At 69.8% G+C, this 57,671-nt stretch carries 52 protein-coding genes (2 of these 52 running past the window's edge); 32 read left to right on the top strand and 20 right to left on the bottom strand.

Annotation, left to right across the window (positions count from 1 at the left end):
* The 5 genes from EIZ45_RS07835 to EIZ45_RS07815 all read right to left on the bottom strand — a co-directional run.
* On the bottom strand, positions 1 to 411 hold the 5' portion of the coding sequence (locus tag EIZ45_RS07835) for a dynamin family protein (protein WP_134664224.1). Its footprint begins 1,416 nt before the window's first position; the window shows 411 of its 1,827 coding nt (coding positions 1–411); its start codon is at positions 409 to 411; its stop codon lies off the left edge, out of view.
* Complete coding sequence (gene grpE, locus EIZ45_RS07830; protein WP_199817334.1) at positions 408 to 872, bottom strand: nucleotide exchange factor GrpE; 465 nt, start codon at positions 870 to 872, stop codon at positions 408 to 410. The genes EIZ45_RS07835 and grpE overlap by 4 nt, the downstream gene beginning before the upstream one ends.
* Positions 873 to 941: 69 nt before the next feature.
* Positions 942 to 1,094, bottom strand: a complete 153-nt coding sequence (locus EIZ45_RS07825; protein ID WP_240690704.1) for a hypothetical protein — start codon at positions 1,092 to 1,094, stop codon at positions 942 to 944.
* 76 nt (positions 1,095 to 1,170) lie between these two features.
* Positions 1,171 to 1,764, bottom strand: a complete 594-nt coding sequence (locus EIZ45_RS07820) for a hypothetical protein (protein WP_037809029.1) — start codon at positions 1,762 to 1,764, stop codon at positions 1,171 to 1,173.
* Positions 1,765 to 1,796: 32 nt separating this feature from the next.
* Positions 1,797 to 3,341, bottom strand: coding sequence for a dynamin family protein (locus tag EIZ45_RS07815; protein WP_037809030.1), 1,545 nt, complete (start codon positions 3,339 to 3,341; stop codon positions 1,797 to 1,799).
* Positions 3,342 to 3,507: 166 nt separating this feature from the next.
* On the opposite strand from EIZ45_RS07815, the gene EIZ45_RS07810 reads away from it, so the two are divergent.
* The 8 genes from EIZ45_RS07810 to trmB all read left to right on the top strand — a co-directional run bounded on the left by EIZ45_RS07810 (position 3,508) and on the right by trmB (position 10,559).
* Complete coding sequence (locus EIZ45_RS07810; RefSeq protein ID WP_134664411.1) at positions 3,508 to 4,716, top strand: sensor histidine kinase; 1,209 nt, start codon at positions 3,508 to 3,510, stop codon at positions 4,714 to 4,716.
* The gene (locus EIZ45_RS07805) at positions 4,713 to 5,369 is read left to right on the top strand and encodes a response regulator transcription factor (RefSeq protein ID WP_009085178.1); all 657 of its coding nucleotides are present in this window, start codon (positions 4,713 to 4,715) and stop codon (positions 5,367 to 5,369) included. The genes EIZ45_RS07810 and EIZ45_RS07805 overlap by 4 nt, the downstream gene beginning before the upstream one ends.
* 234 nt (positions 5,370 to 5,603) lie before the next feature.
* Positions 5,604 to 6,539 carry an ABC transporter ATP-binding protein gene (locus EIZ45_RS07800; RefSeq protein ID WP_037809032.1) on the top strand — a complete coding sequence of 312 codons (936 nt, stop codon included), beginning with the start codon at positions 5,604 to 5,606 and terminating at the stop codon, positions 6,537 to 6,539.
* 28 nt (positions 6,540 to 6,567) lie between these two features.
* Positions 6,568 to 7,314: an ABC transporter permease gene (locus EIZ45_RS07795; protein WP_037809034.1), complete on the top strand. Its 747-nt coding sequence runs from the start codon at positions 6,568 to 6,570 to the stop codon at positions 7,312 to 7,314.
* Positions 7,315 to 7,469: 155 nt separating this feature from the next.
* Entirely contained in the window at positions 7,470 to 8,378 is a 909-nt protein-coding gene (locus EIZ45_RS07790; RefSeq protein ID WP_043831713.1) for an ABC transporter ATP-binding protein, read from the top strand.
* Positions 8,375 to 9,118: a hypothetical protein gene (locus EIZ45_RS07785; protein ID WP_134664222.1), complete on the top strand. Its 744-nt coding sequence runs from the start codon at positions 8,375 to 8,377 to the stop codon at positions 9,116 to 9,118. Before EIZ45_RS07790 ends, EIZ45_RS07785 begins: the two co-directional genes overlap by 4 nt.
* A 218-nt stretch (positions 9,119 to 9,336) precedes the next feature.
* Positions 9,337 to 9,831 carry a hypothetical protein gene (locus EIZ45_RS07780; protein WP_220507610.1) on the top strand — a complete coding sequence of 165 codons (495 nt, stop codon included), beginning with the start codon at positions 9,337 to 9,339 and terminating at the stop codon, positions 9,829 to 9,831.
* Between the two features lie 20 nt (positions 9,832 to 9,851).
* On the top strand, positions 9,852 to 10,559 hold the full coding sequence (gene trmB, locus EIZ45_RS07775) for a tRNA (guanosine(46)-N7)-methyltransferase TrmB (protein ID WP_081684824.1): 708 nt from the start codon (positions 9,852 to 9,854) through the stop codon (positions 10,557 to 10,559).
* A 149-nt stretch (positions 10,560 to 10,708) separates the two neighbouring features.
* On the opposite strand, the gene EIZ45_RS07770 is transcribed toward trmB, so the two are convergent.
* Positions 10,709 to 12,979: an FtsX-like permease family protein gene (locus EIZ45_RS07770; protein ID WP_134664220.1), complete on the bottom strand. Its 2,271-nt coding sequence runs from the start codon at positions 12,977 to 12,979 to the stop codon at positions 10,709 to 10,711.
* Positions 12,976 to 13,671: an ABC transporter ATP-binding protein gene (locus tag EIZ45_RS07765; protein WP_037809043.1), complete on the bottom strand. Its 696-nt coding sequence runs from the start codon at positions 13,669 to 13,671 to the stop codon at positions 12,976 to 12,978. The genes EIZ45_RS07770 and EIZ45_RS07765 overlap by 4 nt, the downstream gene beginning before the upstream one ends.
* A 187-nt stretch (positions 13,672 to 13,858) precedes the next feature.
* Between EIZ45_RS07765 and EIZ45_RS07760 the strand changes: the two genes are divergently transcribed.
* From EIZ45_RS07760 to EIZ45_RS07750, 3 genes are read left to right on the top strand one after another with little or no spacing between them, the layout of a single operon-like run.
* Positions 13,859 to 15,661, top strand: coding sequence for a sensor histidine kinase (locus EIZ45_RS07760; RefSeq protein WP_043831719.1), 1,803 nt, complete (start codon positions 13,859 to 13,861; stop codon positions 15,659 to 15,661).
* Positions 15,658 to 16,311: a response regulator transcription factor gene (locus tag EIZ45_RS07755; RefSeq protein ID WP_043831721.1), complete on the top strand. Its 654-nt coding sequence runs from the start codon at positions 15,658 to 15,660 to the stop codon at positions 16,309 to 16,311. The genes EIZ45_RS07760 and EIZ45_RS07755 overlap by 4 nt, the downstream gene beginning before the upstream one ends.
* 30 nt (positions 16,312 to 16,341) lie before the next feature.
* Entirely contained in the window at positions 16,342 to 17,649 is a 1,308-nt protein-coding gene (locus EIZ45_RS07750; RefSeq protein WP_043831723.1) for an amidohydrolase family protein, read from the top strand.
* A 2-nt stretch (positions 17,650 to 17,651) separates the two neighbouring features.
* On the opposite strand, the gene EIZ45_RS07745 is transcribed toward EIZ45_RS07750, so the two are convergent.
* The 6 genes from EIZ45_RS07745 to EIZ45_RS07720 form a co-directional block, all read right to left on the bottom strand.
* Positions 17,652 to 18,329: an SDR family oxidoreductase gene (locus tag EIZ45_RS07745; RefSeq protein ID WP_037809047.1), complete on the bottom strand. Its 678-nt coding sequence runs from the start codon at positions 18,327 to 18,329 to the stop codon at positions 17,652 to 17,654.
* Positions 18,330 to 18,381: 52 nt separating this feature from the next.
* A complete protein-coding gene (locus EIZ45_RS07740; protein ID WP_134736036.1) occupies positions 18,382 to 20,052 on the bottom strand; it encodes a hypothetical protein in 1,671 nt (556 codons plus the stop codon).
* 140 nt (positions 20,053 to 20,192) lie between these two features.
* The gene (locus EIZ45_RS07735; RefSeq protein ID WP_134664216.1) at positions 20,193 to 21,590 is read right to left on the bottom strand and encodes an SdrD B-like domain-containing protein; all 1,398 of its coding nucleotides are present in this window, start codon (positions 21,588 to 21,590) and stop codon (positions 20,193 to 20,195) included.
* A gap of 54 nt (positions 21,591 to 21,644) precedes the next feature.
* Positions 21,645 to 23,726 carry a PhoX family phosphatase gene (locus tag EIZ45_RS07730; protein ID WP_167756372.1) on the bottom strand — a complete coding sequence of 694 codons (2,082 nt, stop codon included), beginning with the start codon at positions 23,724 to 23,726 and terminating at the stop codon, positions 21,645 to 21,647.
* A 160-nt stretch (positions 23,727 to 23,886) separates the two neighbouring features.
* Entirely contained in the window at positions 23,887 to 25,107 is a 1,221-nt protein-coding gene (locus EIZ45_RS07725) for an MFS transporter (RefSeq protein WP_037809052.1), read from the bottom strand.
* Positions 25,104 to 25,589 carry a MarR family winged helix-turn-helix transcriptional regulator gene (locus tag EIZ45_RS07720; RefSeq protein ID WP_037809053.1) on the bottom strand — a complete coding sequence of 162 codons (486 nt, stop codon included), beginning with the start codon at positions 25,587 to 25,589 and terminating at the stop codon, positions 25,104 to 25,106. The genes EIZ45_RS07725 and EIZ45_RS07720 overlap by 4 nt, the downstream gene beginning before the upstream one ends.
* 85 nt (positions 25,590 to 25,674) lie before the next feature.
* On the opposite strand from EIZ45_RS07720, the gene EIZ45_RS07715 reads away from it, so the two are divergent.
* Positions 25,675 to 26,313 carry an HAD family phosphatase gene (locus tag EIZ45_RS07715; protein WP_134664214.1) on the top strand — a complete coding sequence of 213 codons (639 nt, stop codon included), beginning with the start codon at positions 25,675 to 25,677 and terminating at the stop codon, positions 26,311 to 26,313.
* A 107-nt stretch (positions 26,314 to 26,420) separates the two neighbouring features.
* Positions 26,421 to 27,278, top strand: a complete 858-nt coding sequence (locus EIZ45_RS07710; protein WP_134664212.1) for an SAM-dependent methyltransferase — start codon at positions 26,421 to 26,423, stop codon at positions 27,276 to 27,278.
* 64 nt (positions 27,279 to 27,342) lie between these two features.
* On the opposite strand, the gene EIZ45_RS07705 is transcribed toward EIZ45_RS07710, so the two are convergent.
* Both EIZ45_RS07705 and EIZ45_RS07700 read right to left on the bottom strand, forming a co-directional pair.
* Complete coding sequence (locus EIZ45_RS07705) at positions 27,343 to 28,431, bottom strand: inositol-3-phosphate synthase (RefSeq protein ID WP_134664210.1); 1,089 nt, start codon at positions 28,429 to 28,431, stop codon at positions 27,343 to 27,345.
* Positions 28,432 to 28,497: 66 nt separating this feature from the next.
* Entirely contained in the window at positions 28,498 to 29,055 is a 558-nt protein-coding gene (locus EIZ45_RS07700) for a PadR family transcriptional regulator (protein ID WP_037716279.1), read from the bottom strand.
* Positions 29,056 to 29,299: 244 nt separating this feature from the next.
* Between EIZ45_RS07700 and EIZ45_RS07695 the strand changes: the two genes are divergently transcribed.
* The 3 genes from EIZ45_RS07695 to EIZ45_RS07680 all read left to right on the top strand — a co-directional run bounded on the left by EIZ45_RS07695 (position 29,300) and on the right by EIZ45_RS07680 (position 35,555).
* The gene (locus tag EIZ45_RS07695; protein ID WP_043831456.1) at positions 29,300 to 29,701 is read left to right on the top strand and encodes a DUF5318 domain-containing protein; all 402 of its coding nucleotides are present in this window, start codon (positions 29,300 to 29,302) and stop codon (positions 29,699 to 29,701) included.
* 70 nt (positions 29,702 to 29,771) lie between these two features.
* Entirely contained in the window at positions 29,772 to 32,690 is a 2,919-nt protein-coding gene (locus EIZ45_RS07690) for a transglycosylase domain-containing protein (protein WP_043831455.1), read from the top strand.
* Positions 32,691 to 33,224: 534 nt separating this feature from the next.
* The gene (locus tag EIZ45_RS07680; protein WP_205670013.1) at positions 33,225 to 35,555 is read left to right on the top strand and encodes a transglycosylase domain-containing protein; all 2,331 of its coding nucleotides are present in this window, start codon (positions 33,225 to 33,227) and stop codon (positions 35,553 to 35,555) included.
* A 65-nt stretch (positions 35,556 to 35,620) separates the two neighbouring features.
* On the opposite strand, the gene EIZ45_RS07675 is transcribed toward EIZ45_RS07680, so the two are convergent.
* The gene (locus EIZ45_RS07675; protein ID WP_134664208.1) at positions 35,621 to 36,679 is read right to left on the bottom strand and encodes a Gfo/Idh/MocA family oxidoreductase; all 1,059 of its coding nucleotides are present in this window, start codon (positions 36,677 to 36,679) and stop codon (positions 35,621 to 35,623) included.
* 57 nt (positions 36,680 to 36,736) lie between these two features.
* Between EIZ45_RS07675 and EIZ45_RS07670 the strand changes: the two genes are divergently transcribed.
* Positions 36,737 to 37,804 (top strand): ROK family transcriptional regulator, encoded by a 1,068-nt coding sequence (locus tag EIZ45_RS07670; protein ID WP_134664206.1) that lies wholly within the window; start codon positions 36,737 to 36,739, stop codon positions 37,802 to 37,804.
* 35 nt (positions 37,805 to 37,839) lie between these two features.
* Positions 37,840 to 39,405 (top strand): glycosyltransferase family 87 protein, encoded by a 1,566-nt coding sequence (locus EIZ45_RS07665; RefSeq protein ID WP_037809069.1) that lies wholly within the window; start codon positions 37,840 to 37,842, stop codon positions 39,403 to 39,405.
* A gap of 58 nt (positions 39,406 to 39,463) precedes the next feature.
* Here EIZ45_RS07665 and EIZ45_RS07660 read toward each other — a convergent pair whose 3' ends face one another.
* Complete coding sequence (locus EIZ45_RS07660; protein ID WP_037809070.1) at positions 39,464 to 40,237, bottom strand: deoxyribonuclease IV; 774 nt, start codon at positions 40,235 to 40,237, stop codon at positions 39,464 to 39,466.
* A 103-nt stretch (positions 40,238 to 40,340) separates the two neighbouring features.
* On the opposite strand from EIZ45_RS07660, the gene EIZ45_RS07655 reads away from it, so the two are divergent.
* The 12 genes from EIZ45_RS07655 (at position 40,341) to dnaB (ending at position 50,561) form a co-directional block, all read left to right on the top strand.
* Positions 40,341 to 41,165: a hypothetical protein gene (locus tag EIZ45_RS07655; RefSeq protein ID WP_134664204.1), complete on the top strand. Its 825-nt coding sequence runs from the start codon at positions 40,341 to 40,343 to the stop codon at positions 41,163 to 41,165.
* A 133-nt stretch (positions 41,166 to 41,298) separates the two neighbouring features.
* The gene (locus EIZ45_RS07650; RefSeq protein WP_240690702.1) at positions 41,299 to 42,225 is read left to right on the top strand and encodes a hypothetical protein; all 927 of its coding nucleotides are present in this window, start codon (positions 41,299 to 41,301) and stop codon (positions 42,223 to 42,225) included.
* Between the two features lie 79 nt (positions 42,226 to 42,304).
* Positions 42,305 to 43,225 carry a hypothetical protein gene (locus tag EIZ45_RS07645; RefSeq protein WP_134664202.1) on the top strand — a complete coding sequence of 307 codons (921 nt, stop codon included), beginning with the start codon at positions 42,305 to 42,307 and terminating at the stop codon, positions 43,223 to 43,225.
* 101 nt (positions 43,226 to 43,326) lie between these two features.
* Positions 43,327 to 43,650, top strand: coding sequence for a 30S ribosomal protein S6 (gene rpsF / locus EIZ45_RS07640; RefSeq protein WP_093572314.1), 324 nt, complete (start codon positions 43,327 to 43,329; stop codon positions 43,648 to 43,650).
* Positions 43,651 to 43,679: 29 nt separating this feature from the next.
* Positions 43,680 to 44,207, top strand: coding sequence for a single-stranded DNA-binding protein (locus tag EIZ45_RS07635; RefSeq protein WP_134664199.1), 528 nt, complete (start codon positions 43,680 to 43,682; stop codon positions 44,205 to 44,207).
* A gap of 34 nt (positions 44,208 to 44,241) precedes the next feature.
* A complete protein-coding gene (rpsR, locus tag EIZ45_RS07630; RefSeq protein WP_009085242.1) occupies positions 44,242 to 44,490 on the top strand; it encodes a 30S ribosomal protein S18 in 249 nt (82 codons plus the stop codon).
* 14 nt (positions 44,491 to 44,504) lie between these two features.
* Positions 44,505 to 44,969, top strand: coding sequence for a 50S ribosomal protein L9 (rplI, locus tag EIZ45_RS07625; RefSeq protein WP_009085244.1), 465 nt, complete (start codon positions 44,505 to 44,507; stop codon positions 44,967 to 44,969).
* Between the two features lie 267 nt (positions 44,970 to 45,236).
* Positions 45,237 to 45,599, top strand: coding sequence for a hypothetical protein (locus EIZ45_RS07620; RefSeq protein ID WP_240690701.1), 363 nt, complete (start codon positions 45,237 to 45,239; stop codon positions 45,597 to 45,599).
* A gap of 7 nt (positions 45,600 to 45,606) precedes the next feature.
* Positions 45,607 to 46,227, top strand: a complete 621-nt coding sequence (locus EIZ45_RS07615) for a DUF3558 domain-containing protein (protein WP_134664197.1) — start codon at positions 45,607 to 45,609, stop codon at positions 46,225 to 46,227.
* 42 nt (positions 46,228 to 46,269) lie between these two features.
* Positions 46,270 to 47,634 (top strand): hypothetical protein, encoded by a 1,365-nt coding sequence (locus EIZ45_RS46000; RefSeq protein WP_167756371.1) that lies wholly within the window; start codon positions 46,270 to 46,272, stop codon positions 47,632 to 47,634.
* 11 nt (positions 47,635 to 47,645) lie between these two features.
* Complete coding sequence (locus EIZ45_RS07605; protein ID WP_134664195.1) at positions 47,646 to 48,443, top strand: ESX secretion-associated protein EspG; 798 nt, start codon at positions 47,646 to 47,648, stop codon at positions 48,441 to 48,443.
* A 714-nt stretch (positions 48,444 to 49,157) separates the two neighbouring features.
* Positions 49,158 to 50,561 carry a replicative DNA helicase gene (dnaB, locus tag EIZ45_RS07600; protein ID WP_134664193.1) on the top strand — a complete coding sequence of 468 codons (1,404 nt, stop codon included), beginning with the start codon at positions 49,158 to 49,160 and terminating at the stop codon, positions 50,559 to 50,561.
* Between the two features lie 23 nt (positions 50,562 to 50,584).
* On the opposite strand, the gene EIZ45_RS07595 is transcribed toward dnaB, so the two are convergent.
* Positions 50,585 to 51,124 carry a YciI family protein gene (locus EIZ45_RS07595; protein WP_134664191.1) on the bottom strand — a complete coding sequence of 180 codons (540 nt, stop codon included), beginning with the start codon at positions 51,122 to 51,124 and terminating at the stop codon, positions 50,585 to 50,587.
* A 103-nt stretch (positions 51,125 to 51,227) separates the two neighbouring features.
* Between EIZ45_RS07595 and EIZ45_RS07590 the strand changes: the two genes are divergently transcribed.
* Positions 51,228 to 52,007, top strand: coding sequence for a dioxygenase (locus EIZ45_RS07590; RefSeq protein ID WP_037809087.1), 780 nt, complete (start codon positions 51,228 to 51,230; stop codon positions 52,005 to 52,007).
* 81 nt (positions 52,008 to 52,088) lie between these two features.
* Here EIZ45_RS07590 and EIZ45_RS07585 read toward each other — a convergent pair whose 3' ends face one another.
* Both EIZ45_RS07585 and EIZ45_RS07580 read right to left on the bottom strand, forming a co-directional pair.
* Positions 52,089 to 55,217, bottom strand: coding sequence for a PE-PGRS family protein (locus EIZ45_RS07585; RefSeq protein ID WP_240690700.1), 3,129 nt, complete (start codon positions 55,215 to 55,217; stop codon positions 52,089 to 52,091).
* Between the two features lie 194 nt (positions 55,218 to 55,411).
* Positions 55,412 to 56,443: a hypothetical protein gene (locus EIZ45_RS07580; protein WP_134664187.1), complete on the bottom strand. Its 1,032-nt coding sequence runs from the start codon at positions 56,441 to 56,443 to the stop codon at positions 55,412 to 55,414.
* Between the two features lie 296 nt (positions 56,444 to 56,739).
* Between EIZ45_RS07580 and EIZ45_RS07575 the strand changes: the two genes are divergently transcribed.
* Positions 56,740 to 57,671, top strand: partial view of an AI-2E family transporter gene (locus EIZ45_RS07575; protein WP_134664185.1) — the 5' portion only. It continues 298 nt past the right edge of the window; 932 of the gene's 1,230 nt are visible here — the first part of the coding sequence; it begins with the start codon at positions 56,740 to 56,742; its stop codon lies off the right edge, out of view.

Below are 57,671 nucleotides of genomic sequence, written 5' to 3'. Positions count from 1 at the left end.
CAGCGGGACCGGGCCGGACACCTCGACGTAGCGCGGCGGCAGCTGTCCCGGCGGCAGCTCGTGCGCGGCGGACACCCAGTCGACCAGCTGCGTCAGGTCGAACGGCACCGACGCCAGCTGACCGGGGTAGCAGGCCTGCGCGCCCCACTGCTGCGCGTGCTCGAAAACGAGGTAGGTCGCGGTGGCCACGTCAGCGTCCACAGGGGACAGTCCCGGGGTCGCGAGCAGGGCGTTGACCAGCGAACTCTTTCCGCGGTTCGTCTCGCCGACGACCACCACGGACGGTTTCTCCGACCGGGCCTTGCGCTGGTCCTCGACCCATTTGGCGGCCTGCGGATCGGCCTCGCGGACAACGCCGAGCAGCTGTTCGCGAGCGGCCTGGACCTGAGCGGGAAGCGTCGGTGCGGTCACTGCGCCCGCTTCGCGTAGACGGTGACGATCGGCGCGCGCAACAGCCGGTCCTGGTCGGCGAACCCGACGACCTCGGTCTCCGCGACCACGCCTTCCAGCTCCGGATCGTCGGTGGGCACCGCGCCGCCGGCCTCGTGGCGAGACGGGTCGAAGCGTTCGCCCTCGGCGCGCAACGCGGTGACGCCGATGTCGGCGAGCCCGTGTTCGAGCCGTTCCACGACGCCGCTGCTGCGGGCGCGGTCCAGCGCGTACAGGCACAGCTGGATGAGCGCCTGCCGGTCGGAAAGCGCGCGTTCGAGGTCACCCGGGGCAGCTACGAGGTCCACATCGGGATCCGACGCATCCGCCGCGGCGGCGGTTCCGTCCGCCTCGGCGATGATGCGCGCGAGAGCGTCCGCGCTGATCTCGCCGGTCGGCGCTTCGGCCGCGTCGGCAGGTTCCTCGTGGCCGAACCACGCCATTGAGACCCTCCCCTGGTCGTCCGGGTGATTTCACCAGTTTGCGGCAATGCGGTGCGCGGCGGGGGCGGATCACTCAGACGGGCCGAGAATCCGGGTCAGCAACTGCCGCAGCACCGCCTGCTCGTGCTCGACGTCCAGGTCGGGGTCGAGGCTCGCACGGGAAAGCAGGGCATCGACCAGCGCGCCCACGGCTCCGCCGACGTACGTGAGGGGAACCCTCATTGACTCTGATTCCCTCAGGGTTCCCCTCACGTACGATTCCCACCCAGCCGGACCGGCGCAAGCGTGTGCGCGGCGATCAGGCGAGTTCGTGGATCAGCGAGCGCATCGCCTGGTCGAGGGCCGGAACGTCCGCGGCCAGCTGGGACGACACCAGCAGCTGGTGCTCCGCCGTCCGCAGCCACACCCGGCCCGCGACCGGGATCTCCAGCACCGACAGCCGGAACGGTCGCGCGCGGCGGCCAAGCTCCACCTCGGTTTCGCGGACGAGCCTGCCGATCCGTTCGCTCGCGAGGATCTGGCGGCGGTGGAAGCCGGACGAGACCGGGCGGCGGGCCGCGGCGAAGTGTTCGGCGGCGGCCGGGGCGAAGTGCTGGGCCGCGAGGTCGATCGCCGAACCGTCGCCGGGAGCAGGGCTTTTCCGGCGGGTGCGGGCAGAACCGCGTTCGCGGAGGAAGGTCAGCAGGCCGTTCCACCACGGTTCCCACTGCGCCTGCACCGCCGCGCGGTCGAGGGCGGGCGGGACGTGGACCGGGACGGCGGGTTCGACCGGCGGCAGCAGCTGGCCGTCGGCGATCGAGAGCGCGAGTACGTCCCGGAGGAACAACGCCACGTCGACGTCGTGGTCGCTCCCCCAGTTCACCCGCCACGAGGTGGTGTCCTCCAGCCGCACGACATTCAGCCTACGCGTCGCGGACGGGTTGTTTACTGTTCGCGAATCTGTTGCCAGATCAGGAAATAGGCGCGGTGCACGACGTGGGCCACGCGGCTTTGCGCCGGAGTCGCGCCGAACGATGCGAAAGACCGCCACCAGCCCGCGCGTTCCAGCGCGTGCGCCGCCAGCTCCGGTCGCGAGGCGCCGGGAAGGCCGAGTTGCGCGCCAAGGTCGGCGTTGCTGCCGACCCGGAGCACCTCTTCCGCCAGGTCTTCCGGCATCTCGACCGCGCCAGAGGCGACGAGCGTCAACGCTTCCAGCAGCCGCAGCTGATGCGCTTCCGGGCGGGCCAGCAGCACCTCGATCGCGTCGTGCACGCGCTGCCGTTCGCCCGGGTCGCCGGACGCGTGCGCCAGCGCGGTCACCGACGCCAGTGCGGCCGCGGCCTTGATCCCGTCCGCGCGCGCAGCGAAAACGATCGACAGCCGGCGGCGGACCGCGTCGAGTCCGGAGATGTCGAGAAGCTTGCGGCGCAACGCACCCGCGGTGATCTCCGGTTCCGCGCGGATCGCGTCGACCGCGCAGCGGATTCCGAAGAGATCGAGTTTCTCCAGCAGCCGCAACCGGATTCCGGTCGGGATGTCGCACTCCCAGCTGGTGAAGATGTCGGCCGCGATGAGCATGGTTTCGAGGACGTCGTCGTCGAGCGCGGCGAGCTGGCCGAGCGCTTCGGCGTCGGCGGAGGTGAACCCGCCGGACTCGGCCGATTCGGCGATCAGGCCGATCACCGGCAGCACGTCCGCGACACGCGGCTTCAGCGTCGCGGCCTGCTTCTCGGCAAGCAGCTGCGCGGCCTTCCAGACGTCTCCACCGGAGCCTTCGACAGTTTCCGCGACGACCGTGTCCGCCTTGTTCAACACGGCGATCGCGTTGACCGGCCCCGCGTCCCGGCTCGCGGTCGCGGCGGTGAACGCGGCCAGCGCCTGCTGATCGTCCGCGCGCACGCCCTGGGTCACCACGTAAAGCACGGCCTCCGCGCCCGCGACGGCGTTGCGCGAGGTGTCGTCGAGGTCGTCGGAACCCTCGTCCTGCTCGGCCGCGCCCAGCAGCTGTTCGGTCCGCGACACCGACGCGGCGTCCAGCGAGCCGAGGCCGGGGGTGTCGATCACCGTCATGTCCTGCAGCACCGCGTTGGTGAGGTACGCCTCGAGGTGCGAGACCTCGGCGATGTCGACGCCGAGCTCGGCCGGGATCGAACCGTCCGCGGCGAAGGGCAGCACCTGCTTGCGGCCGTCGAGGAACACCACCTCGACCCGGTCGACGGTGCCGTACTGGAACCGCGTGACCAGCCGCGTGCACTCGCCCACGTCGGTGGGCGCGACCAGCCGCCCGATCAACGCGTTGACCAGCGTCGACTTGCCCGACTTGATCCGCCCGGCGACCGCGACCTGCAACGGCGCGCCGAGCCGTCGCAGCACCTCGGCGAACCCGGCGGCGGTGCGCGGGGACACCTGGGACCGCAGCCGGTGGCACAGCTCCGCCACCGACGCGGACAGTGGGCCGGCGAGTCGTCCCCGTTCCGCCGCTGCCGTCACCGCCCCGGCCCCCTTCCGGCTCGTTCGCTCACCCGAGCAGGAATCGTCGCATGCCGGTCATCCTTCGGTCGCACCGAAGGTGCTACCCGGGACCGACGCGGCCGCCCGGGACGCGACCTACTGTTGAGTCGTGCGACGGCTCAGCCTCTGGATGCGTGCTCACCCGATGGTCGGGGACTCGCTGCTCGCGCTGTTCCTCGCGGCGTTCGACATCCTGGTGTTCGCCACCAACAGCCTCGACCCCGAACTGCCCGGCCCGAAGTGGTACCTCGCGATCCCGATCGACCTCGCCGTGGTCGCGCCGCTGGTCTTCCGCCGCAAACGGCCGGTCCTCGCCGCGTACATCGTGTACGTCATTTCGTACGCGCACGGCGCGCTGGACCTCGGAGTTTCCGGCCTGGCCGCGCTCGCGATCAGCCTCTACTCGGTCCAGGTCTACGTCGGACGCAAACAGGGCCTGCTCTACGGCGGCGCGTTCGTGGTGGCCATGATCGTCACCGCGATCGTCAAGCCCGAGCCGTCGATGCTGGCGCAGCTGGTGTTCAGCGCCTTCACCATCGCCTTCTGCTGGCTGCTCGGCGAATTCATGTACGCCCGCCGCGCCTACCAGCGCGAACTGGAGGCCCGGTTGCATCTGCTGGAGACCGAACGCGACCAGGCCGCGCGCATCGCGGTGGCCGAGGAGCGCGGGCGGATCGCCCGGGAACTGCACGACGTGGTCGCGCATTCGGTGAGCGTGATGGTCGTGCAGGCCGACGGTGCCGCGCTCGCCCTGAAGTCCAATCCGGAGCTGGCCGGACGCGCACTCGGGACGATCTCCGAAACCGGTCGCGGCGCGCTCGGCGAACTGCGCCGGCTGCTCGACGTGCTGCGCAACGACCGCGGCGACGACGAACCCCGGGTGCCGCAGCCGGACGCGACCGCGCTGGGCGACCTCGCCGAGCGGATGCGCGCCGCGGGCGTCCCGGTCGACCTCGCCCTCGGCGACGGACTGGACGAACTGCCCGCCGGGGTGTCGCTCGGGATCTACCGGATCGTCCAGGAATCGCTCACCAACACGCTCAAGCACGCGGGGGCGGGGGCGAGCGCCGCGGTCCGGGTGCACCGGACCGGCGACCAGGTCGAGGTGCTCGTGCGCGACGACGGCGCGGGCCGGGCGCGGCGGCTGGAACAGGTCGGCGCGAACGGAGCGACCGGGTCGGCGACGGCGGCGACGGTTCGGCAGCCTGCGCCGCGGCTGTCGGTCGCGGGCGGGAACGGGCTGATCGGGATGCGGGAGCGGGCGCACGTGTACGGCGGGACACTGGAGGTGGGCCCCGCCGCCGGCGGTGGCTGGCAGGTGCGAGCGGTGCTGCCGGTTAGGTTGAACTCGTGATCCGAGTGGTGGTCGTCGACGACCAGGAACTGATGCGCGTCGGGTTCCGGATGGTGCTGGGCGCGCAGGCCGACATCGACGTGGTCGGCGAGGCGGGCGACGGCGCGCAAGCCGTGCGGATGGCCGCCGAACTGCGGCCCGACGTCGTGTTGATGGACGTGCGGATGCCGGTGCTCGACGGCGTCGAGGCGACGAAACAGATCGTCGCGGCAGGCACCGCGCGGGTGCTCGTGATGACCACCTTCGACCTCGACGAGTACGTCTACGCCGCGCTGCAGGGCGGTGCGTCCGGCTTCCTGCTCAAGGACACCCAGCCGGACTACCTGGTGTCCGCGCTGCGTTCGGTCGCCGACGGCGACGCGGTGATGTCGCCGTCGGTCACGCGCAGGCTGCTCGACCGATTCGTCGGCTCGGGCGGTTCGGAAATGCGCGATCCGGCCGAACTCGACGTGCTGACCGACCGCGAACGCGAAGTGCTCGTACTGATCGCGAAAGGCATGTCGAACGTCGAAATCGCCGAAACCCTGTTCCTTTCCGAGGCTACGGTGAAAACCCACGTCGGGCGGATCCTGTCGAAGCTCGACCTGCGCGACCGCGTGCAGGCGGTCGTCCTCGCGTACGAGACCGGGCTCGCCCGGCCGGGGATCGGCTGACCGTCCCGTTCAGACACTGTCCACACCGGACCCCGCCGCGGATTTCGCAGCGGGGTCCGCGCGTACGGGGGAAAGTTCAGGGTCGGCTCAGGGGCATCCCCCATCGCGCTCCACCCTGCGACACGATTGAGTACTACTCAGGTCGGGTAGCCGGTTCGATCCACAGGATGACGCGAAAACGGCCGCGCTGAGACAGGATGAATTCCGTTAGCACCGCCGTAGAGGGAGCAGGGGATGATCGAGGCAACAGGTCTCACCAAGCGTTACGGGAGCACGCTCGCGGTGAACAACCTGTCGTTCAGCGTGGCAGCGGGGAAAGTCACCGGATTCCTCGGCCCGAACGGCGCCGGCAAGTCCACGACCATGCGCATGATCCTCGGCCTGGACAACCCGACCGCGGGCCAGGTCCGGATCGGCGGGAAGCTCTACCGCGAGCTGAAGGACCCGCTGCGCACGGTCGGCGCGCTGCTCGACGCGAAATGGGTGCACCCCAACCGCTCCGCGCGAGCCCACCTGCAGTGGATGGCCCGGTCCAACCGGATCCCGGCCTCGCGGGTGGAGGAGGTGCTCGACACCGTCGGCCTCACCAGCGTCGCGGGCAAGCGAGCGGGCGGGTTCTCGCTCGGCATGTCGCAGCGGCTCGGCATCGCCGCCGCGCTGCTCGGCGACCCGGAGGTGCTGCTGTTCGACGAGCCGGTGAACGGCCTCGACCCGGAGGGCATCCTCTGGATCCGCAAGTTCATGCAGCGCCTCGCCGCCGAGGGCCGGACCGTGTTCGTGTCGAGCCACCTGCTTTCGGAGATGGCGCTCACCGCGACCGACCTCGTGGTCATCGGCAAGGGCCAGCTGATCGCGCAGTCCACCACTGAGGAATTCGTGGCGCGGGCCGCGGAAAACACCGTGAAGGTGCGCTCGCCGCAGCTTCCGGCGTTGCGCCAGCAGCTGATCTCCGCCAGCGCACAGGTCACCGATTCCGGCGAAGCGCTCATCGTGTCCGGAATGGACAGTGCGAAGATCGGCGAGATCGCCGCTTCGGCGAACCTCGTGCTGCACGAGCTGAGCCCGCAGACCGGCTCGCTCGAACAAGCCTTCATGCAGATCACCGGCGACTCCGTCGAGTACCACACCGGGCTCGAAGCTGAGGCGCAGCAGGCCGCGGCCATCCGCTGACCACACTCTCGTTGGGAAAAGAAAAATCATGACTTTGCTCGCGGTCGAACGCATCAAGCTCTTCACCACCCGGTCGCCGTGGTGGTGCGCCCTCATCGCCGTCGCGCTCACCGTCGGCTTCGCCGGCCTCATGGCCACCGCGTTGCCGAGCGGGGAAACGATCTCGGTCGCCAACACCCAGGCCGGGCACCAGTTCGGCATCGCGGTGATCATGGTGCTGGCGGCGCTGTCGGTCACCACCGAGTATCGCTTCGGCACGATCCGCACCACGTTCCAGGCGGTGCCGCACCGCGGTTCGGTGCTCGTCGCCAAGGCCACCGTCGTCGCGCTGCTGTCGCTCGTGATCGGCGAGATCGCCGCCTTCGGCGCATGGGCGCTCGGCTACGCGATCCGCCCGTCGGACTCGGTGGCGCTGCACACCTCCGCGGACTGGATCAACGTCGCGGGAGTCGGCGTGGTGTTCGCCTTCGCCGCGGTCATCGCGGTCGCCGTCGGAACGCTGATCCGGCACAGTGCCGGCGCGCTCTCGCTGCTGCTGATCTACGTGCTGGCGGTGGAAAGCCTCGTGCAGCTGATCCCGACGATCGGCCCGAAGATCCACCAGTGGATGCCGTTCAACGTCGCGGAGCGCTTCCTCGGCGGTTCGGCTTCCTCGCGCGGACCGGGCATGCCGGACGCGGTCCTGTCGCAGTGGGGCTCGCTGGCCTACTTCGCCGGGGTGGCCGTGGTGCTGCTGGCCATCGCGATCGGCGTCGCGAAGAAGCGCGACGCGTAAAGACCCACAGGGGCGTTCGGGCGAGTCAGGCGGGGGCCGGCGGAGCCGAACAAGGGGAAAAAGGGAAAAGGGGAACAAGATCCGGGTCGCCATTCGGGGGGCGGCCCGGATCTTTCCGTTTCGGTAGAGTTCGGTGCCACGAGAAGGGGGACGGCGTGCTCGAAGCGACTGGACTCACCAAGTCCTACGGCGACACCGTCGCGGTGCGGGACCTGACATTCACCGCGGAGGCCGGTCGCGTCACCGGATTCCTCGGTCCGAACGGGGCAGGCAAATCCACCACGATGCGGCTGTTGCTCGGGCTCGACGCGCCCACCGCGGGCACCGCGCACATCGAGGGCAAGCCGTACCGGCAGCTGTCCGATCCGCTGCGCACGGTCGGTGCGCTGCTCGACGCGACGTGGCGGCATCCGGGCCGTTCCGCCCGGCAGCACCTGCGGTTCCTGGCCGCGACGAACGGGCTGCCGGACCGGCGTGCCGACGAGGTGCTGGAGCTCGTCGGGCTGTCCGCGGTGGCACGCAAACGCGCGGGCACCTTCTCGCTCGGCATGCTGCAGCGGCTCGGCATCGCGAGCGCACTGCTCGGCGACCCGCGGGTGCTGCTGTTCGACGAACCGGTCAACGGCCTCGACCCGGAAGGGGTGCACTGGGTCCGCCAGCTGCTGCACGGGCTCGCCGCGGAAGGCCGCACGGTGTTCGTGTCGAGCCATCTGCTGCCGGAAATGGAGCAGACCGCGCAGGATCTCGTGGTGATCGGCCGCGGCCGGCTGATCTATCAGGGCACGATGGCCGATTTCGTGGAGCGCGCCGGATCGCGCGGGGTCCGGGTGCGTACGCCGCACGCCGACGCGCTGCGCACCGCGCTCACCGAAGCGCGCGCGGTTTTCACCGAGGATTCCGGTGCGTTCCTGGTGTCCGAAATGGACAGTGACGCGATCGGCGAACTCGCTTTCGCCGCGCACGCCACGCTGCACGAGCTGAGCCCGCTAGCCGGTTCGCTCGAGCACGCCTACCTCGAATTGACCGGCCAGGCGGCCGAATTCACCAGTGGAGGTGCGCGGTGAATGTGCTGCGGGCGGAACGGATCAAACTTTTCAGCACTCGCGCGCCGTGGTGGTGCGCGCTCATCGCGGTGGCCGCGCCGATCGCGTTCACCGCGTTGTTCCTCGGACTTTCCGGGGCCGAAATCACCGCGGACGTGAGCAATACCCAGCTCGCCACGAGCACCGGCCGCACGGTCGCGCTGGTGCTCGCGGTGCTCGCCGCGACGGCCGACTTCAACTGGGGCACGCTGCGGCTCACCTTCCAGGCGGTGCCGACACGGACGCCCGCGCTGCTCGCCAAGGGCGCCGTGGCGTTCGCGACATGCGCGGCGCTGGGCCTGCTCGCCGGCGTCGGCTCGTGGGGCATGGCGCATCTCGTGCGCCCGGACGCCGACCTCAGCCTGCACTCCGGGGCGGACTGGCGCATCGTGTTCGGCCAGATCCTGACCTTCGCGCTCACCGGACTGCTCGGCGTCGGCGTCGGCCTGCTGCTGCGCAGTTCCGCGCTGACGCTGGCGATCGTGCTGGTGTGGACCCAGCTGGTCGAGGGCCTGGTGCTGCTGATCCCCAAGATCGGCAGCGATCTTTACCAGTGGATGCCGTTCTACGCGGCCTCGCAGTTCGCCGGTGGCGATTTCACCAGGACCACGCTGAAACTGTCGCCGCCTTTCGGACCGTGGGGTTATCTCGCGTATTTCGCGGCGATCAGCGTGGTGTTGTTCGCCGCGGGCGTGGCCACCGCGAATCGGCGCGACGCCTGACCTGCACGTGCACATTCCCGATTGCGCGGCGGGCAATCGGATTAAATTCGCGTAAACCGGTGTGGCTTCTCTCACAGGGAGCGGACATACTGTCGGAAAGCCACGGATATTCACAGCAGAGCCCCGTCTCAGCTCTCCGGAGGTGAACCGTGACGGTGGACGTTGATCAGAATCTCGTTTCCCGCGACGCTGCGGTACCAACCCCTCGGCTCGAGCCGATGCTGGACCTCGAATGGTCCCAGGCGATCGAACTGCCCCGGTTCGCGCTGCCCGCGACCCGGCCCGCCGAACTGCGCCAGGCGTGGGTGCACCGCGCACCCGAGGACGCGGTGCTCGGGCTGTACCGGCGGGCAAGCGGAGCCGACGACGCACTGCCCGCGCCGTGGTGGCTGCGCGCGGTCGCGAGCGGACGGCTCGAATCGCGCGAACTCGGCTTCCGCATCGAAGACCGGGTGGCGCAACTGCTCGGCAAGCGGATGGGCTGGGAGTTCGTCCCGTGGGCGGCCGACGGCGAATCCGGGTACTGGGAGTTCATGCCGTCCGAACGCGGCAAGTCCGGCCACTCCATCCCGACGACCGTGCTGAACACCGACCGGCACGACGGCTGGATCGACGTCTTGCCCGCGCACTCCGCCCGCGCACCGGAGCCGGTCGCGGTCGCCGGACTCGCCGGACTGCGCTCCCGGCTCGGGGAGTTCGAAGCGGTCCGCTGACGCGCCCGTATGTTGTCCGGGTGGAAAACGAGGACCAGCCACGGCTGCGCAGCGTGGTCAGCTACGTCAAACGCGGCGGGCGGATGACCGTCGGCCAGCAGCGAGCCTGGGAAGAACACTGGCCGCGACTCGGCCGGACGGTGTCGGAACTGCCTCCCGGACCAGTCGACTTCACGGCATGGTTCGGCCGCGAAGCGCCGGTCATGCTGGAGATCGGTTCCGGCATGGGCGAGACGACGTCGCAACTGGCCGCCGCCGCGCCGGAGCTGAACTACGTGGCCGCCGAGGTGTACGACCCCGGGCTCGGGCAGCTGATGCTGCGCGCGGAGAAGCTCGGAGTGACGAACCTGCGGCTCATGCACGGTGACGCGGTGGTCCTGCTGACGTCGCATGTCGCGCCCGACACGCTGTCCGGCGTGCGGCTGTTCTTCCCGGACCCGTGGCCGAAGAAGCGCCACCACAAGCGGCGGATCGTGCAGCCGGAATTCGTGGCGCTGATCGCGTCGCGGCTGGCTCCGGGTGGGACGTTCCACATGGCGACGGACTGGGAGCACTACGCGGAGCAGATGCTGGAGGTTTGCTCGGCGGAGCCCGCGCTGCGGAATCGGTATGCCGACGAGCCTGGCGGGTGGGCCCCTCGGCCGGAATGGCGGCCGGTGACGAAGTTCGAACAACGAGCGGACCGGGAGGGGCGGGTTTCGCACGACTTGATCTTTGAGAAGCGCTGAGCGCGGCCGCGCCAGGCAAAGCGAACGTACGTGGCGCAGCCGAAGCAGGAAGCGACGAAGGGCCGCCCCCGGGTTCCCATCCCCGGTGACGGCCCTTCGTTTCCTTCACCCCCGGTGCCGCCCCTCCCCCGACGAGGGGCGGCGGCCAGCTATTCGTCGGCCAGTGGCTCCGCTTGCACTCGCTTCAGCGCGGGCGTGCACACCGACGCACCGAGCAGAGCGACCCCGATCCCCAGCACCACCGGCGCGGCGATCCACGGACTGAACACGACCGAACCCCGTTCCATGGTTGCCATGAACAAGCCGAGTCCGACCGCGACGCCCACCACACCGGCGCCGATGGTCGCCACGAGCGCGGGCAAGGCGGCTTCCATTCGCAGCGCGCGGGACAGCACTCGCACCGGCGTACCAGCCGCCATCAGGGCGCCGAACGTCCGTCGGCGGTCCATGACCGAGCCCGCCGTCGCGACCGCGGCGCTGCAGCCGGCCAGGATGCCTGCTGCGATGAGGCCGATCACGGTGACCCGGCGCAGGTCGCTGAGCTGCACTTGCTGTCCGTAGAGGTGCTGCTCGCGGCTGCCGATCTCCGCCCCGACCGCGTTGGGCACCAGTGCGGTTCGCACGCTCTCGCGGTTGGTCTCGGCGGTCGGCACGACCAGGGTGACCTGGCTCGGTTTGACCCCGGCCGGCACCGCCGACGGGTCGATCACGTATTCGCCGAAGCTGTTGTGCCGTTCCGGGTGATACGTGCCCAGGTTGACCGCGCCGAGCGGGGTGCCCGTGCTGTCCTCGCCGCCGTACCGCGCGACTCGCAGGTTGTTCGTGTCCAGTTGGTATGGGGCGTACAGGCCGACGCCCGGTTTGCAGTCCTGCTCGGTGATCCCGAGCCGGGTCAGCTTGGCGGCGTCGGCGCAGGTCATGACGTACGCACGCTGCATCGACTGGTAGTTCCCCTCGCCCTGCATCACGTAGACGCTGGCCACCGGGATGACGCGTTCAGTCAGTCCCGCCTTCGAGAGCGTGGCGTTGGTCCGCTCGATCGCCTCGCGGGCCCGGTCCGCGGTGACGTCGACGTACAGCGCCGAGTCCACGTACTGGCGTCCGCCGCCGGCGAGGGATTCGATCGACGGCAGCAGGGTGAGCGCCATCGACCCGGTGAACACCGCGAGCACGATCCCGGCCGACGCGCGGTAGGAACCCTTCGGGTCATTGCGCAGCCGACGTCCGGCCAGCAGCGACGACGGCCGTCGCCAGATCCGGACGAACGTGCCGCCGACCGCCGAGGTCACCCACGGTCCGACCACCATCGCCGAGGCGACCACCAGCAGCAGGCCGAACAGCACCAGGTTGCCGCTGCCCCCGCTGCGTGCGCCGAAAACGGTGTAGAAGAAGAACAATCCGGCCGCGGGCAGTGCGAGCAGCCGCCACCAGCGCAACGGCTTCACCGTGTGCCCGCCGGTCGCGAACAGCGGCGTGCGCACCACCCGGCGCAGGCCGAGCACCCCGGCGAGCACCACGAGCAGCGGGACCAGCAGCACGGCGAGCACGGTCAGTCCCACCGGCAGGGCGAAGTCCGAGGCCAGCCAGGTTCCGCCGTCCCACGGCACGAACGTGGCCAAACCGCGCAGTGCCGGGCTCAGCAGCAGGCCGAGCAAGGCGCCGACGCCCGCGGACAGTCCGGTCTCGGCGGCAACCATCGCGGTCACCTGACCAGGGGTCGCACCGGCCAGGCGGATCGCGGCGAGCCGTTGTTCGCGGCGGGCCGCGGTGAGCCGGGCGGACGACGCGACAAGCACCAGGCTCGGCACGAGCAGCACGATGATGCCGACCCAGGACAACACCGTCAGCAGGCCGTCCGGATGCCCCTGCCCGGTCGGGAAGGCCGCGGCCGGGAAAGCGTCCTGGCCAGGCTGGTCCTTGTGCCCGTACGGGCGCATCTCCTGCGGGCCGTGCCCGACGAGCGCGACGAGCTGTTCCGGGTACCGCAGCGCCTCCTCGCCGAACGCGGCGACCGGTTTGCCGAAGCGGTTCCCGAGCTGGTCGGCCGGGGTGGTGTTGAGCAGTCTCCCGAGCGCGGGCGACACGATCGTCTCGCCGGGGCCAGGCAGCTGCGGGATGCCCGGCGGCAGGCGCAGCGAATCGGCTGGTCCGGTGACCGCGATGTCGACGCGGGCGACCTGCTTGCCCTCGAAGTAGTCCTTGGACGAGTTGACCAGCAGGGCGTTCTGCTGGCCGGAGTCGTAGCGGCCGCTGCTCTGCCACAGTGCCCGCTGCTCGCGCGCCTGGGTGGCGTACGGCAGGGTCGCCAGCAGCAGGACGAGCCCGGTCGCGACGGCGACGCCGACCGCGGTGAGGATCGCCGAGGTGCGGGTCCGCCGGTCGCCGCGCAGCACCCGCAGGGCGAGCTGGAACGGGTTCATGCCGCGAGCCTCGTCGCGATCAGGCCGTCGCGGATCGCCACGGTGCGCGGCATCGATTCGGCGAGTTCCCGGTCATGCGTCACCACGAGCACCGCGGCCCCGGACGCCTGCGCGGCGGCCAGCAGCGCGTCCATCGTCTCGCGGCCAGTGCGGGTGTCGAGCGCGCCGGTCGGCTCGTCGGCGAAGATCACCTTCGGCCGGTGGGTGAGCGCGCGGGCGATCGCCACGCGCTGGGCCTCGCCGCCGGAAAGCTCTCCGGGACGGCGCGCTTCCTTGCCGGCGAGCCCGAGTTTGCCGAGCCATTCCCGTGCCGCGGCAATGGCTTCGCCACGAGTTCCGCCGGCCAGCAGCGACGGAAGTGCGACATTCTCTTCGGCGGTCAGCTCGGACACGAGCATTCCGGACTGGAACACGAAACCGAATTCGGTGCGCCGCAGTTCGCTGCGCCGCTTTTCGCCGAACTGGTCGATCCGCTGTCCCTGCAACCAGATTTCGCCGCTGTCGGCGCGCAGGATGCCCGCCAGCACGTGCAGCAGTGACGTTTTGCCGGAGCCGGACGGGCCGACGATGGCGATCGCCTCGCCCGGCTGGACGTCGATGTCGATTCCGGCCAGCGCGTGCTGCTGCCCGTAGCGCTTCACCAGCCCGCGCCCCGACAACACCGGTCCGGCGCTCCACTGTGGATTCGTCATCCGCCAGCTCTCTCCCTGTCTCCGTCATGCGTCTTCGGCTGCGACGGAAAGCAGCTTCGCGGATCCGGGCGGGTGTCCACTTCGGGCAGACGGCCGGTACCCGAGGGCCTGCCATCGGCCGATCGGCCGATGGCGACGAACCACGTGGCCAAGGTGCGCGAGGCCGCGGATCATCTACCGTCACGGTGTGCCGCACACCCCGCCGTCGAAAACGTTCGCCGCGCGGGCGACCGAACTCGCCCGCCGCCTCGACATGTCCGTGCTCGTGTTGTTCGGCGCGCTGGCGTTCGACCTCGTGTTCGTGACCGACGCGGCACTCGACAACGTGGGACCGCGATTCGTCGACCTCGGTCTTTTCCCCGGCATTTTCGTGATGGCGGCGTGCGCGTTCTGGGCCCGCAAACGCGCGGCGGTCGCGGGCGTATTCGGTGCGCTGACGCTGATGTTCTGTACCTTCGCCATCCGCTATCTGCACATCCCGACCTACTCCAGCGTGCTCGCGAACCTCACCATCACCGAGGTCGTGGCCGGGGTCGAAATGGTCTACTTCCTCGCCCGCCGGGCCCGGCCCGGGGTCGCCTTCGCGGTGATCTGCGCGCTGGTGATGGGCGCGCTCACCGCGGTGTTCGGCCGCGAATACGACGGCAGGCTCTACGGCAGCGCCATCGTGCAGGCGCTGCTTTTCGGTTTCCTGTTCCTCGTCGCGGCGGTGCTCACCGGGGTGGTCGGCCGCCCGCGCCGCGAACGCGATCCGGCGACGGCGGAACGCCTGCGCAGCATGCACCGGTTCACCGAACTGGTGCGCGGCCAGTGGCCGTTGATCGGCATGCTCAGCATCGGCGTGCTGATCGAATTCGGCTACACCTACGAAAGCGGCAGCCGCGGGTTCCCGCTGCTGGCCTGCTCCATCGGCGCCGCCGCGGTGACCACGCTGTCGCCGCGCCGGCCACGCGATTCGATCCTGGTGGTGGCCGGGCTTCTGCTGCTTTCCGCGCTCGCGACGCCGTTCCTGCACCCCAGCCACAGCTACCAGCTCCTCGGCGGCATCCCGCCGACCCAGATCGTGGCCGCCTTCGGCGTCGTGGTGAACGTGGTGCGGGCGGTGCCGCTCGCGCGGGCCTGGCCGCGGATCGTGCTGCTGTCCGGCGTGGTCGCGGTCGGCGCGGTGCTGAACTTCAGCCAGTACCGCACCGGACGGCTGCTCACCGACCCGATCACGCTCGGGATGCTCGCCACCGTCGCGGTCCTGCTGCTCGGCATCGCCATCGCGATCGGCCTCTACCTGCGTTCGCGCGATTCCGAGCGCGCGCAGGTGGTGAAATCGGCGGTCACCGACGCGCAGACGTCCGAGCGGATGGCGCTGGCCAGGGAACTGCACGACGTCGTCGCGCACCACGTGACCGGCATCGTCGTGCAGGCGCAGGCCGCGCGGATGATGGGGGAGAAGAACCCGGAGCTCGCGCTGGAGGCGATGGGCCGGATCGAGAACGCGGGCGTCGAGGCGCTCGCCGCGATGCGCCGCCTGGTCCGCAGCATGCGCGGCGACGCACAGGCCGGATCCGGCGAGTTCAACGAGCAGGCGACCACGGACCTGGCCGCCGACCTGCGCAAACTCGTCGACGCGGGCAACCACGGCATCCCGACGCAGCTGCGGCTCGACCTTCCGGCGGACCTGCCGCACGAGGTCGGCCGGTCCGCGCTGCGGCTGATCCAGGAGTCGCTCACCAACGTCGGCAAGCACGCCTCGGACGCCACCGAGGCGCTCGTGCTGGCCGAGGTCGTCGACGGCGAACTGCACTTGCGGGTGACTGACAACGGCACCGGGCAGACTCACCGTCCGGCTGGCGGGTCGGGCGGATACGGTCTGGTCGGCATGCGCGAACGCGTCGCGTTGCTGCACGGCAGGCTTTCCGCAGGCCGCGAGCGCAGCGGCGGCTGGCGGGTCGAAGCGTGGCTGCCGCTCGAGGCGAACGGGGAGACAGACAGGTGATCCGGGTACTGATCGCGGACGACCAGGAAATGGTGCGGATGGGCTTCCGCATGATCCTGGACGCCCAGGACGACATCGAGGTGGTCGCGGACGTGCCGGACGGCGTCTCCGCGGTCGCCAAGGCGCGCGAACTGCGGCCGGACGTCTGCCTGCTGGACATCCGCATGCCGGGCCTGGACGGGCTGGAGGTCACCCGCCAGCTGGCCGGCCCGGACGTCGCCGACCCGCTGAAGGTCGTCGTGGTCACCACCTTCGACCTCGACGAATACGTGCACACCGCGCTGCGCAACGGCGCGAGCGGCTTCCTGCTCAAGGACGCCGGACCGGCCCTGCTGATCGAGGCGGTGCGCGCGGCCGACCGCGGCGACGCGCTGGTGTCTCCGCAGATCACCGTGCGGCTGCTGAAGCATTTCGACGGCGGGACCACCGCCAAGCGCGAGGCCCCGGCGCCGTCGGAGCCGCTGACCGCGCGCGAACTGGACGTGGTGAAGGCGGCCGCCCGCGGGCTCACCAACACCGAGATCGGCGCCGAGCTGTTCCTGTCGCTGTCGACGGTCAAGACGCATTTGGCTTCGGTGCAGGGCAAAGTCGGCGCGCGCAACCGAGTGGAAATCGCGGCTTGGGCCTGGCGTAGCGGCGTAGTCGATTAACCGCTACTGGGACGCCCGTACTATCTCGTTATGTCGCGTCGATTCCACGCCCCGGTTGTTCTGCCCGCCGACCCGTCCTGCTCGCTGCTCCGCGACGCCGTCGTCGATGTCGACGACGAGGGCCGGATTTCGTTCGTCGGACCGGCTTCGACCGCGCCGGAGTTCGCCGGCGAGGTGACCCGGCTGACCGGAATCCTGTTGCCCGGCTTGGTGAACTCGCACGCGCACAGCCCGATGACGCTGCTGCGCGGCATGGGCGGCGACCTGCCGCTGCTGCGCTGGCTGCGCGAGATCATCTGGCCGACCGAGGCGAAGCTGAAGCCCGCGGACGTGCGCACCGGCATGCTGCTCGGCTCGGTCGAAATGCTCCGGCACGGCGTGACGACCAGCGCGGAAATGTATTTCGAGGGCGAGCAGCTCGTCGACGCGGTGCTCACGACCGGCGGCCGGGTGCTCGTCGCGCCGCCGGTGATCGAACTGCCCGGGCTGGACTGGCGCACGACGCTCGCGGCGATCGACCGGTGGATCGACGCCGACGGGCTGCGGTTCGGTCCCGGCGAGCGGATCGAGCTGGGCTACGGGCCGCATTCGGCGTACATGCTGAACCCGGACGGCCTGCGCGCTACCGCGGAATCCGCGGCGGCCCGAGGGGCGCTGGTGCAGATTCACGTGGCCGAGGCGGCCGCGGAGGACCTGGAGCAGCGCAAGGAGCACGGGTCGGTGCCGAAGCTGCTGGATTCGCTGGGGATGTTCAACGGGCGGACGCTGGCGGCGCATTCGGTGCATTTGTCGGACGAGGACATCGCGATCTTCGCCGCCCGCGGCGTCGGGATGGCGCACTGCCCCGGGTCGAACGCGAAGCTGGCTTCGGGGATCGCGCGGATCAAGGATCTGCGGGCGGCCGGGGTCGCGATCGGCCTCGGCACCGACGGTCCGGCGTCCAACGACGACATCGACCTGTGGGAAGAGCTTCAGCTGACCGCGATGCTGGCCCGGCTGGCCAACGACGACTCGACCGTGGTGACCGCGAAGGACGTCTTCCTGATGGCCACCCGCGGCGGCGCCGAAGCGCTCGGCCGCCCCGACCTCGGCGCGCTGGAGCCGGGGCGCTGGGCCGACCTGGTGCACGTCGACCTCGACGACCCGGCCTTCGCCGCCGGTCTCGACGTGCCGGACGAGCAGTTGCTGGCGAACCTCGTGTGGGCGGCCGGGTCGCGCCGGGTGCGCGACGTGTGGGTCGCGGGCGAGCAGGTCGTCGCCGACGCCGAACCGACGCGGGTCGACCGCCGCGAGGTCCAGGCGGCGGTGGCCGACACCGCCGCCCGGCTGCGGGCCTGACCTCAGCGAGGACGGACCTGGATCTCGGTGAAGTGGGCTTCTGGGGTGGCGGTCACCGCGGTGAGCACGGCCGTCGCCACGGAGTCCGGGCGCAGGTACTTGTCGGCTTCGTACTCGCCGCCTTCCTGGGCGCGGGCCTCGCGTTGCATGTCGGTGTCGGTGCGCCCGGGGAACACCGACGTCACGCGCAGGTCCGGCTCTTCCGCGCGGAGTGAGTCGGTGAAGGCCCGGACGGCGAATTTGCTTGCCGCGTAAGGACCCCAGCCGGGGCGGGCGGTGTAACCCGCGCCGGAGTTGATCACCACGACGTGGCCGTTCGCGTTGCGGAGGGCGGGCAGCAGCAGACGGGTCAGCTCGGCGACCGCGATGACGTTGACCTCAAGGTTCGTGCGCCACACCGAGGACGGCGCGTCGGCGACCGTGCCGATCTTGCCGACGCCCGCGGAGTGGACCAGCACGTCGAGGCGGTCGATCTTGCTGGCCGCGGCTTCCAGGGAAGCGGCGTCGGTGAGGTCGACCGGCCATGGCTCGGCACCGGGCAGTTCCTCGGCCACTTTCGCGAGTGCGTCGGTGTCGCGGCCGCCGAGGAGAAGACGGTGCGTCGGGGAGAGCTGATGCGCGATAGCCGCGCCGATGCCCCGCGAGGCACCGGTGATCAGGGCGAGCGGAAGGTCGGTCATACCGGCCACGGTAGGCGTCCGCCGCTGAATCGCCAGCCCGGAGAGTCGGCGATCACTTCGCCGGGGCGCAGGAGACCGCGGCCCACGGGTCGCGCGGGTAGCGGATTTCCGTGCGATGCGGAGCGCCGGTGAGATTGTCGATAAACCGACTCCAAGTGAGCGGTTCGCGGGTGGAGGCCAGAACGTTCTGCACGTCGGGGCAGCGCAGCGCGACACGGGCGGCGTCGATTTCGGCGGGCTGGAACATCCGGATCTCGCCGTCGGTGGCGTAGTCGCCGTATCCGGCTTCGGCGATTTCCCAGGCCGCGACCAGCCACTTCGAGTGCCCGGGACGGCCATTGGGGATCGACGACGAGTGCGCGGCCAGGTCGCTGGCCAGGCCGTAGCCGTCGTGGATGCGCACGTCGAGCGACACGATGTTGCTGATCGCGCCCATGCTGTCGGCCGCCATGGTCACGTACGGCCGGGTGGTCGGGAAGCGGAACCACTGCTTCACGTCGCCGTAGCTGTAGACGAGCACGGCTGGCTGCTTCGTCGCCTGCACCGCGTCGACGGCGTGGCGGATGATGTCCTGGCCGAGGTAATCCGTCGCCAGCACCGGATGTTCGTGTCCAGTCGCCCAGGCCCAGTAGCCGCGTTCGTCGGTGACGCTCACCGCTTGGTGGGTGCCTTCGTACGGCACGCGCAGCCAGCCGCCCGCGGCTACCGACCACGCGGCGACCCCGGCGACGAACGCGATGGTCTTCCGGGTCAGCGGGACCGCCATGACCGGAAGCAGCAGCACGAACAACGCGGGCAGCAACATCCGGCCGTGCATGAAATCTCCGCCGACGCGCACGACGTACAGCGCGAGCAACAGCGCGGCGATCGACGGAGTCAGCAACAGGATCCGCGACCGGCGCACCAGTATCGCGGCAATCACCAGCAGCAGCAACGGAATCCACAGCACATACGGGCTGATCAGGTCAGCCAGATACGCGAAGCCGCGTGGCCAGTCGCTGTTGGCCGCTTCCTTCGCGAGCGCGGTGTTCGGCGTGAGCAGCCCGTAGTAGCCCATCCGAAACACTTGGTATGCCACCGGAATCGCGATTCCCGCGCCAAGCCAGCCCAGCGCGGCAAGCCATCGCGGGCGGAGCAGAAGCACCAGGGCGACGAAGCCGACCATGCTGAACAACGCCAGGTCCGGCCGGACGAGCGGGCCGAGTCCGAGCACGATCGCGGTGGCGACCGGCGTTTTGCCGCGCACCAGCAGCCACCAGCTCAGTCCGAGCCACAGCAACACCAGGCCGGTTTCCAGCCCGGAAGTCGCGAAGTCGCGGAACGGCGGCAGCGCGCACACGATCAGCGCACCGGCGGGAGCCACGGGTCCGGCGTAGAGCCGACGTGCCCCGTCCAGGCCGAAGAACAGGCCGCCGACGGCGCACAGCAGGCCGGTGATCACCGCGATCCATTCGAGCGGCGGTCCGGGAATCGTGCCGATTCCGGCGAGCAGCCAGGTCCACAACGGACTCGTGCTCGCCTCGACGCGCTCGCCGACGTTGAACACCGGACCGTTCCCGGCGAGGATCTGCCGGACGGTGCGGAGCACGAGCAGCCCGTCGTCGCTCATCCACCGGCGCTGCCAGGCGAGCACCGTGTACAGCACGAGAACCGCCCCGGCGGCGGCCCACGTCCAGGTCATCGGGCGGCGGTACCACGGGAGCGGGTCGGCGGCCGCGGTCATGATTGGTCCAGACCTCCCCGAGACGTGACGTGCAGCCACAGTCTCGCATCCGCCCACCGGCGACGCTCGGCGGTTCCGCGAACGTCCGTGAAGGACTCCTTGAGGGAATCAGATTCCCCTAAGGAGTCCTTCACAGACCGTCAGCGGTCGGCCGAGGCGGAGGCGGTCGGCATCGGCGGTCCGCTCGGCGCGGGCGGGACGGTCGGCGCCGGCGGGGCGAGGCCGATGTCCAGGTCCATCCGCTCGCGCTCCTTGCCGCCGAGGGTGAACGGCGAGGTGCAGCCGGTCGCCGGATCGACGGCCGAGTCCAGACCCGGTGCGCCCGCGCCGCGCTGGGTGACGGTGAGCCCGTCGGGCAGTTTCGAGATGTCGAAGCACACCTGGTAGGTGCCGTCCTTGCGCTGATCGAACAGGTAACTGCCGTCGGCGTTCGTGCGCGCGGTGGCGACGGTGCCGCCCGCGCCGTCCTTGAGCGTGACCGGCAGCTCCGGGAAGCCGGGTTCGTCCTCGTCCTGCGTGCCGTTGCGGTTCAGGTCTTTCCACGCGCGGTCGCCGATCTTGCCGACCGCGGGCTGCGGCGTGACGGTGACCGTCGCGGTGGCCTTCTGCTCGGCGAGCGGGCCGCCCGGACCGGTGCCGGTGACCTTCGCGGTGTTGACGTGCCCGTTGTCGTCCTCGGTGAGGTTCGGGTGGTCACAGGTGAGTTCCCGCGACGCGTTGGCGGCGAGGTCGAACGCGCCGGGGAGACCGGAGCACCACGGGTCCTTCACGAGCAATCCGGTGAGCGGCTGGGACCCGGTGTTGGAGACGGAAATGCGGAAGTGCGCGGCGTCGCCGGCCGGGATGGCAGCCGACGGGCCCCACGTTCCGTCCGCCGGATTCCGCACCTCCATCTTCACCGCGAACGCGGCGAGGGCCACGTGCACGCAGTCCCACAGCACCCAGTTGTGGTTGGTGCTGGCGAAAAACGAGACCGCCGCGGTGTCGTCCGGCGCGGTGAACGGCGGCAACTGCTGTTGCGCGAGCCTGCCGTCGGACGCGACGTCGTGCGTGACCGCGAGCGGTTTTTCCGCCAGTACGCGCCCAGTGCGGTCCGCGAAGCGCAGCCCGGTGGTCGCGCTCGCGCGCGAACCGAGGCCGGATTGCGCCGTCCCTGCCCACACCGACAGCGAGTATTGCCCGCCAGGCACGGCTTTCACCTGCTGGGCAGCCGAGCTGACCCGGCCGTCCGGCGTCTGGATCTGGGCGTTGACGTGCCCGTCGACCGCGTGTGCGGTGCTGGTGACGAGCTTCGGCACCCGGTCCGGCGGGGTGCTGCGCGGAACCGGCGCGGCGGGGCTGAACAAATACCCGCTCGGCGCTCCGCCGGGCGAACCGGCGTCCTCCACGCTCGGGTTGGCCGCGATGCCGCCGCACTCCGGGGCCCCCTCGGCGGGAGCCGACCCGGGAGTGACGACGGCGAGCGCGCCGACCAGCATCGCAGTGCCCGCCGCCGCGCCCGCCGTGCGTCCGATCGCGACTTTCCTTGCCCGCCTCACGCGGTGAAGCTAGACCCAGCAAGCCCGATCGGCGGTAAGAAACACCCCAAAGTGTTACCGGCGCCCGATCCGACCCGGCAATCCGAAGGAGCCCTTCTTCCAGACCGACACGATCGCGGGCCGCGGCTGGGAGCTTCCGCCGTCCGGCCAGTGCGAGGTCGGGTTCGCCGAACTCGGCGCGTCCTCGCCGGGGTGCTGCACCGCGACGAGCACGAGGTTCTCGGTGACGACCGGACCGCACGTCTCGGCGCCGACCGGCACGGACAGGAACTGCTTCACGTGCCCGCGCTCCGGTCCGGCCACCGGGACCGAGAAGAGGCCGTCGTTCGCGCCGAGGGTGTTGCCGTCGGTCGAGATCCACAGGTTGCCGTGCGGGTCGAAGGCCACGTTGTCGGGGCACGAGATCGGGCTGACCTGGTCCTTCGGGAAACCGCCGAAGTAGGTGTCGGCCGTGGCCGGGTCGCCGCAGACGAGCAGCAGCCGCCAGGAGAACCGGGTCGCGGCCGAGTCGCCGCGGTCCTCGTCCCATTCCAGGACGTGCCCGTTTTTGTTGCGGGTGCGCGGGTTCGCCTCGTCCGGACCCGCCTTGCCCGCCGCGCCGCGGTCGGAGTTGTTGGTGAGCGCGGCGTAGATCCGGCCGTTGACCGGGTTCGGCTCGATGTCCTCCGGACGGTCCATTTTGGTCGCCCCGGCGCGGTCGGCGGCCTGGCGGGTGAACACGTAGACCTCCTCCGCGGTGAATCCGTCCACAAAGGACTTGTCGCCGCTGGCAAGGGGGATCCACTCGCCGGTGCCGTCGAACTCGCCGTCGGCGGGCAGCTTGCCGGAACCGTCGATCTCGCCGGGGCTGTCGCCGGAGAACTTCGCGACGTACAGGGTTCCGTCGTCCAGCAGCGCCGAGTTGTGCCGCCGGGCGAGCGCGGAATGCCCCTTCTTGTACTTGCCCTTCGAGACGAACTTGTAGATGTACTCGAACCGCTCGTCGTCGCCGGAGTACACCGCGACCCGGCCGTCCGCGGTGATCTTGACGTTCGCCGCCTCGTGCTTGAACCGGCCGAGCGCGGTGTGCTTGACCGGCGTGGAATGCGGGTCGTTCGGGTCGATTTCCACGACCCAGCCGAACCGGTTGGGCTCGTTGGGCTCGCGCGAAACGTCCCAGCGCTGGTCGAAGCGCTCCCACTTGCGCGTGCTCTCGCCGGTGCCGATCGCGTACCGCTTGAGCCGCGCGGCCTGCGCCGGGTCGGACACCTTGTCCGCGTGCGCGAAGTACTGGTGGAAGTTCTCCTCGCCGGACAGCACGGTGCCCCACGGCGTGACGCCGCCGGAGCAGTTGTTCTGCGTGCCGCGCACGCGCTTGCCGGACGGGTCGGCCGACGTCTTGAGGTACTTCGAACCGGCCGCCGGACCGCGCACCTCGAAAATCGTGTCGAGCGTGATCCGCCGGTTGAGCGGGCTCGGAACGGTGCGCAGCGCGCCGCCGATCGGGTCGCGCAGGGTCTGCAGCACCGACAGTCCGTGCGCCGCCCAGGCGATCTTCACCTGCTCCTCGGTGGGGTTGGCCGGGTCGTACTGATCGGCCGGGAAGAGGTGCACCTCGGTGGTGTACTCGTGGTTGACCACGAGCAGATTGCGCAGGCCGAGCGGGTCCTGCGGAATCAAGCCGACGAAGTCGTTGTTGTAGCCGAACTGCTTGGCTTGCGCGGCCGCGGTCTGCTTGCGGAAATCGAACTTCGGCGCGCCGGGGACCACCGGGTCGCCCCAGCGGATCACCACGTGCTGGGCGTACCCGTCGGGGATGCTGACGGCGTCGAGCTTGTTCGGCGGCACCGGCGTGAAGTCGGTGCCGGGCACGGTGCGGCCCTTCGCCAGCGGTGCCGGGGCCTGGGCCGGCGTGGCCGCGGCGGCGGTGCCGGACAGCGCGGCGAACCCGCCCGCGGCCGCGGCCATCACCGCGCCGGCCTTGAACACGCCGCGCCGCGAGACGCCCTTGGCGATGTCGCCGAAGTATTCGTTGCCGGTCGGGTTCGGGGCCTCGTGCGCGCACGCGTTGCCGCAGCGGTATTCGCAGGTGATCGGTGACCGGCCGCCGGAATGCGCGGTGAACAAGGGCAGCAGTCGTCCAGGCTCCAGGGACACGGGGCCTCCAGGGTCGCTTCTCGGTGGGAACCCGGCGACCGTATGCGGCGAAAACCCCCTGAATCAGACTAAAAGGTTAACGGCGGATGTATTCGCGCAAAGACGGCGATCGCCCCCGAACAGACAGTCCGGGGGCGATCGCCGAGTGTCGCGAAACGGCTCAGAACTCCTCGTCGCCGACGAGCGCGGCCTCCTTCGGCACGGTGTGCGGGTCGGCCTTCTTCTCGCGCTGCGAAAGCAGCACGGCGGCGATCACGCAGAGCACGGCGGCGACCAGGAACGGACCCTGCTCCCAGCCCATCCACTCGGCGACGTGCCCGACGAGCGTCGCCGCGATCGCGCCGCCGAACCAGCGGCAGAAGTTGTACCCGGCGCTCGCGACCGGCCGCGGCGCGTCGCTGATCGACATCGCGGTCCCGGTGAAGAGCGTGTTCAGCAGCCCGGAAACCAGCCCGGACACGATGATCCCGACGACCACCACCGGCTTGCTCGGGATGGCGAGCACCAGCATCAGCACCGTGTACCCGGTCACCGCCAGCGCGGCCGCGTGCCGTTCGCCGAAGCGGGCGGCCATCTTCGGCGCGAGCACCACGCCGGCGATCGCCACGCACAGGCCCCAGCCGCAGAAGATCAGGCCGACCGCGATCGCGTTCCAGCCGAGCACGAACGGGGACCAGGCGAGCACCGCGAAGAAGGCGGCGGTGTAGAGCGCCGAGGCGATCGACGTCCGCAGCAGACCGGGGTGCTTGAGCGCGCGGATCGGGTCGAGCAGCTTGATCGGTTCGCGTTTCTCGTGCGAGTCGCTCTTCAGGAAGATCGAGCACAGCACCAGCGCGGCGATCATCAGCACTGCGGTGCCGAGGAACGGACCGCGCCACGAGATCGTGCCCAGCAGCGCGCCGAGCAGCGGGCCGACCGCGAGACCGACGCCGAGCGCGGCCTCGTAAAGCAGGATCGCGCCGGACTGGCCGCCGGTCGCCGCGCCGACGATCACCGACAGCGCGGTGGCGATGAAGAAAGCGTTGCCCAGCCCCCACACCGCACGCAGGCCGACGAGCTGTTCGATCGAACCCGCCGCGGCGCACAGCGCGGTCGCGGCGACGATCAGGGTCAGCCCGACCAGCACGGTCCGCTTGGCCCCGAACCGGGCGGACATCGCGCCAGTGAAGAGCATCGCGATCACCTGCACGCCGAGATACGACGTGAACAGCAGCGTGACCTGGGACGGCGAAGCGTTCAGCCCCTTGGCGATGGACAGCAGGATCGGGTCGACGAGGCCGATGCCCATGAACGCGATGACCGCGGCGAACGCGGTGATCCACACCTGTTTGGGCTGGCCCTTGACCGCGTCCAGCAGGCTCGAGTGGTGCTCAGCGCTCATCGCGGATCAGTTCCTCCTTCAGACATAACAGCGAGTTCCGCGGCGGGGTCGTCACGGTGGAAGTCGGCGATCAGCTTGGTGAGCGCGGGGAGCGCGGCGTCGATGGCGGCGCGCTCGTCCGGGTCGAGCCGGTCGAGCCGCGCCCGCAGCTCCGCCTCCCGGCCCGCGATCATCTCGGCGTAGAACCGCTCGCCTTCCGGGGTGGCTTCCACGAGCACGGCGCGCCCGTCGTCGGGATCGGGACGGCGGGTCACCATGCCGAGCCGTTCGAGCCTGCGCACGACGTCGGTCATCGACGGCATCCGCACGCGCTCGAGGCTCGAGAGCCTGCTCATCCGGCTCGGCCCCCGGCCGACCAGCTCCGACAGCACCGACCCCTGAGTCAGGGTCAGCAGCTGCGCGGATTCGCGGCGCACCAGGTAGTACAGCCGGAACACCACCGGCCGCAGCCGGTGCGCCAGATCGCCCATCGAGGAAGTCACTTAGCCACGCTAACAAAAATTAGTTAGCGTGGCGAAGTAATTCGGCTCACAAGGTGGTCCAGTCCAGGACCCTTAGGCTGGACCAGTGGATGCGGTGATCTTCGACCTCGACGGCGTACTGGTGGACTCCGAGACGACGTGGGACGAGGTGCGCCGCGCGGTAGTCGCCGAGCACGGCGGGACCTGGCGGCCCGAGGCGACCCGCGCCCAGCAGGGGATGAGCACGCCGGAATGGGCGAACTACCTGGTGGAAACGCTGGGCGCGCGGCTCACCCCGGACGAAATCGCGCGCACGGTGATCGACGAGATGGCCGCCCGCTACGCCGACCGGCCGCCGGTGATCGACGGCGCGGACCAGGTCGTGCGCGAGATCTCCCGGCACTGGCCGGTCGCGATCGCCAGCTCGTCGCCGCCGGTGCTGATCCACTCGTTCCTGACCGCGTGCGACCTGACGTCGCTGGTCCCGGTCGCGGTGTCGAGCGAGGAAGTGGCCGCGGGCAAGCCGGCGCCGGACGTCTACCTGCGCGCGGCGATGCTGCTGAACGTCGAAGCGTCCCGCTGCGCCGCGGTCGAGGACTCGACCAACGGCCTGCGCGCGGCGTTCGCGGCGGACATGAAGGTGTTCGCGGTGCCGAACCCGCATTTCCCGCCGGACCCGGAGGCACTGCGGGACGCCACGGTGCTGCCGAATCTGGCCGCGCTGCCCGCCGCGCTCCGTGAGTGACGCAGCCCACAGCGGCAAATAACCCCAAATCGGTCGCAGCCGGTATCCGCCCGGTCGCGCAGTGCCATCCTGAACGCCTGCCAACAAGATCGGCACAAGGGGTGGACATGGCTGCACCGGACCAGGATTGGGACATCGTCAGCAGCGTCGGACTGACCGCGCTCGGGGTCGCGGCGGGCCGGGCGATCGCGACGGTGTCCCCGGATCCGCTGATCGAAGACCCGTATGCGGCGGAGTTCGTCCGCGCCGCGAATCCGCCGCGGCCGATGCCGGTCGAACCGGTCGACGACGCTCTCTGGACGGCGATGGCCGCGTACCTCGCGGTGCGGTCCCGGTTCTTCGACGAGGTGGTCACCGGCACGGACGCACCGCAGGTCGTGATCCTCGCGGCCGGGCTCGACGCCCGCGCCTACCGGCTGGACCTGTCCGGCCGCGACGTCTTCGAGGTGGACCAGCCGCGAGTGCTCGCGTTCAAACAGGACGTCCTGGACGGACTCGGCGCGGCCCCGCGCTGCCGTCGCCACGCGATCGGAGCCGACCTGCGCGAGGACTGGCCCGCCGCCTTGGAAAACGCCGGATTCGACCGCGGCCGCCCCGCGGTGTGGATCGCCGAGGGATTGCTGCCGTACCTGCCCCCGCGGGCGGAGGAGCTGCTGTTCGACCTCGTGCACGCTCGCAGCGCGCCGGGCAGCCGGATCGGCATCGAGCACATCCCCGACCTCGGCAGCACCGACATCCTCGACACCATCCGGTCGTCGGACGCGGGAGCGCGGCTGGGCCTCGACGTGAACGACGTGCTTTCGACCGAACCGCGCCGCAACCCGGTCGAATGGCTCGTCCGGCAAGGCTGGCAGACGACCGTCGACCGCGCGGGCGATCTCGCCGCCAGTTACGGCAGACACCTGCCCGACCCGCTCGGCGACGCCATGACCAAAACCGAACTGGTCACCGCCGACCTGCCCTAAACGCCGTGAAGGACTCCCTGCAGGCGTTCCCGCAAGGAGTCCTTCACGGACGGTCAGGCTGGGATCAGCGCTCGACTTCACCGCGGATGAAGGCGTCGACCGCGTCGCGGGCGGTCGAGTCGTCGTACTGCTCCGGCGGCGACTTCATGAAGTAGGACGAGGCGGACAGGATCGGGCCGCCGATGCCGCGGTCCTTGGCGATCTTCGCCGCGCGCACCGCGTCGATGATGATGCCCGCCGAGTTGGGGGAGTCCCACACCTCGAGCTTGTACTCCAGGTTCAGCGGCACGTCGCCGAACGCGCGGCCCTCGAGGCGGACGTAGGCCCACTTGCGGTCGTCGAGCCACTGCACGTAGTCCGACGGTCCGATGTGGACATTGCCCTTGCCGAGCTCGCGGTCCACCTGCGACGTGACCGACTGGGTCTTCGAGATCTTCTTCGACTCGAGCCGCTCGAGCTCCTTCATGTTCAGGAAGTCCATGTTCCCGCCCACGTTGAGCTGCATCGTGCGGTCGAGCTGCACGCCGCGGTCCTCGAACAGCTTCGCCAGCACGCGGTGCGTGATGGTGGCGCCGACCTGGGACTTGATGTCGTCGCCGACGATCGGGACGCCCGCGTCCTCGAACTTCTTCGCCCACTCCGGGTCGGAGGCGATGAACACCGGCAGCGCGTTGACGAACGCGACGTTCGCGTCGATCGCGGCCTGCGCGTAGAACTTGTCGGCCTCTTCGGACCCGACGGGAAGGTAGGAGACGAGCACGTCGACCTGCGCGTCGCGCAGCGCGGCGACCATGTCGACCGGAGCCTCGTCGGACTCCTCGATGGTCTCGCGGTAGAAGCGGCCGAGGCCGTCGAAGGTGTGCCCGCGCTGGACGGTGACGCCGAGCGGCGGCACGTCGGCGATCTTGATCGTGTTGTTCTCGCTGGCGGAGATAGCCTCCGAGAGGTCCCGGCCGACCTTCTTCGCGTCGACGTCGAACGCGGCGACGAACTCGATGTCGCGCACGTGGTAGTCGCCGAACTGGACGTGCATCAAACCGGGGACGCGCGCACCGGGATCCGCGTCGCGGTAGTACTGCACACCCTGGACCAGCGACGAGGCGCAGTTGCCGACGCCCACGATGGCCACCCGAACGCGGCGGTTCTCGCCCATGCCGGTTTCTCCTTCAATCTCATTCACTTGCATCTGCAGGTCTGCCGCCCCGTTGCGGCCCGCCGCTCAACTCGGTCCCGGCTGCTCCGGGCCGCGCTGCTCGGCTTGTTCGTGCGCGATCAGCTCGTTGAGCCAGCGCACCTCCCGCTCGCTCGACTCCAGCCCCAGCCGGTGCAGCTCGCGGGTGTAGCGGTCGATCTTCTCCTCGGCCCTGGCCAGCGCGTCCCGCAAGCCTTCGCGCCGCTCCTCGACGCGGCGGCGGCGGCCTTCCAGGATTCGCATCCTGACGTCGGCCGGTGTCCGCGAGAAGAACGCCAGGTGGACGCCGAATCCCTCGTCGTCCCACGTCTGCGGTCCCGCGTCGCCGAGCAGTTCGGCGAAGCGTTCCTTGCCCTCGGCGGTGAGCTTGTAGACGCGGCGGCCGCGCCGGGACCACGCCCGGTCGTCCGCCTCGTCGAACTCCTCGACGAGGTAACCGGCCCGCAGCAGCCGGCGCAAGGTCGGATACAGCGAGCCGTACGAGAACGTCCGGAACATCCCGAGCGTCTCGTGCAAACGTTTGCGCAGCACGTACCCGTGCATGGGCGCCTCGTGCAGCAATCCGAGGATCGCGAGTTCGAGCACACCACACCCCATTCCGGGAATACGCCGCGGCCAGCCTCGTTGATCACCGGGACCGGCTCAGCCAACCTACTCGCCGATTATATCGCGCCGATACATCGAAGTGGCGGAAGTAACCCGCGACCAGCATCCGCCCGCCGATCCGTGACCAGAGCGTTATCTAACTTTCGGCGTGTCCGAACGGTCGCCCAGGGTGCGGGAAAGCAGGGGGCACCGCGGACACAGCAAGAGCCCGTACTCTGTCCTCGTGCGAAACCAGCGGCAGGTTGTGGATTACGCCTTGCAGCGCCGTGCGCTGCTGGCCGGCGTCCGCTCCGGGCGCGTCGGAGACCACGAGGTCTGCGACGCGAGCCCGTACCTGCTCCGCGCGGCGAAATTCCACGGCAGACCCGAGGACCGGGCCTGTCCGATGTGCCGCCGGGCTCCGCTGCACCTCGTCTCCTGGGTGTACGGCGACGAGTTGAAGCACGTCTCGGGATCGGCACGCACCCCCGCCGAACTCGCCCGGATGTCGGGGATTTTCGGGGAGTTCACCGTCTATGACGTAGAGGTGTGCCGGACGTGCCATTGGAACCATCTGGTCCTGTCCTATGTCCTCGGCACGGGAGAGCCCCAGCCGACCCGGCCGCGAAGGACTGCCGGGCAGTGACGAGTACCACAACCGCTGCAGAACGCGGGGCGGCGCCAGTGCAGACAGTGCTGCCTTCGGAGGCCCATTCGTGAACGACGACCGCAACCGCTCCTGGCCGAGCCAGGAGCCAGATGCACCTCGCCGTGCCCGGCGACCGCAGGAGGACCCCGGTCCCGCCTGGCCAGCCGACGACGCGCCCCGGCGCCCCGCACCGCCCCGCCGTCCTCCCGCGGGCGGCCCCCGCCCGCCGCGCGCCCCGCGAGCCGAAGCCGGTCCCGAATGGCCGAGCGGCGACGAAGGCGGTCCGCAGTGGCCCGCCGACGAACCGCGCCGCCCGCAGCGCCCGCCGCAGAACCGCGCGCCGCAAGGCCGTCCGCCCCAGGGCCCCGGCCCGCAGGACCGCGGTTCGGGCACCCGTGCGTCGCAGATCCTCGACGGACAGGGCGCGCCGCCGCCGCGTCGCCAGCCTCCTCGCGGACGCCCCGGTCCCGGCGGCGGCCCGAACGGCGGTCCCAACGGGAACGCCACCCAGGGCTTCCGGCAGCCGCCGCCCGGCGGACGGCCGCCCCAAGGCCGCCGGGTCCCGCCGCCGCCTCCGCCGTCCTATCCGGAAGCGGAGCGCGAACCGGACCTGATCACGCACGCCGCGCACAACGGCTACGCCCCCTACGACGACCGGTACGACGACGACCGCTACGACCCGTACGACGAGGAAACCCGCCTCGCGCAGTACTCGGACGACGCGGACTTCGAGGACGACCCGGAAGGCGAGGAGGACGGCAAGAAGTCCAAGATCCCGCTCTCGCCGATGCAGCGCCGCAAACGCCGGTGGAAGATCGTCCGGCGCGTGCTGTACGCGATGTTCGGCCTGTTCGTCGTAGTGCCCGCGATCGCGTTCGTGATCACCTATTTCACCGTCGACGTGCCCTCCCCGCAGGAAGTGCTCGCGAAGCAGAGCCAGCCGATCACCTTCTATTACGCCGACAAATCGGTGATGGGCCGGGTAGTCCCGGAGGGCGGCGACCGCGAGCTGCTGCAGCCCAACCAGGTGCCCGAGGTCGTCAAGCACGCCGTGTACGCGGCGGAGGACGCGACCTTCGAGACCAACTCCGGCTTCAACGTGATGGCGATCCTGCGATCGGTCTTCAACCAGGCGACCGGCGGCACCGGCGGCGGTTCGACCATTTCGCAGCAGTACATCAAGCAGGCGACCAAGAACGACGCCCCGACGCTGACGCGTAAGTGGACCGAGCTGGCGAAGTCGTTCAAGCTCAACAACGAGACGTCCAAATCGGACATCATCACCGGCTACCTGAACATCGTCTTCTTCGGCCGCGGCTCGAACGGCATCGCCGCCGCGTCGAAGGCGTACTTCGGCAAGGACGTCAGCCAGCTCAACGCTTCCGAGGCGGCGCTGCTCGCCGGGATGATCCAGGGCCCGAGCCGCGACCGCGACACCGCGTACGTCCAGAAGCGGTGGAGCTACGTGATGGACCAGATGGTGGCCAACCACTGGCTCTCGCCCGCCGACCGCAAGGCCGCGCAGCTTCCCACGATGATCCCGCGCGATTCGCAGAAAAAGGAGAACGCGGGGACGCTGGACTACTTCATCCGGCAGCGCATCGTGCAGGAGCTGGAAGCCAAGGGCTACGACGAGGACAAGCTGTACTCCACCGGCGCGAAGATCTACACCACAATCGACCCGAACGCGCAGAAGATCGCGGTGCAGTCCGTCCAGGACAACATGGAGGGCCAGACCGACGAGAACCTCCGGGGAGCGCTGGTCGCCGTCGACCCGAGAACCGGGGGCGTGCTCGCCTATTACGGCGGGCCGACCACGGTGAAGAACGACGCGGGCAAGGACGTGCTCGCCACCGACTGGGCGAACACCCCGCAGAACCCCGGCTCGTCGATGAAGGCCTACGACCTCACTGCCTGGCTCAAAATGGGCAAGGGGCTCGGCGAAACCTTCGACGGCACCAACAACCGCGAACTCGGCGGGCGCGTGGTCCGCAACGCGGGCGAAAGCGCCAGCTGCGGTCCGCAGTGCACGGTCAAGAAGGCCATGGAGGTCTCGGCGAACACCGTGTTCTACGACATGGTGCTGAACTGGACGAAACCGGCCAGGGTCGCGGAAGCCGCGAAGGAGGCGGGTGTGATTCCCGCCCCCAAGGGCAAGGCCAAGCTCGGCACGAGCGACGCCAACATCGCCCTCGGCGGTGGTGCCACCGCGGTCACCCCGGAGGACATGGCCGCCGGCTACTCGTCGTTCGCCTCCGGCGGCCAGCGCCGTGACCAGCACTTCGTCGCGAAGCTCACCAACTCCCAGGACGAGGTCATCTTCGACGACACCAACGGGCAGGGAAAGCCCGCGTTCGACGACAGCGCGGACAAGAGCAAGCAGATCGCGGGCAACGTGACCGACGCGCTCATCCCGGTCATCGCCGAATCGCACCTCAAGTGCCCGAGCGGCCACGAGTGCGCGGGCAAGACCGGCACCCAGCAGTACGACCCGAAGGACAGCGACCCGAGTTCGTACAAGGACCGCAACGCCCAGACCTGGATGGTCGGGTACACGCCGTCGGTGTCGGCCGCGGTCTGGGTCGGCGGCGACGGCAACAAGCCGCTGCACGACAAGAACGGCAAGCCGATCTACGGCAAGACGATCGCGGGTCCGAGCTGGCAGGACTTCATGACGAACTATCTGAAGGACAAGCCGGGCGAGAAGTTCGACAAGGTGCAGCCGATCGGCAAGGACGCGGACGAGGTCGTCACCTCGAGCAAGGCGCCCCCGCCGCCGCGCGAGACGTCCAGCGAGCAGGCGCCGCCGCCGTCCACGACGTCCTCGTCGTCGGCACCGCCGACCAGCTCGTCGCATCCGCCGTCCTCGACGACGACCAGCCCGACCCGGCCGGGCGGCATCTTCGGCGGCGGCACCGAAGGCGGCAACCCCGGAGCCGGCGGCGGTCCCGTGGTGAACGGCGAACCGCCGCGGCGCACCGGCTGACCCGCGCCCGAACCCCGACTGTGCCGATCGTTACTAGTCCGGTCAGCCACGGCCGAATGACTTCGCTGCAACGGTTACGTGCCGCTGCGGGGTCGGCCTACTTTTGGTCGGATTAGTAAAAGAGGCTCCTCTCCACCGCGGAGAGGAGCCTCTTTTTGCCGGTACCGCCCGGCTGGGGGTGCGGTAGGTTCACCGACGGTCTCCTCCCCCGCGAAGGGGATCGGCCAGGAGAGTGAACCTCGACCGGGGTTGCCGCGTCTGGTCATCAGAGGGCCTTCTGCGTCCGCAGGCTGCCCGTGTCCGAGAAGAGGATCCGCAGTGAACGACGACCGCAGCCGCTCCTGGCCCGACCGGGATCCCGACCCGCGGCGTCAACCACCTCCGTCCCAGCCCGGACCGCCGCCGTGGGCGCGCGGCCCGCAGCGTCCCGCCGCCGGCCCGACCGGCCCGGCGGGTTCACCGCCGCCGCCCGGCCGCCGTCCGCCGCCTCCCGGCCGCCGCCCGGTTCCGCCGCCGCAGCGCGAGCCGGAGCTGATGACCCATCGGATGATCGAGGACGATTACCGCGATCCGGGCTACCGCAACGACGGCTACCGGGACGCGGAGTACCGCGACGAGGGTCCGCTCGACCCGGACGACGGGTATCCGGCGGAAGACCTGGACAAGAAGGGCCGCACGCCCGCGCAGCGCAAAAAGAGACGCTGGAAGATCATCCGGCGCTGTGCGTACGCGTTCGTCGGCATCTTCATCGTGATCCCGGCGATCGCCTTCGTGATCACCTACTTCATGGTCGACGTGCCCTCGCCGCAGAGCATCGCGCAGGGCCAGAACCAGGCCGTCACCTACCTCTACGCCGATGGCAGCCCGATGGGCAAGGACGTGCCCTCCGGCGGCAACCGGCAGATCCTCACCCCGGCGCAGATCCCGGACGTGGTGAAGCACGCGGTGATCGCGACCGAGGACTCGACGTTCGAGACCAACTCCGGCTTCGACGTCACCGGTCTGCTCCGCGCGGCGTTCAACCAGCTCACCGGCAAGGCGGGCGGCGGGTCCACGATCTCGCAGCAGTACATCAAGAAGGCCACCGACAACGACGCCCCGACGCTCACCCGTAAATGGACCGAGCTGGCGAAGTCCTTCAAGATGAACCAGACGTACGAGAAACAGGACATCATCACCGCGTACCTGAACATCATTTACTTCGGGCGCGGGGCGTACGGCATCGGCGCGGCGTCGCAGGCCTTCTTCCACAAGGACGTTTCCAAGCTGGACTACTCCGAGGCGGCGCTGCTCGCCGGGCTGATCCAGCAGCCGGGCCGTTCGGAGAACCCGAAGGTGGCCCAAGGCCGCTGGAACACCGCGCTCGACCGGATGCTCGAGAACAAGTACATCACCGCGCAGCAGCGGCAGTCGGCGAAGTTCCCGGACGTGATCCCGCTGGAGGAATCGAAGGACGAAACGAACGCCCCGTACCGGTTCATCCGCGACCAGGTGAAGGCCGAGCTGGCACAGCACGGCATCGACGACGACAAGTACTTCGCGGGCGGATACACGGTCCAGACCACCATCGACAAGCACGCCCAGGAGGTCGCGACCCAGGCCGCGACGGACGCGTTGAAGGACCAGTCCGACGACCGGCTGCTCGATTCGCTGGTGGCGGTCGATCCGAAGACCGGCGGGGTGCTCGCGTACTACGGCGGGCCGGGGCTGGTCGACGTGAACGGGAAGAAGCAGGCCGCTCGCGACTGGGCGAACACGCCGCAGAACCCCGGTTCGTCGATGAAGGCGTTCGACCTCACCGCCTTCCTGAAGATGGGCAAGGGCATCAACTCGACCTTCGACGGCAGCAACAACCGGGTCTTCGACGGCCGCGTCGTGCGCAACGCGGGTCCCAGCTCCAGTTGCTCCGGGCAGTGCACGGTCGCCGAGGCGATGAAACGGTCGGCGAACACGGTGTTCTACGACATGGTGCTGAACGAGACGCATCCGGGCCCGGTCGGGCAGGCCGCGCAGGAAGCGGGCGTCAAGACCAAGGACAACGGCGGCCAGTCGCTGATCTCCACCGCGGACGCCAACATCGCGCTCGGCGGCGGGAACACCCAGATCACGCCCGCGGACATGGCCAGCGCGTACGCGACGTTCGCCGCCAACGGCATCCAGCGCGACCGGCACTTCGTGCTGAAGGTGACCAACTCCCAGAAGGAGGTCGCCTACGAGGCGCAGCCGAGCGCGGGCAAGCCGGCGTTCGACAGCAGCGCGGACAAAGCCAAGCAGATCGCGGGCAACGTGACCATGGCGCTGGGTCCGGTGATCGACTTCTCGCACCTGAAGTGCCCGTCCGGCCACGAATGCGCCGGCAAGACCGGTACCCAGCAGCACACGAAGCGAGCCGGCGAACCGGCGTGGGCAGCGAACGCGAACGCGCAGACCTGGATGGTCGGCTACACGCCGTCGGTCTCGGTCGCCGCGTGGGTCGGCGCGGACGGCGACCAGGCCTTGCACGGCAAGGGGACGTCGCCGATCTACGGTTCGACGATCGCGGGTCCGATGTGGCAGAAGTTCCTCGACGGATATCTGAAGGGCAAGCCGGCGGAGAAGTTCGACCAGGTGCAGCTGATCGGCGCGCAGGCCCCGCCGCCGCAGGGGGACGAGAACGCGGGTGACGAGCATCCGCCGCAGCAGACCACCGGCAACGAACCGGAGGACCCCGGCGACGGCAACGACCACGGCGGGCCGATCACCGGCGGGCCCAGCCAGCCGCATTGGCCGAGCGGGCTCCCGCACTGGCCGTCGGGCAAGCCGTCGTCGACGCACAACCCGCCGACCGGCGGACCGTCGACCGGTGAGGATCCGCCGCAGGAGTAAGGAAAAGGCCGTGGCCGCGACGGTGGGGGGAGGCCGTCGCGGCCACGGCCGTTCGGAGGGCGGCCTCAGCCGCCGAGTGTGATCACGCGTCCTTCGGCGCCCGAGCGGTGCGCGGCTTCGATCACGCGCAAGGTCTCGACCGCGCTCGCCGGATCCACCGGGAAGCCCGCCTCGCCGCGCAGCGCGTCCCGGACCTGGGCGTAAAACGCTTCGTAGCAACCGGTTTCGGTCGGCACCGCTTCGGTGTCGTCGTTCACTCCGAGCAGGCCGGCGTCGCTTTCCGGCTCCACGCCCCAGCCGTCGTCGCCGGGGCGGAGACCGGCCTTGATCTGCGGTTCCTGGACGTCGAGGCCGTATTTCGTGAACGTCGCCTGATCGCCAAGCACGCGAAAACGCGGGTTGCGAGTGCCCGCGAGCGCGGACGACCACAGGTGCGACCGCACGCCGTTCGCGTGGTGCAGAGCCACGAACACGTCGTCGTCCACGTGGACGCCGGGGCGGCGGCGATCCACCTCCGCGTACACCTGGGCGACCGGGCCGAACAGCTGCAGCGCCTGGTCGACGATGTGCGCGCCGAGGTCGTAAAGCAGACCGCCCGCCTCGGCCGGGTCGCCGAACTCGCGCCAGTTGTCCTTGATCTTCGGCACCCAGCGGTCGTAGCGGGATTCGAAGCGGAAGACGGTGCCGAGGCGGCCGGATTCGAGCACCTTGCCAACGGTCCGGAAGTCCGAGTCCCAGCGACGGTTCTGGAAGACCGTGAGGCCGACGTTCTTGGCTTTCGCCGCGTCGACGACCTGCTGTGCTTCCGCCGCGGTCGGCGCGAACGGCTTGTCCACGACCACCGGAAGCCCGGCCTCGATCGCGCGGAGGGCGAGCGGCACGTGCGTGCGGTTCGGCGTGGTCACCACGACCAGGTCGAGATCACCCGCGCGGGCGAAAAGTTCGTCCGCGTCCGGGACCACCTCGGCGCCCGGGTAGTCGGCGCGCGCCTGGGCGGCCCGGTCCGGGTTCGCGGTCACCAGCACGGCCGGGACCAGGCCGGGGGTCGCCGCGACCAGCGGCGCGTGGAAAACCCGGCCGCCGATCCCGTATCCGAGGATGCCGACCCGCGCGTCATCAGCCATGGCCCCTATTAAACAACACTGTTGCGTAATAGGCCACCCGTCCGCGATGATCGGCCGATGGCGGAAACCGGCGTCAACCTGCGCGGGCTGCGACGCCACAACCGCGCGCTGCTGCTCGGGCACATCCTGCGCGCGGGCGGGCTGAGCCGGGTCGAACTGGCGCAGCGGTCCAGGCTGACCCAGCAGGCGGTGTCGAAAATCGTGTCCGACCTGCTTCCGGAAGGGCTGCTGGACGTCGAACGCGCGCCCGCGTCCGGGGTCGGCAAACCGCGCACGATGCTGCGGCTGCGCGCGGAAGCCCGCTGCGCACTCGGCGCGCAGCTCGACCGGGACGGCTTTCTCGTGCTGCGCACCGGCCTGACCGGCGAGGTCGAGGAAATCGTGGAGGGCCCGCTGCCAATCGGTTTCGGCCCGGAAGCCGCGGTGACCGCGATCGCGGACGGCGTCCGCAAACTGGTCACCGACGTCGATCCGGCGCGCGTGCTCGGGCTCGGCGTCGGCGCGGTGGGACCGCTCGACCACCACGCGGGCCGCGTCCGCGACGCCACCAACATGCCCGGCTGGCACGACGTTCCGCTGCGCGATCTGCTCGCCGAACGCACCGGTCTGCAGGTCACGCTGGACAAAAACACCAACTCCGCCGCCTTCGCGCACGCTTGGCCGGAGGAAACCTCGGCCGCGACCGCGGTGGTCCTGGTCGGCACCGGAATCGGGGTCGGCCTGCTGATCGACGGACGCGTCTATCGGGGCCCGCGCACCAACGCTGGTGAGTTCGGACACACCACCATCGCCTACGCCGGACCGCGCTGCGCCTGCGGACGTCGCGGCTGTGTCGAGGTCATGCACCGCGCCGCCGGAACCCCGCACGACGCCGCCCGGCTGCTCGGCATCGGGCTCGCCGACCTGGTGCAGGTGCTCGATTTGGAACGGATCGTCCTGTTCGGACGGACGGTCCGCGGCGCGCCCGAGGTCTACCGCGAAACGGTCTCGCACCAGCTGCGCGACCTGCTGCCGGTGCCGTACTGGCAGCGCATCGACGTCGAATTGAGCGACCTCGACGAGGAGGCGGTGGCCCTCGGCGCCGCTTTCGAGGTGCTTGCCGGGTTTTACGAGGATCCGAAATGACCGGCACCCCACCCGCGGACCGATAGCATCCCGACGTGTCCCGCGTCTCCCAGCCCGCCGCCGCCGAAGAGCCGGATTCGGCTCCCCGCACGCTGACCCCGGCGGAGCGGATCGCCCCCAGCCGGCACGACCCGCTGGTGGCCGCGGCGACGAGACCCGTCGGCGGTCCGCTCGGCGAGCACGCGGCAGTCGGCAGGCAGTGGTTCTGGTCGCCGCAGCGCGTCGGGCTCGCGATGGCCGTGCTCGCGCTCGTGGTGTGCTGGTTCGGCAAAGCGTCGTGCATTCAGCAGTACAGCGACTCCAACGGCGTGCATCAGCTCGACTGGCGCTCCGGCCGCCCGTTCGTCGCCATGTGCTACTCCGACATCGTCCCGCTCTACAGCTCGGAAAAGCTCGACGACGCGCGCACCTTCCCCTACGTCACGTCGTGGCAGGAGGATTCGCAGACCGCGGAGAACCAGACCCGGTACATGGAATACCCGGTGGTCACCGGCCTGTTCCAGTGGATCAACGCGAAACTCGCGGCGGGCTGGACCTCGGTCGCGAACGCGGGCTGGCTGCCCGGCGCGCTGCCGGTGGCGATCTACTTCAACATCTCCGCGTTCTGGCTCGCGCTCGCCTGGCTGGTCACCGTGTGGGCCACCGGGCGGACGACGAAACGCAGGCCGTGGGACGCGGTGCTCGTCGCCATCTCGCCGCTCGTGCTGGTCCATACCTTCACGAACTTCGACGCGCTCGCCACCGCGGCCACCGCCGCCGGGATCCTGGCGTGGTCGCGAAAACGCCCGGAGGTCGCCGGAGTCCTGTTCGGACTCGGCGTCGCCACCAAGCTGTATCCGCTGCTGCTGCTCGGCGTGCTGTTCCTGTTGTGCCTGCGCGCCGGGAAACTGCGTGCGTGGAGCCGGACCGCGGCGTTCACCGTGCTGGCCTGGCTGGTGGTGAACGTCCCGTTCATCGTGGCCGCGCCGCGCGGCTGGTGGGAGTTCTTCCGGCTCAACACGTTGCGCCCGATGGACCCGGATTCGCTCTACAACGTGGTCTCCTACGCCACCGGCTGGGCGGGCTTCGACGGCGTGCTCCAAAAAGGACAGTCGCCGACCGTGCTGAACATCGTGGTCGCGGTGCTGTTCCTGGCTTGCTGCGCGGGAATCGCGTACGTCGCGCTCACCGCGCCGCGCCGGCCGCGGTTCGGGCAGCTGGCTTTCCTTGTCGTGGCGGCGTTCCTGCTGACGAACAAGGTGTGGAGCCCGCAGTACTCGCTGTGGCTCGTCCCGCTGGCGGTGCTGGCGATCCCGCGCTGGCGGCCGCTGCTGGCGTGGATGGTCATCGACGCGGCGGTGTGGGCGCCCCGGATGTTCTATTACCTCGGCGTCGACCACAAAGGACTGCCCGCAGGCTGGTTCCTCGGCGGCGTGGTCATCCGCGACCTCGCCGTCGTCGGGCTGTGCGTGCTGGTTCTCCGCGAGATCTACCGGCCGCGCACCGACCTGGTCCGGCTCTCCGGCGACGACGACCCGGCGGGCGGCGTGCTGGAACGGGCCCGCGACAAGGTCACCTTCGCGTCCTTCCGCCGCTCCCGCGCCGAGCAACCCGTCTCCTGAAGTCCGTGAAGGACTCCTTCCGGGAACCTGATTCCCTCAAGGAGCCCTTCACGGCCGCTCAGGCGAGTTGTTTGCGCAGGTACGCGATGTCGGCGGCCTGGCCTTCGCCCGGCGTTTCGACGACCACCGGCGCACCCGCCTGGCGCACGACCTCGGCGAGCAGTTCCGGTTCGATCGTGCCGTCGCCGTCGACCACCGACGCGTGCCGGTCGCGGTTGGAACCGTGCTCGTCGCGCGAGTTGTTGCAGTGCACCAGGTCGATCCGGCCGGTGATGGCCTTGACCTTCTCCACCGCGGTCGCGAGATCCCAGCCCGCCGCGTAGGCGTGGCAGGTGTCGAGGCAGAAACCCGCCCCGAACTCGCCGACCTTGTCCCACAGCCGGGCGATCACGTCGAGTTCGCGGGTCATCGCGTTGTCGCCGCCCGCAGTGTTCTCGATCAGGATCGGCACCGCGAAGCCGCCCTTTTCCGCTTCGCGCTCGAAGAGCTTGCGCCAGTTGACCAATCCCTCCTCGACGTCGTCGCCCGCGCCGACGTGCCCGCCGTGCACGATCAGGCCCTTCGCGCCGATCGCGGCGGCCCCGTCGGCGTGCTGGGTGACGTTCTTGCGGGAGGGGATGCGGATCCGGTTGTTCTTGGACGCGACGTTGATCAGGTACGGCGCGTGGATGAACACCTCGACCGGGGAGGCCTTGATCTCCTCGCCGTGCGGATGCGGTTTCGGTGCCTTCCACCCCTGCGGGTCGGAGAGGAAGAACTGGACGACGTCGGCTTCTCGCTCGGCGACGGCGGCCAGCGGATCGTCGTCGCGGACATGGGCGCCAATCTGCATGCCCTGACGCTACTACCGGGCGAATCTCCCCCTTCGGCCCGAGTTGGTGACGCTCGTGGAGTACCGTGAGCGCGTTCCGTGATCCAGTCGGGGGAGGAAAGACATGCGGAAACGCGCTGGACGGACGATTTCGCTGGGAGTCGCGCTCGCGGCGCCGCTGCTGTCGGCGGTCCTGGCCTTTCCCGCCGCCGCGTCCGCGGACCCGAGCCCGACGGTGACCGGCGACTGCGAATCCACCCTGCAGAACGGCAAGGACGGCACCGGCCTCGCGCTCGACGCGGGCGCCCCGCTCAACGCGCCGAACCGGCTGACCGTCGGCCTCGATTCGAAGGCGAAGCAGACCGACGGCAACAACACGTTGCTCAACCTCCCGGTCGGCGACACCGTCCGCACCCTGGGCGTCGGCGAGGTCCCCGTCGTTGGCGAGACGGCCGCGAAGGACACCTGCCCGTTCGTGCAGGCCGCGGGGAACGGCGTCGGCAACGCGACCCAGGCACTGGTTGGCGGAGTACCGCCGCTCATTCCGTCGCCGACGCCGAAGCCACCGCCGGGCCCCACGCCCAACCCGCCTTCGCCTCCTGCCCCTGGCCCCGGCGGCCCGGGCCAGCCCGCCCCTGGCGGCGACACGCTCGGCCAGGTGACGTCGGTCGGCGGCGACCTGTCCGGCCTCGACTCGGTGTCCGGCATCTTCACCGGAGCCGCGATGCTCCCGGCGAGTTTCGTGCAGGCCCCGATCGTCACCCAGATCGTGCCCGGCCAGCTGCCGCAGGACCAGGTGCCGACCGTCGACGCGAAGAAGTCCGGCACCGCCGAGGCCCTGCCCGCGGCCAATCCGCCCGCCCGGCTGCCGCTGCTGATCGCCGTGCTCGCGCTCGCGCTGGTGGCCGCCGCGCTGGTGCGCGCATGGCTGCGACGCAAGCCCGCCTGACTCTTACCCTGAGTAGCGCCCGCTTCCACCCGAATGCCTGACCTCGGAGGGGAGGCGGGCGTTACTCGTCTTCGTTACCGTCGTTGTCCACAGCAAGGCAGGTACAACGGACGCGGCGAAAGGGTCGACGGCCATGCAGCAGCACCGGGCACGGAGGGCCACCGCGGTGGGCGCCGCCGCTTTCGTCCTGGCCGGCTCGGCCGCGCTCGCCGCACCAGGAACCGCGTCGGCGGACACTCTGACCACGCCATGCGGTTCCACCATCACGGCCAAACCCGGCGACCACGTCCAGGGCACCCTTCTCGGGCTCCCGCTCGACCTCGGCATCGTCGGCCAGGTCTCGGGCGTGCTCACCAGCACCGTCAACGCTCTCTGCAAGGTCACGGTGAACGTGGTCAACACCGTCGTCTCGCCGGTCCCGGTGGTCGGCGCGCCCGTCGCGAGCGCGGTCAACGGCGCGGTCGCGGGCGGCACCAACGCGGTGCAGCAGGGCGTCGCCACAGCTGGTCAGGCCCTTACCGGCAGCCAGCCGGGCAAGCAGAACCCGGGCCCGAACCCGCAGCAACCGCCGTCGTCCGGCGGAAACAGCGGAAGCCCGCAGCAGGGCGGGTCGCCAGGTCAGCAGTCCCAGATGCCGGGCTCGACCAGCCCGGTGCTCGGCGATTACGGCGGAGCGGGCGGCGGGGCCGCGCCGTTCTCGGCCTTCCTGCCGAACTTCAGCGATTTGTCGTACGGCTACAACACCGGATACGCGCCGATGCGCGATTACAGCGGCATCCCGATGGCGATGGCCGGATTGTTCAGCCCGTCGCCGTCGCTGCGCTACGGCAGCCAAATCCCGGGTTACGCGCCGCAATACGGCATTTCCAACCCGGACGGCTCGAACGGCGGCGACCGCACCATCCAGAACGCGGGTAACGCCCAGGCATTGCCGGGCACCGGCGGCAACCACACGAACGGGTTGGACTGGCCAGTTCTGGTGGCAGTTTTGGCACTCTCCGGAGTCAGCGCGGGCCTGGTCCGCACCTGGGTGCTCCGCCGAATGGCCGCTGCAGGTTAGGCCAACTCACCAGTATCTTTACCGGAGTCCATTCGTTGTTCCTGATGCGACGAACCATGCCCGCGGACCCCGGAGGATAGTGCTCGTGCGGAAAATCCCCACCTGGAAGCGAACCCGTCGAGCACTCACCGTCACCGCCCTCGCCGCCCTCTTCACCGGCGGCGCGTTCCTGGGCACCGGCACCGCGTCCGCGGCGACCACGCTCGCGAACCAGTGCAAGGGCTCGGTCACCGGCGGCATGGGCGATGCGGTCGTCGTGCCCGGTTCCGCGGTCAAGGAGATCGTCCGCCAGTCGGCCAAGGACCAGGTCAACTTCTGGCGGCTGCTCACCGTGTGGCCGGATTCGCTGGCGAACGCCATCGCGAACAAGGGCAACCTGCAGGTCGGCGCGATCCCGAACGCCTCGGGCGGCACGATCAGCGGCGACGCGATCGGCCAGGTCGTCTCGAACGCGCTGAAGGACGAGTGGGGCCTCGGCGTGCTGCCGGACACCAAGACCAAGGTGCTGAACGGGATCCGCAGCGGCGTCGCGTCCGCGTGCGGGCTCACCACGGTGGCGAACAACTACCAGGCACCGTCGTCCCCGAGCTCGCCGTCGCACGGCGGCACCCAGCCGAACGGCAACGCGCCCGCGCAGAACGGCGGCGGCAACCCGCTCGGCGACTACCAGCCGGGCTCGACCGGGATCGCCCCGCCGCGCGACTACGGCAACATCCCGACCGCGACCCCGGGCAACCCGGGCGTGCTGGGCACCGCGATCGCGCCCGGCGCGCGGTACGGCTCGCTGCCCGGTTCGGGCGCGCTGCCGCAGCAGCCGTCGGCCGGACAGGACCCGCAGGGCCAGCAGGGCCCGGACATCCGCAACGCGGGCAACGCCGAGGCGCTGGCGAGCCAGGGCGGCGCGTCGGACGTCCAGCTGCCGATGCTGCTCGCGGTGATCGTGCTGGCCGGCGTCACCGCCGGGCTCGTCCGCACCTGGGTGCTGCGCCGCGTCAGCTGACCCGCCGCACCGGACTGTCGGACCCGCCGGGTACGCTTACCTGGACAAACCCTCCTGTCACGGATCCGCCGTGACCGCGAGCCCATAGGAGGTGAGTGGTTATGTCACGCCATTACGAGGTAATGGTCATCCTGGACCCGACGCTCGACGAGCGTACGGTCGCGCCCACGCTGGACAACTTCCTCAACGTGATCCGCACTTCGGGCGGAAGCGTCGAGAAGGTCGACGTGTGGGGCCGCCGTCGCTTGGCGTACGAGATCAAGAAGAACGCCGAGGGCATCTACGCGCTGCTGGACCTGAACTCGACGGCCGAGGCCGTCAAGGAACTGGACCGCCAGCTGTCGCTGCAGGAAACCGTGCTGCGCACCAAGGTCATGCGCCGCGAGGTCAAGGCCGCGGCCAAGCCCGCGCCCGCCAAGGCCTGATCCGAGCCCGATCCGAAGGGACGCCATCCGTGGCTGGAGACACCGTCATCACCGTGGTCGGGAACCTGACGTCCGACCCGGAGCTGCGCTTCACCCCGTCCGGTGCGGCGGTCGCGAACTTCACCGTCGCGTCCACCCCGCGCACCCTCGACCGCCAGAGCGGCGAGTGGAAGGACGGCGAGGCGCTGTTCCTGCGCTGCAACATCTGGCGGCAGGCGGCGGAGAACGTCGCCGAGTCGCTCACGCGGGGCGCCCGCGTGGTGGTGCAGGGGCGGCTGAAGCAGCGGTCTTTCGAGACCAAGGAAGGCGAGAAGCGCACCGTCGTAGAGCTCGAGGTCGACGAGATCGGCCCCTCGCTGCGCTACGCGACGGCGAAGGTCAACAAGGTCAGCCGCGGTGGCGGCGGCGGTGGTGACTTCGGCGGCGGAGGCGGCGGCTTCAACGGAGGCGGCAATCGCGGCGGCGGCGGCAACAGCGCGCCCGCCGACGACCCGTGGGGCTCGGCCCCGCCCGCGGGCGGTGGCGGCGGAGGCTTCTCCGACGAACCCCCGTTCTGATCTCATCTCTTTCTAGAATTCCAGGAGTACAACAGTGGCCAAGCCACCCATTCGCAAGCCCAAGAAGAAGGTCTGCGTGTTCTGCAAGGCCGAGAAGAAGGGCCGCCCGGAAACGATCGACTACAAGGACACCAACCTGCTGCGGAAGTACATTTCCGACCGCGGCAAGATCCGTGCCCGTCGCGTCACCGGCAACTGCAGCCAGCACCAGCGCGACATCGCCATCGCGGTGAAGAACTCGCGCGAGATGGCTCTGCTGCCCTACACGTCCACCGCGCGCTGAGGGGAGCACTAGTCATGGCGAAGATCATTCTCACCACGGACGTGGCGAACCTCGGCGGCCCCGGCGACATCGTCGAGGTCAAGGACGGCTACGCCCGCAACTACCTGCTGCCGCGCGGTTACGCGATCGTGGCCAGCAAGGGCGCGGAGAAGAACGTGCGCACGATCCAGCGCGCACAGGAATCCCGCCGCATCCGCGACCTCGACCACGCCAAGGAAATCAAGGCGACCCTCGAGGGCCTCGGCGCGATCCAGCTGACCGGCAAGGCCGCGGCGGGCTCGAAGAAGCTCTTCGGCTCGATCACCGCCGGCGAGATCGTCGACGCGATCAAGGCCCAGGGCGGCCCGCTGCTCGACAAGCGCGTCCTCGACCTGCGCGACCACATCAAGACGGTCGGCAAGCACTCGGTCAACGCCCGCCTGCACCCAAACGTCAAGGTGGACCTCCGCCTCGAGGTCAAGGCTGTGGCCGCGAACTGACGGCTTTTCCGCGAAACCGCCCCCGGGGGATCCTCCCGGGGGCGGTTTCGTTTCTGGCCGCGGCGGCCGCCCGGCGACCGCGAAACCACCGCAGGTCCCCAGCTCAGAAGCCCTCCGGTGAACTTGCCAACAGCGAGCGGGAACCAACTCGCGTGCGTTAACATCCAAGATGCTGATCTCGCCGGGGAAGAGCGAGGCATGGGTTATAAGGGGGCTAGCGAGATGCCTGAAGGAACTCCCGCATCCGGTGCGAACACGGGGGTTCAGGTGCCCCCTGTCCCGCCGATCATGGTGGGCAGCTACGGCAAGGCCGGCGGCTACAAGTTCACCGAGGACGAGGTCGACTCAGTCATCAAGCAGTGGCAGGACCTGCTCGGCGACCTGTCAAAAGACCGCCAGTACGCCGACCTCATCGCGCACGTAACCCCGCCTGCCGACGAAGTAGCCAGCCATACCTTCGTCAACCAGGGTGCCAACCCGTCGGGGCAGAGCCTGCTGGACGAGCACGAGAAGATGGTCACCTACACCAAGAACTTCATCGACGCGCTCACCGCTGCGAAGAAGAAGATCACCGTTGCCGAGCTGCATAACGCCGACGAGATGAAGAAGCAGGGACAGAGTGCGGTCTGATCAGCACATGCCAAAACACATCGCCTGGATCGCTGCCGGCACCGTCGTCGCGCTCAGTTCGCTGACCGCCTGCAGCGGCGGGACCGGCGGCACTGCTGAGCCGCCCGCGTCGAGCAATCCGGGTCCGGCAAGTTCCAGCAACTCGTCGAGCACAACCAACGGCGCGCCGAAAGTCCCCGCGCCGCTCCCGACTGAGAAGCTGATCGCCAATCCGTGCTCGGCCCTCACCGACGACGACGCCAAAGCAGTCGGGCTCGCGGCACCTGGGAAGCTCAACAACATCACGCCACGCGGGTGCGACTGGCAGTCCGCGGACCCGGAGCTCAAGGCGAACGGGGTCACTATCGCGCCGATCACCCAGAACACGAACGGCCTCGCAGACACTTACTCGATGAAATCGAAGCAGGCCTACTTCGAGGAGACCCAGGTCGCTGGCTACCCCGGAGTTTTCGCTGCTGAGCGCGACTCTCGCAAAACCGGCGTGTGCGATCTCGTAGTCGGCGTCACTGATCAGCTGTCCGTCGTCATCGTCGCCTCGATCGTGAGGGGCAAGAACGTCGAAACCCCGTGCACTCCGGTCGCCAAGATCGGCACCGCGATGATCAACCACCTCAAGACAGAGTCTTGATCGCTACACGGCTGTAGCAGGCCCGGAAGGAAGATTCTCATTATGGGGAATGAGGACAGCACAGGCAGCACCCTGAAGAACACTGCCAAGGGTGCGGTGATCGGAGCGACCTACGGTGCCGTGCTCGGGCCGGAAGGCGCAGTCGTCGGAGGCGTGGTCGGCGGCCTGGTCGGTGCGGCAACCAGCATCTTCAGCGGCGGGCCGCACGCCGAACACGCCCAAGCGAATGTCGGCGGCGGGTCGATCGACGCGTACACGATCTACGACAAGATCAGCAAGGGCAACACCAGTTCGCTCGACGGGGGCAGGAGCGCAGCCGACACGCTTAAGCAACTGCACTCCGCTCGCTCCAAGCAGATCGATGCGCTGAACAACAAGATGAACAGCGCTTGGCAGGGCAACAGCGCGGGCGCGGCCCAGTCCGGCGCGAACGCGCTCAAGATCTGGCACGACGACTCCGCCAACAATCTTGGCAAGAGCCAGACCTTCATGACCAACCAGGTCGACGCGTTCCACGACGTGCACGGCAAGGTCCAGGAACTGCCCAAAGACCCGCCTGAAATGAAGTGGTACGACCACCAGCCGTTCAGCGACAAAGACGACGAGATCGACAAGTACAACCAGAACAGCCAGACGAACGTCCAGGCTTACACCGCGTACTACGGCTCTAGTTCCCAGAACGCCGGCGGGATGCCGCAGTACAACGTGTGGCAGGGCAACAACATTTCCGACGGCAACACCGACCCCGGCAAGTACGGCGGCGGTCCTGGCACCGGTCCCGGTGGCAGCGGCGGGTTCAGCGGCGGGCCGGGCGGTGTCGGCGGCGGCGGCTTCACCCCGCCGAAAACGAACCCCCCGAAGTTCACCCCGCCGGGCGGTCCCGGTGGGGGCGGCAACTACAAGCCGCCGAAGGTTGATCCGCCCAAGTTCACCCCGCCTGGCGGTCCCGGCGGGCCCGGTCAATTCACCCCGCCTGGCGACGGCACGACGACCTCGGGCTGGACGCCGCCGACGACTGACCCGGCGAAGTTCGACCCGAGCACCTTCGGCCCGACCGGCGGCGGCAGCGGGTACGGCGGTGGAAGCGGCGGCGGCAGCGGTGCCGGTGGCGCTTTCGGACCCGGCGGATTCGGCGGTGCGGGCTTCGGGCCCGGCGGCAGCGGTTCCGGTGCGGCGGCAGGCGGCGCCGGTGCAGGCGCTGGCGGCGCAGGTGCCATGGGCGGCATGCGTGGCGCAGGCGCAGCGGGCAAGGCCGGTGCGGCAGGCATGGGCGGCATGGGCGGCGGAGCCAAGGGCGGCAAGGGCCAGGAGGACGAGGAGCACCAGACCAAGTACCTGCTGGAAGAAGACGGCAACGACATCTTCGGTTCCGACCAGATGACCGTTCCGCCGGTCATCGGTGAATGAGGCTTGGCGACGTGATCACCCTCGACCGGCCCGTGACCTTCACCGCCTACACGCTGTGCAACCTGATCCGGCGACGAGGCGCGGAGCCGCACAAGGTCATCGGCGAGACAGCCGCGTTCTACGTGCCCGAGGACCAGCGCAAGCTGGACGAGCAGGTCAATGCGGGCCTGCAGCAGGCAGGATTGATGGGACCGCGGGGGATCGACCGCGACCTGCTCGCGTTGATCGACTCCATCTCGCGGCCGCATTTGGAGTACTACGGCTGGTTTGACGGCCAGTTCGAAGACGGCAGCCCGGCCAACTTCTCCGCACTGGTCGGCAGCGGCAACGGCGGCGGATTCGGCCTGGTCCGGGTCGGCCGCCAGCCGACGCTCGCTGTCACCCGGCAACGGCCGGAACTGCTCCTCGAGACCTTCCTGGACATCGTTCCGGCCGCCCGAACGCCCCCTGGGCAAGCCCTGCTCGTCGACCGCAAGGAATTCGAGACCGGGCGAGCCAATGACTCCGGCGAACCGCGGAGTTCGATCATGGTCGGCGACCAGAGCCGGAAGCACCAAGCATCGCCGCTGAAGGAAATTCAGCGGATCATGCAGGCGCCGCGGACCGGCAACGGCACGTTGTACGTCGCTGCCCGGACGGCAAACGGCGCACGCAAGCGAATCCCCAAGCCGATCAACTTCGTGGACATCGACGAAGGGCGCTGGCTGATGGAGGAGCGGCCGGGCCGCGAATCCATCGTGGTGTACACGCCGTGGTCCAGGCAGACCGTCTCCGAGCGGCTCCGCCAGGCTCAAAGCGCCTTGGGCTGAGCACCTGAGCGTTACTCCGGGTGGGGTTCCCGGCACGGCACCGTGCGGTGTCTTGCCGGTGAACCTCACCCGGTTTCGCGTTTGCACGCGGTTAACCTGCGCTTTTGCCGGATCGCTCACTGTGCGCAGCCATCGGCTGGGCCGCGTGGGGAATTCTCCTTCGTTCAGCCTATCGAGGCAGTGATCTACCGTGCGTAGCAACCATCCACAGGGCGGTGGACCAACGCGGGGGCGACACGCCGAAGAACCAGTTCGACACGACACGCCGGACGAGTTTTCGCGAAGTTCTCCACAGTCTCTGCACAGGCCTTGACCTGCGGGTTCAGTGAAGCCGATCTGCACTGTCCCCACTTTGTCCACAGGCTCGCGGGTACCTGTGATTCGTTGCCCCCAGTCATCCACAGGTTGTCCACAGCACGGTCAACAACCGGAATTGCGCTCGTCCTTCCGGGGGATCTAGCGTGCGTTCGCGCCCGGTACTCCCGGTGGCTCCGCGTGGCGGTCACCGGTGCGGGGAACCGCCCGGTCCATCATCGAAGGGGGCCGGACGGGCGGGTGGGAAAGCCGGGCCGATTCCGGCATACTCGAACAGGTGTTCGCCTGGGCTGACCGTCACGGGCGGCGGCGGGCGGGTGCGGTTCGGCACAGGACAGGCGCACGCGAGACGACGGGGACGGCCGGTACGACGGCTGGGCGAGGGGAGGTGTCCGGGCAGTGGCGGTGACCGATGACCGCAGTCCGGCGTACGCGGAGTCCGATCCGGGTCCGAGCGACCCCGGCCCCGGCGGGTTCGACCGCCAGCCGCCGCAGGACATCGCGGCGGAGCAGTCGGTGCTCGGCGGCATGCTGCTGTCGAAGGACGCGGTCGCCGACGTCATCGAGGCGCTCGGCCCCGGCGATTTCTACCGGCCCGCGCACCAGGCCGTCTACGACTGCATCCTCGACCTCTACGGACGCGGCGAACCGGCCGACCCGATCACCGTGGCGGCCGAACTCGAGCGGCGCGGCGAACTCGGCCGCGTCGGCGGCGCGCCGTACCTGCACACCCTCATCGCGACCGTGCCCACCGCGGCCAACGCGGGCTACTACGCCGAGATCGTGTCCGAGAAGGCGGTGCTGCGCCGTCTCGTGGAGGCGGGCACGCGCATCGTGCAGTACGGCTACGGCGCGGCCGCGGCGGACGGCGCGAACATCGACGAGGTCGTCGACCGCGCACAGGCCGCGATCTACGACGTCACCGAACGCCGCACGAGCGAGGACTACGTCGCGCTGGAGGACCTGCTCCAGCCGACCATGGACGAGATCGACGCGATCGCCTCGCGCGGCGGCCAGTCCCAGGGCATCCCGACCGGGTTCGCCGACTTCGACGAGCTGACCAACGGCCTGCACCCCGGCCAGATGATCATCGTCGCGGCCCGTCCCGGTGTCGGCAAGTCGACTCTCGGCCTGGACTTCGTCCGCTCCGCCTCCATCAAACACGGCCTGACCAGCGTCATCTTCTCGCTGGAAATGAGCCGGACCGAGATCGTGATGCGCATGCTGTCGGCCGAGGCGAAAATCCGCCTCGCCGACATGCGCGGCGGCAAGATGTCCGACGACGACTGGACGCGGCTGGCCCGGCGGATGAGCGAGGTGTCGGAAGCCCCGCTGTTCGTCGACGACTCGCCGAACATGACGATGATGGAGATCCGCGCGAAGGCCCGCCGGCTCAAGCAGCGGCACGACCTCAAGCTCGTGGTCGTCGACTATCTGCAGCTGATGACCTCCGGCAAGCGCGTCGAATCGCGGCAGCAGGAAGTCTCGGAATTCTCCCGTCAGCTCAAGCTGCTGGCGAAGGAGATCGAGGTGCCGGTGATCGCGATCTCCCAGCTGAACCGTGGTCCGGAACAGCGCACCGACAAGAAGCCGATGCTGTCGGACCTGCGTGAATCCGGCTCACTGGAGCAGGACGCGGACATCGTCATCCTGATCAACCGCCCGGACGCCTGGGAACGCGACGACCCGCGCGCAGGCGAGGCCGACCTGATCCTGGCGAAGCACCGTGCCGGTCCGACGAGCACGATCGTGGTCGCGCACCAGCTGCACTACAGCCGCTTCGCCGACCTGGCCCACGACTGACCCGAGCCGGGCCTGCCGGTCGTTCAGGAGCGACCGCCGGGAGCCCAGTCGTGCACCTCGATCGCGGCGTAGTGCTCCGCGGTGAGGAGTCCGCGGGCTGTGTCGGCATCGGCGGCTTGCACCAGGGCTGCCGTGCCGAGCCAGGCGGTGCCGTCGTCGGACCACAGGGGGCCGTAGGCGATCAGGGACTCCGTGGCGGACGGTTCGAGGTCGACGGCGGGTCCGGATCCCAAGCCCAACACCAAATACAGGTTCGCCGCCTCCGGATCGCCGGGGAATTCCCACATCGTGCGGTCAAGAGCGTTGTCCCAGCGGCGGATCAGGACGTCCCGATAGGCCCCGGCCTGGTAATTCGGTTCCGCGAAAGCGAATTCGCGGACCGCGGCGGCGTCCGGGAGATCGACGATGTGCACGCTGCCGGTCGGCACTTCGCCGTCCAAGGTCGGGCCGCGGGCGATCAGTTCGGCGGCGAAACCGTCCATATAGGACCAATGCGCTTCGACCAGTTCGGCGCGCAACGCGGCGGAGCCTGGGCGGTCCCGGTGGTAGCAGAAGAACTTCACCGGTCGATTCTGGCGCACGGAGGCGGCCGCCGAGGACGAATTCGCCAAGTCCGCGAACCAGGCGTACCGTAGTAGTTGAAGTTTCAAACACTTGGAGGCAGTCATGGCGACCCGCACCCCGGTCCTGTACCTGAGCCACGGTGCGCCGCCGCTCGCCGACGACGCGACGTGGACCCGCCAGCTCGCGGAATGGTCCGCTGACCTGGCGAAACCTCGCGCGATCCTGGTCGTTTCGGCGCATTGGGAGGAGGCACCGCTGACGCTCGGGGCCACCACGACGGTCCCGCTCGTCTACGACTTCTGGGGCTTCCCCGAGCACTACTACCAGGTCAAATACGCCGCGCCAGGTGCGCCTGAGCTGGCCGCGCGGGTCCGCAAGCTGCTGCATTCGACCGCGACCCCGGTGCACGACGCCCCGGACCGCGGTCTCGACCACGGCGCGTACGTCCCGCTCGTGGAGATGTTCCCCGAAGCCGACGTCCCGGTGCTGCAGATCTCCATGCCCTCGCTCGACCCTCAGGCGCTCTACGACCTCGGCCGCAAGCTCGCGCCGCTGCGCGACGAGGGCGTGCTGATCATCGGCAGCGGATTCTTCACCCACAACCTCCGCGCGATGCGGGAGGTCGACGGCAGCGACGGAACCCCGCCGGGATGGTCCGCGGAATTCGACCACTGGGGCGACGAGATGCTGCGCGCCCGCGACCTCGACGCGTTGCTCGACTTCCAGCACAAGGCCCCCGCCGCCGCGATGGCGCACCCGCGGATCGAGCACTTCGCGCCGCTGTTCGTCTCGCTCGGCGCCAGCTCGGCCGAAGGCGAGGGCCGCACGGTGATCGACGGTTTCTGGCACGGACTGGCGAAGCGGTCGCTCGAATTCTCCTGACCCAGCACAAAAAACGGGCCCGGAAGCACGTGGCTTCCGGGCCCGCCCGGGTTATCCCCGGCTCGCTTCAGGCGAAGCGATTCACTTCTTGAAGATGCTGGTCACCTTCGCGGCCAGCTTCTGGAACGCACCCAGCGGACCGGTCGCGTCACCGATCGCCGGCACGGCCGGAGCGGTCGGCATCGTGGTCGGCAGGGTCGTCGGCGCACCCGGCACGGCCGGCAGCGCGGCGACGGCCGGCAGCTGGTTCAGCGTCGGCAGCGACGTCTTCACCGGCAGCTGAGCGGGCAGAGCCGGAACGTCCGCACGCTGCGCGGCGGCACCCGGCAGGGCCGGAACGCCGGGCAGAGCCGGAACGGCCGGGGCCGACGGCAGGTGGATGCCGTTCTGCAGCCCGGAGACCTGCGGCAGCGCCGAAGCACCCTTCAGCTGGTTCAGCTGACCCAGCGCGGACAGGCCGCTGACCTGCGGCACGTCGGCGCGCTCGGCACCCGGCAGCGCCGGGGCGGGGAGCGTGGTGGCGGTGGGCAGACCCGACAGGCCCGGCAGCGCCGGAGCCGACGGCAGCGACGGCGCGGCCGAGGAACCGCCCGGCAGACCCGGCACGGCCGGCAGCGCGGGGAGCTGGTCAGCGCCCATCTCGCCGCCGAACGGCACGTCGATGGCCGGCTCGGGGTCGACCGTGGTCGAGTTGGGAGCCTCGGCGGTGGCCACGCCGATGACCTCCAGCGGCACGCCGAAGATCTGCACCAGCGCACCCAGCGGGTGGTAGTAGTCGAAGCCGGACAGCGCCGAGCCCGTGCCGTCGGTGCTGGTGGCGTCGTCGCCGTCGGTCACGGTGGTGACGTTGTCGCCGACCGCGTGCGCCACGCCGCCCACCGCGACCGCGTCGCCGAAGACCTGCGCGACGACCGGCACCGGGAAGTCGAGGATGTCGCCCGAGATGGAGCCTTCCATGCCCGACGTGGTGTCCTTGCCGGCGTCGGTGACGACGGTGTTGTTCATGGCGTCGCCCGAGGACACACCCGCGACCGAAACCGCGTCGCCGAAGACCTGCGCGACCGGCGCCGGGTCCACGCCGACGATGTCGCCGGCGACCGCGCCGCCGTCACCGTTGGTGGTGGCGTCGCCGCCCGCGGTCGAGGTGATGTCGTTGGTGGCGGTGCCGTGCCCGATCGCGCCCCCGGCGAGCCCGTCGCCGAAGATCGTGCCCGCACCGGCGACCGGAGCCTTGACGATGTTGCCGGCGAGCGCGCCGTCCTTGCCGTCGGCCGTGGCGTCGCCGCCCGCGGTCGAGTCGGTCAGGTTGTCCGACATGCCGGTGCCGATGCCGGCCACCGAACCGCCGACGCCGTGGCCCTGCACCGGCAGCGAGACCGGGGCCTCGACGAGGTTGCCCGCGCCCGCGCCGCCCGCGCCGGTCGCGTGCACGTCCTGGCCCGCGGTGGAGGTGGTGTCGTTGCTGGCCTTGCCGTGGCCCTGGCCGACGAACGAGCCGCCGATGCCGAACAGCTGCACCGGGGTCGACACCGGGACGGTGCCGAGGTTCGAGCTGAGGAAGCCGTTGTCGTCAGCGGTGTTGCCGCCGCCGCCCGCCTTCACGACCTTGGTCTCGGAGCCGTCGCCCGAGCCCTGCCCGATGAACGAGCCGCCCACGCCGAACACCTCGGCCGGCGCGGCCACCGGGACCTGCACGATGTTGCCCGAGCCGGACGAGTCGTTGCCCTGGGTTCCGTCGTAGTTGCCCGCGGTGACGGTCTTGGTCTCGGTCGAGGTGCCCGAGGCGTTGCCGATGTGGCTGCCGCCGATGCCGTGCACCTCGGGGGCGCCCGCGACCTGGGTGTTGACGATGTTGCCGGTCAGCGTCGAGCCGTTGCCGGTGGTGTAGCTGCCGTCGCCGGAGGTCGCGGTGGTGGTGTTGTCGCAGTTCGCGACCGCGCGGCCGATGTAGGTGCCGCCCACGCCGCACGCCTCGACCGGGAGCGCCACTGCCGGGTCGACCACGTTGGCCGAGCCGGCGGCGTCGTTGCCGTTCGTCTTCACGAAGCCGCCGGAGGTGGCGGTGGTCTCGTGGGTGGAGGAGGACGCCTGGCGGTCGAGCGCCTGGCCGGTGGTGGCGTTGCCGATCCACGAGCCGGCGACGGACGCGACGTTCGCGACCGGGCTGGCCTGCGCGGCGGCGGCGTTGCCGGACAGGAACGACTGGTCGCCGTCGGTCTCGATGTAGGTCGGGATGCCCTTCAGGCTGCCCGGACGGGTGTCGCCCGCCTTGGCGTCGGCCGAGGAGCTCGAGGTGGAGTCCGCGTCCGAGCCCCACACGCCGCCGGCGTTGCCGTTGAACTTGACCGGCAGCGCGATCGGAGCGCCGACCACGTTGCCGCTGCCCGCGGCGCCCTTGCCGTTGGACTTCATCGAACCGCCGGAGGTGGCGGTGGTGTCGGCGTTGTAGCCGCCGCTGTAGGCGTTGCCGAGGATCCAGGACGCGGCGTTGCCGGTCACCTGGACCGGGGTCGCGAACTGGCCGCCGACGACGTTGCCGGACAGGCCGGAGCCCTCGCCGGTGGTGTCGATGTTGCCGGTCTCGCTGGTGCTCTGGTGCGCCGAACCGCCGTGGACCGCGCCGCTGCCGCCGGCAAGGCCGACGCCGTTGCCCGCGATCTGCACCGGGAGCGCGTAGTCGAGCGCCACGACGTTGCCCGCGATGCCGGAGTACTTGCCGTCGGTCGCGACGTCCTGGTTGTGGCTGTAGGTCTGGTCGTGGTCGCCGCCCTGCACGTGGGCGTCGCCGATGACACCGACCGCGTTGTCGACGATCTGGATCGGGACGACGACGTCGCCGTTGACCTTGTTGCCCTTGAACGCGTCGTGGGTCGGCGTGAGCTGACGGGGCGCGTCCGCCTTCGGGAGGCTGTCGGTCAGGCTGCCCGCGGAGCCGCCGGGCGTCTTCGCCGAGGCGAGCGCTCCCTTGACGGCGGAGGTGACGGGCTTGGTGCTGATCTCGTTGTGGTGCGCCGGGAGGTCGACCTGCCCGAGCGGGGTGCCGATCGCGTTGTTGGCTTCGTCGATCGGGACGGTGACGTTGAGATCAAGCGGGGAGGCCGGGGTGTCCGGGTTGACGTTCTCGTCGGCCGAGGCGATGCCGGTGCCCAGCATCAGCAACCCACCCGTGACCAACGCGGTCTGGAGTCCGCGCTTTGCCCAGGTCTGCATGGGATTTTTCTCCTTCATATCGGGGTCCCTTGCGGGTTTGTGGAGGTGCGCCCTGTTTCGTGAGGGAATGCACCGGGAATGCGTGCGCGGAAATTGCGCAGCGCGCGAAAAACCCGCGGGAGATGTGTCGATGACGGTGACGGCACACGAAGATGTGCGCGTGGGTGCGTCAACGACCCCGCGGGTGAAGTGGATCAGTCAGGAGTGACGCCGGGCTGCTCGCCCGGGGTGCGCGGCGTGTGCGCGAGGCCGGTGCGGGTCGAACCCGCCACGGCGTTGTCGACGGCGGCGGCGACCCAGGAGGGAACGCCGAAGTTCAAACCGTCGAGGTGTCCACCGGGCGCGGTGCTGCCACCGGCCGGGGAGTTCGGGATGGAAAGCGGCGCGGCGGGAAGCTGCGCCGGGGAGAACGGGGCACCGGGCAGGCCGCGGTCGCCGTGGTGGCGCTGCGGCAGTTCGGCGCCCTGCACCGGATCGACGGACTGCGCGTCCATCGCCGGGAAGACCGACTGCAACGCGTCGGACGTGCTCATCGCGGCCGCGCCGAGGTTTTGCTCCGCCTCGGCGGGCTGCTCGGGAATGCCGGGCGCCGGCGTCTGCTCGGATTCCGGAGCGGGCGCGGTCGGCAGTTTCGGCAGGTCGACCAGGTTCGAGGGAGCGCTCGGGTCGAGCAGATCCCACAGCTTCCGGCCGAAATCCTGTGCGGCGGGCGGCGGGGTGGTCGCGTCGGCGATCACCTGGCGGGCGTCCTCCGGCTTGCGCGCGATGTGCTCGAGCGAGCCGAGCGTGCGCTCCACCGGCTTGACGACCGCGTGCTGGCCGAGGTCGCTCACCGCGTCGCTGACCTTTCCGGCGGCCTGCTGGCCTCCGGCGAGGTCGTCGCGGTGCGCGCCGCCGAGCTGGCCGAGCGAGCAGGTGGGCCGCGACGTGCCTGGTTCAGACCACGTGGTGGCTCCCTGGCCGCACGACGAAAGCCCTTGCACCGCACCGGTGACGTCGCCCGCGAACCGGGCCGCGCCGTCGGTGACGTCGCCGATTCCGGCGGCCGTCGCGTCGGTGACCGGCGTGACGCTCGCGTCGACCGGGTCCGCCGAAGCGGCGGAGGAGGAGACGGTCCACGCGGCCGCGGTGGCCGCGAGCGCGCCGCCGACGACGAACAACGCACGCGACGCGAGACGGCCGAAGCGCGTCGCGCCCCGCCTCTCGTGCACAGCGTCGTCCGTCACAGGTGATTTCTCCTCGGGTAAAAAATGATTTCGGTTTTTGCCGGGAACGACACAGTTCCGCGGTGGTGCAAAACCGAGACAACCAAATTTAGGGGTCGCCGCGCATCCTTGACACGGCTTGATGCCACCATCGTGTGAACAACACAGAGTGTGGCCGGGTCTCACGATGGGTCATCCCCGGAGAAGACGGCCGGTTACTCCGGAGTCGGTTCGCGCGGCCCGGCGAAACGGTGATTCGCGCCCCGCACCGGGCGATCCGCCCGGTTTCGGTCGACGGGGCCGATACGGTTGACCCCGTGAGCCAGCCAGGGCGCGGACAACGCGAACAACCGTCCCTTTCCGAACCAGTCGCCGACGTCACCGGCTTCATCCCGCGCGGACTGCGCGTATCCGCCGCCCTGTCGTGGCGGTTCATCGTGGTCGTCGCCGCCCTGTACGCCGTGGTGTGGCTGCTGGGCTACCTCGCCTCGGTCGTGGTGCCGGTGTCGATCGCGCTGCTGCTTTCGGCGCTGCTCGCCCCCGCGGTGTCGCGGCTCGTGCAGATCCGCTTCCCGCGCGGACTGGCCACGGCGATCGTGCTCGTGGCCGGGCTCGCGGTGCTCGGCGGGCTGCTGACCTTCGTGATCACCCAGTTCTCCAGCGGCCTCCCGGAACTGCAGCAGCAACTGACCACGAGCCTCAACCAGATCAAGGACTGGCTCATCAACGGTCCGCTGCACCTGCGCCAGGAGCAGATCCAGGACTTCATCAACCAGGCCATCGGCTTCCTGCAGAACAACCAGGCCTCGATCACCACCACCGCGCTGACCACCGCGGGCACCGTCGGCGAGATCCTCACCGGCTTCGTGCTGACGCTCTTCGTCACGATCTTCTTCCTCGCCGGCGGCGACGGCATCTGGTCGTTCCTGGTGCGCGGCGTGCCGACGCGGGTGCGCAATCGCGTGGACGTGGCGGGGCGGCGCGGCTTCGCGTCGCTCGTCAGCTACATCCGCGCGACCGCCGCGGTGGCCGTGGTCGACGCGGTCGGCATCGGCATCGGGCTGTGGATCGTCGGCGTGCCGCTGGTGATCCCGCTGGCGACGCTGGTGTTCCTCGGCGCGTTCATCCCGATCATCGGCGCGCTGATCACCGGCGGCGTCGCGGTGCTGATCGCGCTCGTGTCGAAGGGCGTCATCGGCGCGGTGGTCGTGCTGGCCATCGTCGTCGGCGTGATGCAGCTGGAAAGCCA

The organism is Amycolatopsis sp. CFH S0740 (genome assembly GCF_004522315.1).
Lineage (GTDB): Bacteria > Actinomycetota > Actinomycetes > Mycobacteriales > Pseudonocardiaceae > Amycolatopsis > Amycolatopsis nivea.
This window is presented reverse-complemented; position numbering and strand designations above follow the sequence as displayed.

What these genes read in the sequence shown, in the direction of transcription:
- grpE (WP_199817334.1), bottom strand. Translation starts at nt 872, where the DNA reads ATGGCGTGGTTCGGCCACGAGGAACCTGCCGACGCGGCCGAAGCGCCG.
- EIZ45_RS07825 (WP_240690704.1), bottom strand. Translation starts at nt 1,094, where the DNA reads ATGAGGGTTCCCCTCACGTACGTCGGCGGAGCCGTGGGCGCGCTGGTC.
- EIZ45_RS07810 (WP_134664411.1), top strand. Translation starts at nt 3,508, where the DNA reads ATGGTCGGGGACTCGCTGCTCGCGCTGTTCCTCGCGGCGTTCGACATC.
- EIZ45_RS07800 (WP_037809032.1), top strand. Translation starts at nt 5,604, where the DNA reads ATGATCGAGGCAACAGGTCTCACCAAGCGTTACGGGAGCACGCTCGCG.
- EIZ45_RS07795 (WP_037809034.1), top strand. Translation starts at nt 6,568, where the DNA reads ATGACTTTGCTCGCGGTCGAACGCATCAAGCTCTTCACCACCCGGTCG.
- EIZ45_RS07780 (WP_220507610.1), top strand. Translation starts at nt 9,337, where the DNA reads ATGCTGGACCTCGAATGGTCCCAGGCGATCGAACTGCCCCGGTTCGCG.
- EIZ45_RS07770 (WP_134664220.1), bottom strand. Translation starts at nt 12,979, where the DNA reads ATGAACCCGTTCCAGCTCGCCCTGCGGGTGCTGCGCGGCGACCGGCGG.
- EIZ45_RS07765 (WP_037809043.1), bottom strand. Translation starts at nt 13,671, where the DNA reads ATGACGAATCCACAGTGGAGCGCCGGACCGGTGTTGTCGGGGCGCGGG.
- EIZ45_RS07750 (WP_043831723.1), top strand. Translation starts at nt 16,342, where the DNA reads ATGTCGCGTCGATTCCACGCCCCGGTTGTTCTGCCCGCCGACCCGTCC.
- EIZ45_RS07745 (WP_037809047.1), bottom strand. Translation starts at nt 18,329, where the DNA reads ATGACCGACCTTCCGCTCGCCCTGATCACCGGTGCCTCGCGGGGCATC.
- EIZ45_RS07740 (WP_134736036.1), bottom strand. Translation starts at nt 20,052, where the DNA reads ATGACCGCGGCCGCCGACCCGCTCCCGTGGTACCGCCGCCCGATGACC.
- EIZ45_RS07725 (WP_037809052.1), bottom strand. Translation starts at nt 25,107, where the DNA reads ATGAGCGCTGAGCACCACTCGAGCCTGCTGGACGCGGTCAAGGGCCAG.
- EIZ45_RS07710 (WP_134664212.1), top strand. Translation starts at nt 26,421, where the DNA reads ATGGCTGCACCGGACCAGGATTGGGACATCGTCAGCAGCGTCGGACTG.
- EIZ45_RS07705 (WP_134664210.1), bottom strand. Translation starts at nt 28,431, where the DNA reads ATGGGCGAGAACCGCCGCGTTCGGGTGGCCATCGTGGGCGTCGGCAAC.
- EIZ45_RS07680 (WP_205670013.1), top strand. Translation starts at nt 33,225, where the DNA reads ATGACCCATCGGATGATCGAGGACGATTACCGCGATCCGGGCTACCGC.
- EIZ45_RS07675 (WP_134664208.1), bottom strand. Translation starts at nt 36,679, where the DNA reads ATGGCTGATGACGCGCGGGTCGGCATCCTCGGATACGGGATCGGCGGC.
- EIZ45_RS07670 (WP_134664206.1), top strand. Translation starts at nt 36,737, where the DNA reads ATGGCGGAAACCGGCGTCAACCTGCGCGGGCTGCGACGCCACAACCGC.
- EIZ45_RS07660 (WP_037809070.1), bottom strand. Translation starts at nt 40,237, where the DNA reads ATGCAGATTGGCGCCCATGTCCGCGACGACGATCCGCTGGCCGCCGTC.
- EIZ45_RS07655 (WP_134664204.1), top strand. Translation starts at nt 40,341, where the DNA reads ATGCGGAAACGCGCTGGACGGACGATTTCGCTGGGAGTCGCGCTCGCG.
- EIZ45_RS07650 (WP_240690702.1), top strand. Translation starts at nt 41,299, where the DNA reads ATGCAGCAGCACCGGGCACGGAGGGCCACCGCGGTGGGCGCCGCCGCT.
- rpsF (WP_093572314.1), top strand. Translation starts at nt 43,327, where the DNA reads ATGTCACGCCATTACGAGGTAATGGTCATCCTGGACCCGACGCTCGAC.
- rplI (WP_009085244.1), top strand. Translation starts at nt 44,505, where the DNA reads ATGGCGAAGATCATTCTCACCACGGACGTGGCGAACCTCGGCGGCCCC.
- EIZ45_RS07615 (WP_134664197.1), top strand. Translation starts at nt 45,607, where the DNA reads ATGCCAAAACACATCGCCTGGATCGCTGCCGGCACCGTCGTCGCGCTC.
- EIZ45_RS46000 (WP_167756371.1), top strand. Translation starts at nt 46,270, where the DNA reads ATGGGGAATGAGGACAGCACAGGCAGCACCCTGAAGAACACTGCCAAG.
- EIZ45_RS07590 (WP_037809087.1), top strand. Translation starts at nt 51,228, where the DNA reads ATGGCGACCCGCACCCCGGTCCTGTACCTGAGCCACGGTGCGCCGCCG.
- EIZ45_RS07585 (WP_240690700.1), bottom strand. Translation starts at nt 55,217, where the DNA reads ATGCAGACCTGGGCAAAGCGCGGACTCCAGACCGCGTTGGTCACGGGT.